This window comes from Paracoccus luteus (assembly GCF_004522155.1).
GTDB lineage: Bacteria > Pseudomonadota > Alphaproteobacteria > Rhodobacterales > Rhodobacteraceae > Paracoccus > Paracoccus luteus.
Genome location: NZ_SDEA01000009.1, coordinates 1 through 55586 on the forward strand (window position 1 = coordinate 1; position 55586 = coordinate 55586).

Genomic DNA, 55586 nt, shown 5'->3' on the forward strand with positions numbered 1-55586 from the left:
CGGGCGACGCTTCGGTTTATCCTTCTCATCGACGTTTGGCAGCTTCATCCGCGCGGTCATCGCGGCGGCGGCGATCTCGCTGGTCTCCAGCGCCAGATGCAGCTGCTCGGCCGTCTCCGACGAGGCCCGAAGCGGTGCGCCCGGTGCCCGGCAAGCTGGTGCCGGAGCTTCTCGATCAGGACCGCCTGAGCCTTCACCTCGGCCAGGAGCCGAGCCGTGAAGCTGCGCAGCTCCTCGGGGTCTTCCGGCAGGATGGCGGGCTCGTCGAGCATGAGACGAGCTTATCGGACTGGATTCCGGCTGGGAATCCTCAACGATCAGGACCAGTCCCTTATCCGGCCGCCAAGGGCTGCCAGGTCCGCTCCGGGGTCCGCCAGTCGATCCCTTCCAGCAGCATCGCCAGTTGCGCGGCCGTCAGGGCGATCTTGCCCTCGGTGGTGGAAGGCCAGACGAACCGGCCCCGCTCCAGCCGCTTCATGAACATGCAGGCGCCCTGGCCATCCCACCAGATCACCTTGACCAGATCGCCGCGCCGGCCCCGGAAGACAAACAGATGCCCACCGAACGGATCCTGCTTCAGCACCGCCTCGGCCTGCGCGGCCAAGGCCGCAAAGCCCTTGCGCATGTCCGTGACCCCGGCCTCCTGGCCGCGACCGTCCAGAACCTGAGAAAACTCGCGAAGTTGGTGCCGATGGCGCCAAGCGTCGCATGAAACGGCAACCCCTGCCGTTTTTAGCGCCTACCACGTCCGAATAAACACCGACTTCTTCAACACAATCAGCCCTCAGCGGCCAGTCGCCTGCTTCAACGGAGGCGCCATCACCCTCTTACCGGTCTGGATCAGCACCACGCCGCCAAGGATCAGAGCCAAGGCCAGGATCTCCAAGGAAGTGATCCTCTCACCCACGGCTGCACCAATGATCACCGCCACCACTGGGGCGATATAGGTCGCGCCGGAAGCTCGCACGGGGCCGAGCTTCTCGATGATGAAATAGTAGATCAGGAACGCCCCGCCCGTGCCCAGCATCCCGAGGCCGACGACCGCGCCCAGAAACGCCCGGTGATCCGTGGCGATGGCACTGATCCCCGTGAAGTCCGTCAGGACCAGCAGCGTCAGAGTGGCAAGGCCCGTCTGCCATGTCGCCAGCGCCAGCGGCGGCAGCTTCAGCGGCGACAGGAACAAGCGGGCATAGACGAACGAGACGCCGACGCTGAGCGTGCCGGCGAGCATCCACAGCACTCCGGCCAGCGGCACCCCGCCTGCCCCCTCCCAAGGACGTGCGCTCAGCGCAATTCCCACGAAGCCGAGCGCGACCCCGGCGGCCATTCGGGCGGTCGGCTGGTCCTCGCGCAGGAACAGCCAGGCGCAGATGAAGGTAAAGATGGGGATCGAACCACTGAGCAGCCCCGCCACGCTGGTCGGCAGCAGGGCCGTGCCGGCGACGAAGCCATAGTAGTAGAAGGTCGTCGCCAGCACCGACATGATCGCGAAATGCGGCACATGGCGCAACTGGCCTCGGGTGATGACGCCCGTTCGCCACGCCATCACGGCCAACGGCAGGAAGCCGAACAGCACCCGCAGGAACACCGTCTGCGTGGGCGAGATCAGGGCGGTGGCCCATTTCATGAAGATGAAGTTCGACCCCCAGATGAGGCCGAGGGCAGCAAGCGCGGCATAAGCACGTGGCATGACGTGTCTTTCAGGAAAGCGCAGGCACCCTTCCGGTCGGAAAGGTGCCGGCGGCAGGATTGGGGGGGCTCAGACGCTGCGGATCAGCCCGCCATCCACGCGGATGCTCTGCCCCGTGATGTAGCCCGCCCCCTCCGACAGCAGGAAGGCGACGGTGGCCGCGATTTCCGCGGCCTGGCCATAGCGGCCCATGGGCACACTGTCGCGGCGTTCGTCCGTGGCTGGCAGGCTGTCGATCCAGCCCGGCAGGACGTTGTTGATGCGGATGCCCTGACCGGCATATTCGTCCGCGACGATCTTGACGAAGGTGCCAAGGCTGGCCCGGAACCCCGCCGAGGTCGGAAACATCGACGAGGGTTGCGTGACCCAGGCCGTCGAGATGTTGACGATCGCGCCGCCGCCCTGCGCCTGCATGATCGGGACCACCAGCCGGATCGGGCGCACGGCAGAGAGGAAATAGACCTCCATCCCCTTGTGCCAGTCCTCGTCGGTGATCTCCAGGATCGGCGCGCGAGGGCCGTGTCCGGCCGAGTTCACCAGGGCGTCGATGCGGCCCCAGCGTTCCATCGCCAGATCGACCAGCCGTTGCACGTCATCCGCCACGAGGTTCGAGCCGGTGACACCCACGCCGCCGAGTTCAGCGGCCAGTGCCTCGCCCTTGCCCGATGAGGACAGGATCGCGACGCGATAGCCGTCCTGCGCCAGCCTGCGGGCAGCGGCGGCCCCCATGCCGGACCCGCCGGCCGTGATGACTGCAACCTTTTCTTCAGACATGCCTGCCTCCAGATCGTGATTTGCCGGCAGTATGACAGATCAGTCCGCGCCTTTCGCGCCAGAAGGAAGCCTGTCAGGATGCAGGAAAACTGCAGGCTGCCCATGTCCCTATCCCGTCGCGCCCTGCCTCCGCTGAACGCTCTTCGCGCCTTCGAGGTCGCGGGGCGCAGGCTGAACTTCCGTGCCGCCGCCGACGAGCTGGGCGTGACGCAGGGCGCAGTGGCCCAGCAGGTGCGCGCGCTGGAAGCCCATCTGGGCCTTGCCCTGTTCCAGCGACTGCCGCGCGGTCTGGCGCTGACCCTGCCGGGTGCCTCCTATCTGGCCGACGTGACCCGCGCGCTCGATACCTTGGGCGAGGCGACGGCGCGGCTTCTTGCCCGCCCGGATGCGGTCACGATCAGCGTCACACCCACCTTTGCCGCCAAGGTCCTGATCCCGCGCCTGGCCGACTTCAACGCAGCCTTGCCCGGGGTGGAGTTGCGCATCGTGGCGACCGAGGCCCTGTCCGACTTCGACCGCGATCAGGTGGACATCGTCGTGCGCCTGACCCGCCCTCCCTTTCCGGCGACGCAGGAGGCGCTTCTGCTGTTCCGACAGGATCTGGTGGCGGTCGCCAGTCCCCATCTGATCGGTCAGATGACGCTGCCGCTTGCAGCCAAGCAACTGCTGGACCTGCCGCTGCTCCATGATGCCCACGCGCATTGGCCGACTTTTCTGCGCACATCCGGCAAGCTGCCCGGGGCGATTTTCAACCAGACCGCCCTGGCCTTGGATGCGGCTCTGGCGGGCCAGGGCGTGGCAATCGCCGCCCGCGCCTTCGTGCAAGCCGATCTTGCTGCGGGCAGGCTGGTGCAGGTGGCAGAAAGCGCCCTGACAACAGGGCCGGACTACTACCTCGTGCGGAGGCTGTCCCAGTTTCCCGTGGCGGCGGTGGATTCGGTGTGGGCCTGGTCCGCCACGCAACTCATATCTCGATAAGGGGACCGGCAGCTTTAGTCCGCATACCGGCCGCTTGGTGCTGCCGTATCGCTAACTTCTCAGGATCTTGCCTCTGACGACAGTCAGCCTCCGGCAGACCCAGGGTGGTTCAGGTGGCCCTGTCCAGGCGGACGCAGGTCAGACAGGCAAGGGGTGGATCATGGCGCGGGGGCGGCCGGCCTCTTCCCAAAGGAAAGCCAGCGTAATCGGCAGGCGGAAGCGGCGGGGTCCGGCTGCGCCGGGGTTCAGCCAGAGGGTGCTGCTGGTTTCCTCGATGCCGGGCTTGTGGGAATGGCCCGAGATCACGACGTCCCACCCCTCGGCTCCTGGATCAACCTGCAAATCCTTTCGGTCATGGATCATGTGGATTCGCAGGCCGCCGATCATGAGGCTCACCGTTTCGGGCAGGACCTCGGCCCAGGGGCCGTGGTCGATGTTGCCGCGGATTGCAGTCACCGGGGCGATGCGCGCTAGGACGGCAAGATGGTTGGGATCGCCGATATCGCCCGCGTGCAGGATGTGGCCCACGCCTTCGAGAGCCTCCAGCGCCTCGGGGCGGAGCAGGCCGTGAGTATCGGAGATGACGCCAATGCGCTCTTCAGGAGATGGGTGGATGAGTGATTGCACAAGGCAGCTCCTGTAGGTCATGGCACGCAGGTCACGCGTTACCCGGCAACGTGACGACGATGGTGCCGCGACGGGCCGGGTCACGTCCGTCAAGCTGGTGTAAATTGCAGGAAGGCCGTTTGAGGTCATCGGTCAGGCGGCCTGTGTGGTGATGCTGAGAAGCGGGTCGGTCTGAGCGGTGTCGATCTGGCTGAAGGCTTCCACCATCATGTAGCGGTGCTGGCCCTGCCAGTCGTCGTTGTGCTCGAACAGGACGGCGCCGATCAGGCGGATGATGCTGTCCTCGTTCGGGAAGATCCCCACGACGTCGGCGCGGCGCTTCACCTCCTTGTTCAAGCGTTCCAGTGGGTTGGTCGAGTGCAACTTCGTTCTGTGCTGGGCCGGGAAAGCCATGTAGGCCAGCACGTCAGCCTCGCTCTCGTCCATCAGCGCCGCGAGCTTCGGCCAGCGGACACGGAGCTGGTCGGCGACGTGCCGCCAGATCTCGATGGCGGCTTTCTGGTCGGGCTGGGTGAAGGCCTGCCGGATGGCGGCCGCGACGACCGTGTGCTGGCCCTTCGGCACGTGAGCGAGGGCATTGCGCCGTCAGTGAACGCGGCAGCGCTGCCAAGTCGCGTCGAGCACCCGCGCGATCGCTGCTTTGAGGCCGGTATGCGCGTCCGAGATCACCAGCTTCACGCCGTCGAGCCCGCGCCCTTTCAGGGTGCGCAGAAAGTCCGTCCAGAATGTCTCGGCTTCCGAGGGGCCGATCTTCAGGCCGATGATCTCGCGGCGCCCGTCCGTGTTCACCGCCACGGCGATTATGGCCGCGACAGAGATGATGCGCCCGCCCTGGCGGACCTTCAGATAGGTCGCGTCCAGCCACAGATAAGGCCATTCGCCCGCGAGCGGCCGGTCGAGAAATTCTGCCATTCACGACAAAGCTGCCGCAAAGATAGGATGGAAGCAGGCCAACATGCTTCGCACAGTGTTGAGCGAAGTATTTCGTTTTGCCAAGCCCAAAGGACTTATCTCGGAGAACTACGCCAAGGACATCATTCCAAAACCTCGGCCCAAAGATGCACCTCGAGCGAACCGCCCTTGGAAAGTAGAGGAACTTGACACGGCGCTTAGGCTGGCTCCTCCTCACATTCGAGCAGTTATCGCGTTGATCGCAAACACCGGTCTGGATCCTTCCGATGCACTGAGTCTGCGCCGAGACATGATCAAAGATGGAGTCATCTGGGCGAACCGAGGGAAGACCGGGCAGGAAGTGAGCCTCCCGATCAGTGGCCGCCTGAAGTCTGCCATGAATGCTGCTCCGCGGCATAATGCCATCACGGTGCTTGCAAACACCAGGGGCAGACCTTGGACTTACAATGGATTTTCTACCGTTTGGCATAAGTGGCGAAAAGATCAGGTCGAGGCTGGCGCCCTTCCAGCCGACCTTACCCTCAAAGGGTTACGTCACATGGTGGGAACAATCCTTAGAGAAGCCGGAATGGACCTACGCCAGATCGCAGACTATCTGGGGCAGAAAGAGGAGGCCATGGCGGCTTGGTATTCTCGAGATGCTGACCTCTCCGAGCGCAACAGGGCCGCTGCCGAGTTGTTGGATGCAGAGATCGAACGGCGAACAAAACTTGTCAAACCTAGCTTGGAAAGCGTCAAACCTTCCGGGAGGGACTAACCCCAGAGCCATCTAACTAATTGTAACTCATAAGAAAATTTGGTGCCCGGAGACGGATTTGAACCGCCGACACGCGGATTTTCAATCCGCTGCTCTACCAACTGAGCTATCCGGGCGCCGCCGTGGCGTTTCCGCCTGCGGGTGGGGCGTGATTAGACAAGCGCGCCGGGACTGTCCAGACGAAAAACGCGGGTGCGCGCCGGTTCGCGCAAGGGCCGCTCAGCGTTCGTCCGTCGGGGTCTCGGGGGCGGGGTCGCCGGGGATGGCATAGTCGCCGCGCAGCCAGCGGGCCAGGTCCACGTCGGCGCAACGGCGCGAGCAGAAGGGGCGGTATTTCGGGTCAGTGGGCTTGGCGCAGATCGGGCAGCTCATCCGTCATCCTCCAGGCCCGGCGCGACATGCGCGACGGCGGCAAGGGGCGCGCGGTCGCGCTTGCGGTTCAGCTCGTAAAGGCCCATCGCGGTCCAGCCGACCAGCGTCGTCTCGGTCCCGTCGGCGCGGAACGCGGCGCGCAGCGCCTGGTCCAGCGTGCCGCGGTCGCGCTTGGGGACCGGGGCAAAGTCCACCACAACCTGCCCGCCCAGTCCGCGCAGCCGCAGCTGGCGGGGCAGGTCGCGGGCCAGGGTGATGTTGGCCTTCAGCGCCGCCGCGGCCGAGGTGTCGCGGCCGGTGTTCACGTCCACCGCGACCAGCGCGCGGGTCGGCTCGATCACGGCGAAACCGCCGCCGGGCAGCGCCAATTCGGGATCAAGCAGCGCCTCGACCGCGTCGGTGACGCCGTGGGTGTCGAAGGCGCCGGGCGTCTCGTCGATGTCGTCGGGGGCGGGGTCGGCCCAGTCGATCCACGCCGACCGCCAGGGCAGTTCCGCATCGACCAGCAGTTCCGGCCGGCCCGCGCGGTCGCCCATCACCTGGATGGCCAGTTCGGCCAGCGAGATCAGCTCGTCCCGCACCAGATCGTCGGCGTCGTGTTCGGCGGCGGTGCGGATGACCAGCCCAAGGTCGTCGGGCGCGGTCGCGACCCCCAGCGCGTCGGTCCCGATCGCGATCAGCCGGGCGCGGCTGTCCTCGTCGCGGATGCGGCGCGAGACGTTGACGCCGGGCGCGCCGGGGGTGGCGATGCCAGTCTGGCCGCGGAACAGCACGCGCTGGGTCACCGGGATGGCCTTGCCATCCTCGGCCACGCCACTGACCTGCACGATCAGGTTCTGGCCCTCGGACAGGCCGCGGGCCTCGCGCAGGAAGCCGCGCTCGCCCTCGGGCAGGCGCAGGAAGACGCCGCCCTGACCCTTGACCAGCCGGTCCACCACGGCGCGGCAGATCGCGCCGGGCGGCAGCGGGGTCAGCGCGGTCAGGTCCAGCATCAGATCCACAAGCTGGCCGTCGACCATCAGGGCGGCGGCCTCGCGCCCCCACAGATGGCCCAGGATGACCTGTCGTCCCTTCATGGCGTTTCCCTGATCTGGCCCGTGATGCCGGCGGCGGCCAGCAGCGTGGCGGTTTCGGCAAGCGGCAGTCCGACGACCGCGGTGAACGAACCCTGCATCCACGGCGCGAACGCCGCGGCTGGCCCCTGGATGCCATAGCCCCCCGCCTTGCCGCGCCAGTCGCCACAGGCGACATAGACCGCGATCTCGGCCGCCGGCAAAGGACGGAACCGGACGATTGTCTCGACCAGCCGGTGGCGCGCGGCGTCACCCGCGGCGACGGTCACGGCGGTCATCACCTTGTGGCGGCGGCCCGACAGCAGGCGCAGGAAGGTCGCGGCCTCGCCCGCGTCCGCGGGCTTGCCCAGGATGCGGCGGCCCACGACGACGACCGTATCGGCCGCCAGCACCACGCCCGGCTGCGACGCGGCGACGGCTGCGGCCTTTTCGGCGGCCATGCGGCGGGCGTAATCGCGCGCATCCTCGGCCCGGCGGGGGGTTTCGTCGATGTCTGCGGGCACCACGGCATCGGGGACGATCCCGATCTGCGCCAGCAGTTCCAGCCGCCGCGGGCTGGCCGAGGCCAGCACCAGCCGCGGAACGTCACTTGAAGCGGTAATTGATCCGCCCCTTGGACAGGTCATAGGTGTTCATCTCGACCTGCACCTTGTCGCCGGCCAGAACCCGGATGCGGTTCTTGCGCATCTTGCCTGCCATGTGCGCGATGATCTCATGGCCGTTTTCGAGCTCGACCCGGAACGTCGCGTTGGGCAAGAGTTCCTTCACGACGCCTGGGAATTCGAGCATCTCTTCCTTGGCCATGATCTCTCCTGATTGCGGCCCGCAAGGCGCGGGCGGGTGCCATATGCGGCGGATCGCGTCCATTTTCAAGGGCCAAGTGGCCGCAGCGCCGGACAGCGCGGGGCAATCACGCGCCGTTCACGAGGGATTGGGGGAACGCGCGCGCGGTTTCGTGGTTTGATCGGCATGATCCCCGCGCGCACCCCTGCGCCGCGGGGCGGCAACGCAACGTGCGGGGCAGGCCGGAACGGCGCCGCCCGCGATCAGTCAAGGACAGCCCATGCGCCGCATCTTCACCGACACGACCGCCATCGCCCTGTGCCTCGGCCTTGGCCTGCCGCAGGTCGCCACGGCCGAAACGCTGCTGCCCGCGGACCAGGCCGCGCAGCTGGCGGGCCAGCGCGCCACGAACATGCCGCGCCTGGCCCGCGTGCTGCAGGCGGAACTGGCGGGCGGGCTGGCCGCGGGCGACCTGCGCTGCCAGATGAACGCGCCGCGCCCCTGCCCCGACGGGATGCCCATGTTCACCCCGGGCGGCCTTGCGGTCGAGATGGGCGAGGACGGCACGATCCTGCTGGCGCCCAAGGTGCAGCAGACCAACATCGTCGGCCCCGACGGCACGCTGGTCCCCGACCCCAAGGCGCCGCTGCGCAACGTGCCGCGCGCCGCGGCGGGCGGCCAGCCCGAGGCCATCATCCTGGCGCAGGCCGACGCGCCGGTGGTGATGCCGCCCGCGGCGGACGCCGGACAGCAGGCCGCCGACGGTGCCGCGCCGGCAGACGCAGCGGCAGCCGAGGCGGACCGCCAGGCCGCCGCGCAGGCGCAGGCCGAGGCCGCCGCGCAGGCTGAAGCGGAAGCCGCCGCGCAGGCCGAAGCCGAAGCTGCCGCACAGGCCGAGGCCGAAGCCGCCGCGCAGGCGGCTGCGGCGGACGCCCCGGCCGAGCCGCAGGCCGACGCCGCGCCGGACGGACGCTCTGCCGAACTTCCGCCCCCTGCCGACGCGCCGTCCGCCGACAGGTCCGACGAGATCCCTGCGCCGGCGGACGCGGCGACCGCCGACGCTGCGGCGGACGCCCCCGCCGTGCCGCCTGAGGCGGAACAGCCCACGGCCGATGCTGCCGCCGACCGCCCGGTCGAAACCGCCACGCCCCCGGCCGGGACCGTCGTCCCGCCGGTGGTCGATGCGACCGAGGCCGCGCCCGAGGCAACGCCCGACCGGGTCGAGGCCGCGCCCGACGCGGCCGCGCTGGCCGAGGCGCTGGCCCGCCAGAACGGCGAGGTCGTCCCCCCGACCGAGCCGCCGGTCGTCGTCACCCCCGAACAGGCCCGATCGGCCGAAATCCCGCCCGCGGTCGAACAGACCGCCCCCGGCGATGCCCCCGCCGTCGCCCCCGGTGATGCGCCGGTCGTCGCCACGCCCGCGCAGCCTGCCACGCCAGCGCAGCCTGCGGTCGCGTCGCCCGGCGCGACGGCGCAGGACGCCCCTGTCGTGACCGCCGCCCCGGACGCACCGGCGCAGGACCAGTCGGCCGACGCGCTGGCCCGCGCGCTCGAGGCAGCGCAGGCGGTCCCCGAGGCGCGCGCCCAGGAAACCGTGGCCTCGCGTGAGGCGGCCGAGGCTGCGGCCCCGCCCGCCGCCGCCGCGCTGGCCGAGGCCGCGACCCCCGTCGCGTCGTCCGAAAAGACGACGGTCACGCAGGAAACCAGCCGCCAGGCGACCGAGGATTTCGCCACCGACCTGCGCGGCACGCCGCGTGCCGGCGCGCAGGGGACCGACGCGCCCGCCACGCCCGGCACCGGACCCGGCGCGGTCGTGGTCGATGGCGGCCAGGCCCAGCCCGGCGGCGGCGCCGTGACCACCGCTGCGCCCGGCGCGGACCCTGTCGTCACCGGCGGGAACGCCCTGACCGAGGATGAGGAGGCTGACGACAACCTGGTCCGCGACATCGCGCGCATCGGCCTGCCGGTGCTGGCCGGGCTTGTCGCCGGGCAGATGCTGTCGAACAACCGCCAGGTGGCGCTGAACACCGGCGACCGCGTGGTCGTGGAACGGTCGGACGGCAGCTATGAGGTCATCAAGGACGACAACGCCCTGCTGGCCCGTCCCGGATCGACCGTGCAGACCGAGGAATACGCCGACGGATCGACCCGCACCATCGTCGCGCGCGAGGATGGCAGCCAGGTCGTCACCATCCGCGACGCCGACCTGCGCATCCTGCGGCGCACGCTGGTCTATCCCGACGGCAGCACGACGGCGCTGATCGACGACACGCAGGTGCAGCCGGTTGTCGTGTCGCAACTGCCCGCGCCCGCGCAGCCGGTCGTCGTCACCCCGGGCCAGCCCTTGTCCGAAGAGGCGCTGCGCGAGGCCCTGCGCCGCGAGGTCGAGGTGGACCGCAGCTTTACCCTGGGCCAGATCCGCGCCATCCCCGAGGTGCGCGCGCTGGTCGCCCCGGTGGACATCCAGGCGATCACCTTCGACACCGGATCGGCCGCGATCAAGGCCGATCAGGCGCAGCAGCTGGCCACGCTGGGCCGCGTCATTACCGACAGCGTCCGCCAGAACCCGCGCGAGATGTTCCTGATCGAGGGGCACACCGACGCCGTCGGCTCGGGCGTGTCAAACCTGGCGCTGTCGGACCGGCGGGCTGAATCGGTGGCGCTGGCGCTGACCGAGTTCTTTGACGTGCCGCCGGAAAACATGGTCGTGCAGGGCTATGGCGAACAGTTCCTGAAGATCCCGTCCGAGGGCGACGTCCGCGAAAACCGCCGCGCCGCCGTGCGCCGGATCACCGACCTGCTGGCGCGGAACTGACGCCAGCCGCAGCGAAGGAAAAGGCCGCGGCATCGCCCGCGGCCTTTGCCATGTCGGGGGCGCATCATGCCCGCAGCCTTTTCAGGCCGCAGTCCGTTTCAGTTCGCAGCCCTTTTCGGCCCGGAGTCATTGCCGTGTCGCAGCCCTTTTTCGGCCCCCGGTCATCGCCATGCCGCGACCCTTTCCATGCCCTCGATCATTGTCATGGCCGCACCCTCTTCATGCCGCGACCCGCCGTGCGCAGCATCTCAGCCCCGCCGCCACACCGTCGCAACGGCGGCATTGCCGGACAGCGCCGAGGCCGCGCGGCCCAGGTCGAACCCCGGCAGCGCCGCGAAGGCGTCGGCCAGCGTGGCCGCGCCCGCCGCCTCGACCGGGATCAGCAGCGCCTGACCGCCGGCCTTCAGCCGCCAGTGGGCATGGCCGTCCAGTCGCAGCAGGCGGATCTCGGTCAGGTCGCGCAGCGCGATCTCGCCGCCCAGCGCGCGGGCGGAGAAATAGCGGACGGCGCCCTCCTCGACCTCGACCAGGCCGGGCGCGGCGATGCCCATCTGGAACCGCCTGCGGCGCAGCGCGCCCAGACCCCAGACGGCGGCGACGCCGATCACCGCCAGACCCATCGGCTGGAACACCAGCCCGCCCAGCGAAAACAGCCACGCGCCCGCGGCGGCGGTCAGCCCGGCCGCGATCACCTCGCGCCACGGGCGGACGCGCTCGACCAGTTCGGGGCGGATCAGGTCCACAGCGGCCGCGTCATGGTGCGGTGCGGGATGCCCGCGTCGTCGAACACCGGCCCCTGCGCGACAAAGCCCAGCCGTTCATAGAACCCCAGCGCGTGGGTCTGCGCGCCCAGCTTGGCGGTGGTGACGCCGGGCACGCCCCGCAGCTCGTCCAGCGCGGCGCGGATCAGCGCCGCGCCAAGGCCGGTGCCCCGCGCCTGCCGCAGCACGGCGACGCGGCCGATCTTGCCGACCGTCCCGTCGATCAGCAGGCGCGCGCAGCCGACAGGCCGCCCGTCGACCGTCGCCAGCAGGTGGATCGCCGCGCCGTCCAGGCCGTCGATCTCCAGCGCCTCGGGGACGGCCTGCTCGTCGATGAAGACCGCGCGGCGGATCGCGTGGCAGGCGGCCAGGTCATCGCTGCGGGCGATCAGCGGGCGCGCGGTCATGCGAAATACCGTTGCAGGATCGACTGATAGATGTCCTTCAGCTGGCGCACCTGACCTTCGGGCACGCGCTCGTCCACCTGATGCATGAACGCGCCGACCAGCCCCAGTTCCAGCACCGGGCAGTGGTCCTTGACGAACCGCGCGTCCGACGTGCCGCCCGACGTGGACAGCACCGGCGTCCGCCCGGTGTGGGCCGCCACGACGTCGCGCACCATGTCCACGAACGGCCCCGGCTGCGTCAGGAAGCTTTCGCCGGAAATGTCCACATCCAGCGCGATGCCGACGCCGGTCGCCAGTTCCACCGCCGCCGCGCGTTCGCGCAGCATCGCGGTCAGGCTGGCCCCGGAATGGGCGTCGTTGAAGCGGATGTTGACCGTCGCCGTCGCCCGTTCGGGGATCACGTTCGACGCAGGGTTCCCGCAGTCGATGGTCGTCACCTGCAGCCCCGAGGCGTCGAAATGCGCCGTTCCCGCGTCCAGCGGCCGCGCCGTCAGATCGCCCAGCAGCGTGACCAGCGCGTGCAGAGGGTTGCGCGCCCGGTGGGGATAGGCGGCGTGGCCCTGCACGCCGGTCGCGGTCAGCCGCGCGGTCAGGCTGCCGCGGCGGCCGATCTTGATCATCTCGCCCATGACCGTGGGGTTCGACGGCTCGCCCACGATGCAGACGTCCATGCGTTCGCCGTTGTCGCGCATCCAGTCCAGGATCGCGGCGGTGCCGTCGCGCGACGGCCCCTCTTCGTCGCCGGTGATGGTCAGGATGACCGCGCCGTCGGGGGGCGTGGCGGCGACGAAATCGACGGCGGCGGCGACAAAGGCCGCGACGCCGGATTTCATGTCGGTCGCGCCGCGTCCCCAGATCAGCCCGTCCGCGACCAGCCCGGAAAACGGCGGATGCGTCCAGCTTGCCGGATCGCCGGGGGGCACGACGTCGGTGTGCCCGTTGAACCCAAAGCTGCGGGCGCCCTTTTCACCCCAGCGGGCGAACAGGTTGGGCGTGCCGCCCCGATCGACGCGGGTGCAGCGAAAGCCCGCCGGTTCAAGGATCGACGCGATCAGCGTCAGCGCGCCGCCCTCGTCCGGCGTGACCGAGGGGCAGCGGATCAGTCGGGCGGTCAGGTCGGCGGGGTCGGTCATGTCGGTCCATCGCACGCGGGAATGGCGCGCGGCGAACCTGCACCACCGGGGGCGGGGGCCGCAAGCCTTGGGTCCGGCAGCGGGACGACTGCACGCGTGCGCGCAACGAAACTGCGCGGACGGCCGCGGCGGCGCAGCATAGTTGCGCTGCACCTGCGAAGGGGGTATCCCCGGACTCAGCCGCTCGACCAAGGGAAACCTCATCATGCTCGACACCCGCGACCCCGTGCTGTCCCCGTCCACCGCCAAGGCCATCCTGCCCGAACTGGACGCGCTGCTGGCGCGGGCGACCGAGGCGCTGCGGGCCCGCGTCGGCGGCGCCAAGGTCGATGCCGCCGCGCTGGAGCAGGAACAGCACGCCGCCCACGCGCTCTCGTGGATCGCCACCTATGTCGAATCGCTGACCCAGCTTTCGGCGTGGGCCGACCGGCTGGGCGATGGCATGGCCGAGATCGAGCAGTTGATCCTGACCATCGGCTTCGGCGAATATCTGACTCAGCTGGCCGGCGGCATCCCGATGAGCCAGACCGAGTTTGCCCGCCTGTCCGACCTGGGCGCGGACTGGCAGCCGTCCGACGCCGCGCGCGCCGCGATGGGCGGCAACACCCCGGCCGCCCGCGCCCGGCTGGCCGCGCTGATGCAGGACAACCACGGCCGCGCGACCTTTGGCGTGACCGGGCTGGACGAGGATCTGGAAATGATCCGCGACCAGTTCCGCCGCTATGCCGACGACCGGGTGATCCCGAACGCCCACGGCTGGCACCTGCGGGACGAGCTGATCCCGATCGAGATCATCCGGGAACTGGCCGAACTCGGCGTTTTCGGCCTGACCATCCCCGAGGAGTTCGGGGGCCTGGGCCTGTCCAAGGCCAGCATGGTCGTCGTGTCCGAGGAGCTGTCGCGCGGCTATATCGGCGTGGGCAGCCTTGGCACCCGGTCCGAAATCGCGGCCGAACTGATCCTGGTCGGCGGCACGCCCGAGCAGAAGCAGCAGTGGCTGCCCAGGATCGCCAGCGGGGAAATCCTGCCTACCGCCGTCTTCACCGAACCCAACACCGGCAGCGACCTCGGCTCGCTGCGCACCCGCGCGGTCCGCACGACCGAGGGGTGGGAGATCACCGGCAACAAGACCTGGATCACCCACGCCGCGCGCACCCATGTGATGACGCTGCTGGCGCGCACCGAGCCGGACACCACCGACTGGCGCGGGTTGTCGATGTTTCTGGCGGAAAAGACCCCCGGCAACGACGCCGACCCGTTTCCCACCCCCGGCATGACCGGCGGCGAGATCGAGGTGCTGGGCTATCGCGGGATGAAAGAATACGAGCTGGGCTTCGACGGCTTCAGGGTCAAGGCCGACAACCTGCTGGGCGGCCAGCCCGGACAGGGCTTCAAGCAGCTGATGCAGACCTTTGAATCCGCCCGCATCCAGACCGCCGCCCGCGCCATCGGCGTGGCGCAGTCGGCGCTGGAACTGGGGATGCAGTATGCGCTGGACCGCAAGCAGTTCGGCAAGCCGCTGATCGCATTCCCCCGCGTCGCCGACAAGCTGGCGCTGATGGCAGTGGAAATCATGATCGCGCGCCAGCTGACCTATCATTCGGCGTGGCAGAAGGACCACGACAGGCGCTGCGACCTTGAGGCCGGGATGGCCAAGCTGCTGGGCGCGCGTGTGGCTTGGTCGGCGGCCGACAACGCGCTGCAAATCCACGGCGGCAACGGATTCGCGCTGGAATACGCGATCAGCCGGGTGCTGTGCGACGCCCGCATCCTGAACATCTTCGAAGGCGCGGCCGAGATTCAGGCGCAGGTCATCGCCCGCCGCCTGCTGGGCTGACGGGGGCGGGGACGGGGGCAGGCCGCCCGCCGGTGTGATCACGATATCGCAAGCGTGTCTTTCGGGTCACGCCCCGCCGGGGGACGCGTTGCCCTTGGAACGGGACGGTGGCAGGGGACGTTCGCCATCAGCCTGTTTCCTTGGGGGAAAATCTGCCATGTCCACTGTCTTTCGCCTGACCGCCGCCGCTGCCGCGCTGGCGGCGCTTGCCGCGTGCGAACCCACCCCGACCACCCCGGCCGGGACCGGCTTTGAAGGCGGGGTGCCGCTGGGCACCTATACGCTGGTCGGCTTCGGGAAAGAGGCCGTGCCCACCCGCGACGGCACCCTGCGGCTGGTGCAGGGCGGCGGGTTCTCGGGCAAGGGCCCGTGCAACACCTTTACCGGCCAGAACGCGGCGACCCTGCCTGCCGTGCGCGTGTCCACGATGACCTGGACCGACAACCCCTGCGGCCACAAGGGGTTCGAGGCGCGGTTCTTCCAGGCGCTGACCCAGGCGCAAGAGGCGCGCTGGGAAGGTGGCGTGCTGAAGATCATCGGACCGACCTATATCACGCTGGAACGCACCGGGAACTGATCGCGCCCGTCGCGCGCGCCCGTCGCCCCTGACGTGGCGTCGGGGCGCGCCGTTGCGCGTCACATCGCGCCGCCGTCGGGCGCCCGCCTGTCAGGGGTCACGGCGGGCGTCACGCCGCGCCCCCCGTCGCGCCTTCGCCGGTCGCCCCCTCAGCCCCGCGCCAGCCGGGCGACCAGCCGCCCGCGCGCGGCGGGCAGGGGGCGGCCCGCCTGCCCCTCGGCCAGCCGGGCGGACAGGAAATGGCCGGTCAGCGCCAGGGCCTCGGCCAAGCCGCCCCCCTGCCCGCCCAGCAGTTCCGGCAGCGGCAGCAGCCGCGCCGCCCAGTCGCCCGCCGCCGCCGCCGTGACCGCGTGGCCGGTGCGCGGGCTGACGAACGCCAGCCCGGCGCGCGCGCCCGTGACGGCGCAGCGGTCCAGCGACAGGCCGAAGCCCAGATCGTCCAGCAGCAGCATCTCCCACCGCAGGTAATCCCCGGCCCATGCCGCGCCGGTGTCCATCGCGTCCAGCAGCGTCTCGGTCGCGTCGGCAAGGCGGGGGTGCGGGTCGCGTTCCGGCAGCGCATAGGCGATCAGCGCCGTGACCGCGTTCAGCCCGGCCAGCGCGTCCGCGTCGGCCATCAGGCCCGGACGGGCGCGGCCCGGTTCGACCGCAAACGTGCCCAGCTGGTCGTCGCGCCGCGCCCGCCAGTGCAGCGACAGCCGTCCGCCCGGCTGCATCAGCGCGGCGCGCCTGGTGCTGGCGCCGCCCGGAACGAGGCCCGTCAGCAGCCCCGCGTCGCGCGCCAGCACGGTCAGGATCACGGCATGTTCGCCGTGACGCCGCTGCGCGATCGCCGTCGCCTCGCCCTGCCAGTCCATCGCGGCCTTCCCTTCGCCGCCACGCTGCCGCAATCTTTGCCCGCAGAATAGGGGACATCACATGCTGAAACCGTGGACCGAGGCGCAGCCGCGCCTGGTCGAAGTCGCCGCCGGCCGCGCGCCCGCCGATCTGGTCATCCGGGGCGGCCAGTGGGTCAACGTCCACACCCGCGAAATCCTGCCGGGCCACGACATCGCCGTCGCCTGCGGCCGCGTGGCCTGCGTCCTGCCCGACGCCAGCGCCAACATCGGCCCCGGGACACAGGTGATCGAGGCGGCGGGGCGGTTCATGATCCCCGGCCTGATCGACGCCCACATGCACGTGGAAAGCGGGATGCTGACGCCCGCAGGCTTCGCCGCCGCCGTGATCCCGCACGGCACCACGACGATCATGCACGACCCGCACGAGGTCGCGAACGTGATGGGGCTGGAGGGCGTGCGGCTGATGCGCGACGAAAGCCTGATCCAGCCGATCACCATGCTGACCCAGATGCCCAGCTGCGCGCCCTCGGCCCCCGGGCTGGAAACCACCGGCCACCCGATCACGGCGGGCGAGGTCGCGCAGGCGATGGGCTGGGACGGCATCGTGGGCTTGGGCGAGATGATGAACTTTCCCGCCGTCGCCGCGGGCGACCCGGCGATGCTGTCGGAAATCGCCGCGACCCGGGCCGCCGGCAAGACCGTGGGCGGGCATTACGCCAGCCCCGACCTGGGGCGGAACTTTGCGGCTTACGTGGCGGGGGGCGCGGCCGACGACCACGAGACGGTGGCCGAGGCGCAGGCCATCGCCCGCGTGCGGCAGGGCATGGGCGCGATGCTGCGGCTGGGGTCGGCCTGGCATGACGTCGAGGCGCAGATCACCGCCATCACCCGGCGCGGGCTGGACCCCTCGGGCTTCATGCTGTGCACCGACGACTGCCATGCGGGGACGCTGGTCCACGACGGCCACATGGACCGGGCGGTGCGCCACGCCATCGACTGCGGGTGCGATCCGCTGGTGGCGATCCAGATGGCGACCATCAACACCGCCCGCCATTTCGGGCTGGAGCGCGAGCTTGGCTCGATCACGCCGGGGCGGCGCGCGGACGTGATCCTGACCTCGGACCTGACGGCGCTGCCGGTCGAGGCGGTGGTGGCGCAGGGGCGGCTGGTGGCCGAGGGCGGGCGGCTGATGGTCGATTGCCCGCGCATCGACTGGCCGGACGCCGCCCGCGACACCGTGCGGCTGGGGCGCGGGCTGGGGGCGGGCGACTTCGCGGTGCCGGCGACCGGCGGCCGCGCCACCGTCCGCGTCATCGGCGTGGTCGAGAACCAGGCCCCCACCCGCGCGCTGACTGCCGAGCTGCCGGTCGTGGACGGGGCCGTCCAGCCCGCGGACGGCATCGCCCGCATCGCGCTGGTCGAACGCCACCGCGGCACGGGCGGCGTGGTCAACGGGTTCGTGTCGGGTTTTGGCTATCAGGGGCGCATGGCCGTCGCCTCGACCGTGGCGCATGACAGCCACCACATGATCGTCGTCGGCACCTGCGGCGAAAACATGGCCGCCGCCACCGCGCGGCTGGCCGAACTGGGCGGCGGCATCGCCGTGTTCCGCGACGGGGCCGAGCTTGCCCATGTCGCACTGCCCATCGCGGGGCTGATGTCGGACGCGCCCGCGCCCGATGTCGCGGCGGCAGCCCAGGCCGTGGGCGAGGCGATCCGCGCCTGCGGCTGCACGATGAACAACGCCGTGATGCAGCACGTCCTGCTGGCGCTGGTGGTGATCCCGGAACTGCGGATCTCGGACCTTGGGCTGGTGGACGTGAGCCGGTTCCAGCTGACCGACGTCGTGATGGCGTGACCGCCGCGCCGGGGGTTTTCCACCCCCGGACCCCCGGAGGATATTTGCCGCCAGAAGATCAGGGCAGGGTCAGCGCGCCGTCGGGGCCGAGCGTCCAGAAGGGGTTGTGGGCGATTTCCCAGACATGCCCGTCCGGGTCCGCCACATAGCCCGACCAGCCGCCCCATTCGGCGCGTTCCGGCCGCTTGAGCGGGGCGGCGCCCGCGTCCACCGCCGCCTGCCAGACGGCGTCCGCCTCGGCCTGATCGGCGCAGTTCTGGGCCAGCGTCACCGCGCCGGTGCCAAGGCTTGCCCCCGGCCGGCCCTGATCGGCGGCAAGGTCCGCGCACGGAAACAACGCCAGCGCCGCGCCGTGCATCTGGAAGAACACGACGCCCGGCGCCGCGGCCGGATGCGGGGTCCATCCCCAGGCGCGATAGAACTCGCAGGCGCGGGCCAGGTCGGCCACGCCCAGCGTGATCAGCGAGACGCGTTGGCGGGGCAGCATGATCAACCCTCCTCGGTGGCGGTCGAGCCGCCGGGGCCGCGCGACACCGCCAGATAGCGCGCCCGGCCCGCCAGCGTGTCGAACAGCTCGCGCCCCGTGCCGGTCAGGATGGCCTGCGCGGGCAGGGCCACGATCTCGTCATGCAACGCGGCGCGCCGGTCGGCGTCAAGATGCGCCGCGACCTCGTCCAGCAAGAGCAGCGGGCGCTGATCGGCCAGGGCGCGGGCATTGGCCAGGATCAGCGACAGCAGCAGCGCCTTTTGCTCGCCGGTCGAGGACAGCGCGGCGGGCATGTCGTCCGGCCCCCAGTCCGCCCCCAGATCGGCGCGATGCGGCCCGGTCAGCGTGCGCCCGGCGGCCAAGTCGCGGGGGCGCATCTCGGCCAGGCGCGCGGCGATGCTGGCCGCGTCCGCGTCATCGGCGGCGCCGTCGCCCGCGCGCAGCGCCAGCCGCGCGGCGGGGAATGCCGTCCGCGCGCCCAGCTGCGCGGCCATGATGCGGGCCAGCGCAGCCTGCCGGCTGGCCGTGATCGCCGCCCCCGCCTGCGCCATCCGCGATTCCAGCGCGCGATACCAGCGGTCGTCGCGGATGTCGTCGCGCAGCAGCCGGTTGCGGTCGCGCATCGCCTTGTCATAGGCCAGCGCATCGTCGGCGTGGGCCGGAAAAAAGCTGAGCGTCAGCCGGTCCAGAAACCGCCTGCGCGTTTCGGGGGCATCGGTCCACAGCCGGTCCATCGCCGGGGTAAGCCAGATCAGCCGCACCAGCCGGCCCAGAGTGACCTGCGGCACCGGCTTGCCGTCCAGCGTCACGCCGCGCGTCTCGCCCGGTGGCGCGGTGGTTTCGACGTCGTGCCCGGAAAGCGCGGCGCGGATGCGCCAGCCCGCGTCGGGCCCCTGCCGCGCCTGATCGGCGGGGCTGGCGCCGCGCAGGCCGCGGCCGGGCGACAGCATCGACAGCGCCTCGAGGATGTTGGTCTTGCCCGCGCCGTTCGGGCCGAAGATCGCCAGCGGCCGCGCGTCCAGATCCAGCGCCAGCCGCGGCCAGGACCGGAACTGCGCCAGCGTCAGTTGGCTGAGCGTCACACCCGCATCGGCATCACGACATAGACGGCGCTGTCGTCCCCGCCCTCGCGGATCAGCGCGGCGTCGCCCGAGCCGTTGAACAGGAACACCGCGTTCTCGCGGTCGATCTGCTGGGCGATTTCCTGCAGGTACTTGGCGTTGAAACCGATCTCCAGCGGCTCGTCGGCATAGGCGACGGCCAGTTCCTCGTCGGCGGCACCCGCGTCGGGGGCGTTGACGGACAGGACCAGCCGGTCTTCGTCCAGCGCCAGCTTGACGGCGCGCGAGCGTTCGGAACTGACCGTCGCCACGCGGTCCACCGCGCGGGCAAAGTCGCTGGCGTCCACCTCGAGCTTGCGGGTGTTTCCCTTGGGGATCACGCGGGTATAATCGGGAAAGGTGCCGTCGATGACCTTGGAGGTCAGGGTGATCGTCGGCGTGGCAAAGCGCACCTTGGTGTCGCCGACCGACACGGCGATCTGCGTGTCGTCGTCGTCCAGCAGTTTTTTCAGCTCGGCCACGGTCTTGCGGGGCACGATCACGCCGGGCATCCCCGCGGCGCCATCGGGCAGCGCCGCGTCGATGCGGGCCAGCCGGTGGCCGTCGGTCGCCACGCAGCGCAGCGACTTGCCGCCCCCCTCGGCGTCGGCCACATGCATATAGACGCCGTTCAGGTAATAGCGCGTCTCTTCGGTCGAGATGGCGAACTTCGACTTGTCGAACAGCCGCCGCAGCAGCGCCGCCGGGGCGGCGAAGTTGGCCGCGTATTCGGACGACGCCATGACCGGGAAATCCTCGCGCGGCAGCGTCGCAAGGTTGAAGTTCGAGCGTCCCGCCTGCACCGTCAGCCGCGCGGTGGCGGCATCGGCGGCGATGGCCACCAGCGCGCCGTCGGGCAGCTTGCGCGCGATCTCGTTCAGCAGGGCGGCGCTGACGGTGGTCGCGCCGGGGCGTTCCACCATCGCGGGGGCGCGGTCCACGACCTCGGTGTCCAGGTCGGTGGCGCGAAAGCTGACGCCGTCCGGCCCCGCCTCGATCAGGACGTTGGACAGGATCGGGATGGTGTTGCGGCGTTCGACGACGGACTGGGCCTGCGCCACGGCCTTGACCAGCACCGCGCGCTCGATCGAAAATTTCATGGCGTCCTGCCCCTTGCTGTCGTCGGATCGGCCGCGGCGCGGCGCGCTTAGTTTCTTTGTTTGGGTGCGGCGGTCAAGCGCCCGCGATCACGCCTCGAGCGCGCGGCGCAGCAGGTCGATGTCCTCGGCCAGGCTGCGATCCTCGGACCGCAGTTCCTCGATGCGCTTGACCCCGTGCAGGATCGTGGTGTGGTCGCGCCCGCCGAAGCGGCGGCCGATTTCCGGCAGGCTGCGGCTGGTCATCTGCTTGGACAGATACATGGCGATCTGGCGCGGCCGGGCCAGGGTGCGGACCCGCTTCGGGCCGACCAGATCCGACAGGCGGATGTTGTAATGCTCGGCCACCTTGCGCTGGATCTCCTCGACCGAGACCTTGCGGTCGGACGCGCGCAGGATGTCGGCCAGACATTCCTGGGTCATGTCCAGGTCGATCGGCCGCCCCATCAGGCTGGCGAACGCGAACAGCCGCTGCAGCGCGCCTTCCAGCACGCGCACGTTCGAGGTGATGCGGTGGGCCAGGAACTCCAGCACGCCGGCGCCCAGGATCAGGCCGGGATAGGTGGCGCGGAACTGTTCGGTCTTGGACTGCAGGATCGACAGGCGCAGTTCGTAATCGGTGGGGTGCAGGTCCACGATCAGGCCGCAGGACAGGCGCGACTTGATCCGCTCCTCAAGATCCTTGATCTCTCCGGGCGCGCGGTCGGCGGAAATGACGATCTGCTTGCCCTGATCGACCAGGGCGTTGAACGTGTGGAAGAACTCCTCTTGGGTGCTGTCCTTGCCGGCGATGAACTGCACGTCATCGACCATCAGCAGGTCGACGGTGCGGAACAGCTCCTTGAAGTCCATGACGGTGCGTTCGCGCAGCGCCTGGACAAAGCGGTACATGAACTGTTCGGCCGACAGATACAGGATGCGCGCGTCCGGGTGGCGTGCCTGGCGTTCGCGCGCGATGGCGTGCATCAGGTGCGTCTTGCCCAGCCCCACGCCGCCATACAGAAACAGCGGGTTGAACGACACCGCGCCGCCTTCGGCCACACGGCGGGCGGCGGCATGGGCCAGTTCGTTGGGCTTGCCGACGATGAAATTGTCAAAGGTGAAGCGCGCGTCCAGCGGCGCGGTCATGTCGTCGTCCCCGCGCAGCGGCGGGCGGGGTGCCGGGGCGCGGGCGGCGGGGGCGGGGGTGCCGCGATCCGCTTGGATGGCGGCGGGCGGAACCGCGGCCTGCGGCGCGACCGTGAAGCTGAGCCGTTCGACGGACGCGCCGTGACGGGTCAGCGCCTCGATGATGGGGCGGCTATAGTGGCGCGACACCCAGTCCGACAGGAACCGCGTCGGGCAGGACAGGGCGGCGGTGCCGTCCTTGAGCCCGTTGAATTCGAGGGGCGCCAGCCACCGCGCATAATTGTTGCTGCCGACGAGCGTTTCCAGCTCGGCGCGCGCCTGCCCCCAGATCTTGTCCATTCCACGTCCCTTATGTCCCCGGCCCCCGCCGGTCATTGCCGGCGGGACAGTGCGGCCCCGTGGCGACGTGGATCAGGCAAGCCGCATCCCTCGTGCCGCACGGGGCGGCACGGGCGCGCCCGGCGGGCGCTGATACGGATGGCGCTGGCGGACGACCCCGGTGGCAGCCGGTGCCGGTCCCGGTGGCGGCGCGGTCCCCCCGCACCGTCGCACCGATCGCCCGGGCCCGGCATGGCCGGTCCGCTGGGCGACGTTCCCCATCGCGACGTGAATCGCATGGGTCACGCTAACCCCAGCGCTCGGACGGCTGCAACTGAACTCTGTCCTTGACAGGGCATTTGCCGCAACGAATCTGCCGGGCTGTTGCAGGCGGAAAAAATCGTTTCAGATCAAGGCGGTGGAACAAGAAAAAGGGCGCGCCGGCGGCACGCCCTTGCGGGATCGGTATCGGGTCGGATGCGCCCCGGCCCATGCGGGCCAGCGGATCGTTCCGGGGGATCGTGTCCGCCGGATCGGGCGGCGGATCAGGCCGCCGCCAGCGCCTTGACGCGGGCCGCCAGGCGCGAGATCTTGCGCGACGCGGTGTTCTTGTGGACGACGCCCTTGGTCACGCCGCGCATCAGTTCGGGCTGCGCGTTCTTCAGCGCCTCGGCCGCGACCTGCTGGTTGCCGCCGGCGATCGCCTCTTCGACCTTGCGCAGGAAGGTGCGGATGCGCGAGCGGCGGTTCTTGTTGACGGCGGTGCGGCGCTCGGTCTGGCGCGCGCGCTTTTTGGACTGGGGCGTGTTGGCCATGTCTGTGCGGTTCCGGTGTTGCGGTGTCTGAGAATCCTGAAGCCGGGCCTATACGCCCCGCGGCGGGCCAAGTCAACCGCCACGCGCCGCGGCGGGCAGGTTCCGGCAGCCGTGCGGCCACGTGCGGCACGGCGCCGCAGTCATCGCGCAAAGGCGTCGGCATAACCGGCGCGGCGCAGCCGGTCGATGGCGCGCACCACAGCCTCGCGTCCGTCGAACGGCCCGGCCAGGATCAGTTGCACCGCCCTGCCCGCCTGCATTTCGCGGGCGCGCGACACCGGCAGGCCCAGCCGCGCCAGCCGCTGCGCGGCCCGGTCGGCGCCCGGCGCATCGGCATAGGCTCCGAGCTGGACAAAGCGCGCGCCGGGCGGAACCATGCCCCTGCCCAAGGGCGCCGCCCGCGTTCCGGCAGCTGTCGGGCGAACGGCGCGGGGCGCGGCCTTGTCACGACCACCTGCCTTTGCACCCTTCGGCAGGCGCGCCGCCGGGGGCGTCGCCACGCTGTCGGCGCGGATCGCGACCAAGGCCGGCGCGGCCACAGGCGCGCTTGCCAGCTGCGGGAACGCCAGCGGCGCGGCCCCGCACAGCCCCAGCGCCATCTGCTGGCCCAGCCGCAGCGATTCGGCCCCGGCGGACGCGCCAAGCAGGCGGCACAGCGGGCGGTCGCGCTGCGGCGCAGCCATTGCCCCGCGCAGCACCGGCGCGGCCCTGACCGCCGCCGCCAGACCCGCCGGTCCCCCGGCGGCAGGCGCAACAGGGGCGGGCAGGCTGGCCGCCGGCGCCTGCGTGGGCCGCGCGCTCGCCGTCCCGCCCGCAGGCGACAGCTCTCCGTCCTGCAGATTGCCGATGATGGTTTCCGACAGCACCCGTTCCATCCGCGCGGCCCTGGGTTCGGGCGGCGCGGGAAACAGCGGCGCGACGGTGTCGGGAAGGGTGCGGCGGGCGGATAACGTGGGCGGATAGCCGCACATGACCGACTCGTCGCGGGCGACGCGCGGCTGCCATTGCCCGTGCAGGTTCAGGAACACGCAGCCGGCGCTGTCGACATACTGCGCCCCGGCAAAGCCCGGCGGCGGCGCCTCGGCCGGGCCGGGGCCGGTTCCCACGTCGCCCGACAGTTCGGCCGGATCGCGGGTGCGTTGCGGCACCTGCACCGCCGCCACCGCCGGTTCCGGCGCGGCATGGCCGTCCGCCGGCGCCCCTGCCGCCCACGCCGGGGCGACGAAGATCATCGCCCAGACCGTCATGACCCCGGCCCAGATACCAAGGAACCCAGAAACGCGCATGCCCGACCCCCGATTCGGTCCACATGGCTTGGTCTAGGCCGGCACCCCTGAAATCCGGGTTAACGCGCGGCTATTTCGTCCCGAACATCCGGTCGCCCGCGTCCCCCAGACCGGGCACGATATAGCCGTGCTCGTCCAGCCGCTCGTCCAGCGCGGCGGTCACGATGGGCACGTCGGGATGGGCCTGTCGCATCCGCTCGACCCCCTCGGGCGAGGCCAGAAGGCACAGGAAACGCAGGTTCCTGGCCCCCTTGGCCTTGAGCATGTCGATCGCCGCGACCGAACTGTTGCCCGTCGCCAGCATCGGATCGACGGCGATGACCATGCGGTCCTCCAGCTCGCCCGGAACCTTGCAGTAATACTGCACCGGCTGCAGCGTGTCGGGGTCGCGGTAAAGCCCGATGAACCCCACGCGCGCCGCCGGGATCAGTTCCAGTATCCCGTCCATCAGCCCGTTCCCGGCCCGCAGGATCGAGATGAGCGCCAGCTTCTTTCCTTCCAGCGTGGGGGCCTGCATCGGCTGCAGCGGGGTTTCGATGCGCATGGTGGTCAGTTCCAGCTCGCGCGTGATCTCATAGGCCAGCAGCAGGCTGATCTCGCGCAGCAGGCGGCGGAAACTGTTGGTCGAGGTGGTCTTGTCGCGCATCAGGGTCAGCTTGTGCTGGACCAGCGGATGTTCGACGACGGTCAGATGTGGGGTCATGGGGGCCTCTTTCTGGCGGTGAGTCATGCACCATCGGCGGGGCTGAGCAAACCTGTCAGCCGCGCGCGCGTCGCCGCGTCGCAGAACGCCGCCTCGGCCGCCCACAGGTTCATGCGGGTGAAATCGGGCGCGTCCCAGCCGAAGGCATCGGCAAGGCGGTCGTATTCCCGCGACAGCGTGGTGGCGAAGAACGGCGGATCGTCGGTCGAGACGGTGACGCGGACGCCCGCGTCGGCCAGCCGTGCGACAGGGTGGCGGGCGGTGTCGGGGTAAAGCCCCAGCGCGATGTTCGATCCCGGGCAGACCTCAAGCGTGATGGCGCGTTCCGCCAACTCGCGGACCAGCGCCGCATCCTCGATCGCGCGGACGCCGTGGCCGATGCGGGTGACGCCCAGCGCCAAGGCATCGCGCACCGACTGCGGCCCGGCCCATTCGCCGGCGTGGCAGGTCAGGCCCAGCCCCGCCTCGCGCGCGCAGTCGAAGGACCAGGCGAAATCCTGCGGGCGGCCGATCTTCTCGTCCCCGGCAAGGCCCAGACCAGCGACCCAGCCGCCCCCCGTCTCGGCCGCGCAGATCGCGCCGCGACGGGCGCGGTCGGGGCCGAGATGCCGCAGGGGCGTCACGATCGCCCGGCTGTCGATGCCCTGCGCGGCCATCGCGGCGGCGGTTTCCGTCATCGCGGCGACATGGTCGCGCCATGCCGGCAGGTCGCCGCCGCCGCAGAACTGGGGCGATACGAACAATTCGACATAGATCGCCCCCTGTTCGGCGCAGCCCTCCAGCACGGTTTCCAGCAGGCGCGCATAGTCGCGCGGGCCCCGGATGACCGATGCCGCGGCCTCATAGACGCGCAGGAAATCCGCGAAGCCGCGCCAGCGATAGCCGCCGTCGTCGGCCATGATCGCGGACAGGTCGATCCGCTTTTCCGCCGCAAGGCCGCGGATGAACGCGGGCGGCGCCGCGCCCTCCAGATGCAGGTGCAGTTCAATCTTTGGAAAGGATTTCATGCGATCACGGGGGCCACGGTCGAATCATCGGGGGGCAGGACAGGCAGGAAACTTTTCCCGTGCGCGGGACCGCGCAGCCCCAGATGCGCGCAGATGCTGGCGCCCACATCCGGGAAATCGACAAGGCCGACGGGCAGCGGGCCGAGGCCCCAGCCCAGCACCGGCACCCGTTCCCGCGTGTGGTCCGTCCCCGCCCAGCCGGGATCGTTGCCGTGGTCCGCGGTGAAGATCGCCAGATCTCCGGGACGCAGGCGCGCCATGAACCGTCCGGCCGCGCCGTCGAACCATTCCAGCGCGGCGGCATAGCCCGCGACATCCCGGCGGTGGCCGTAAAGGCTGTCGAACTCGACGAAATTGGCCATCGTCAGGCTGCCCGGCGCGGCCTGATCGGCCAGCCGGACAAGGTGGTCGGCCAGATCCGCGTCCGACCGGCCCTTGTGCAGATGCGCGATGCCGCGATGGCTGAAGATGTCGCCGATCTTGCCGATGGCGTGGGTGGTGCGCCCCGCCGCCGCGGCCAGGTCCAGGATCGTGTCGCCCGGCGGCGCGATGGCGATGTCGCGGCGGTTGGGCGTGCGGACGAACTGCCCTTCGGTGCCGTCGAAGGGGCGCGCGATCACGCGGCCCACGCGCATCGCGTGGACGGTGGGCGCCAGCGCCGCGCACAGCGCCAGCAGCCGGTCCAGCCCGAACCGCTGTTCATGCGCGGCGATCTGCAGGACGCTGTCGGCCGAGGTATAGCAGATGGGCCAGCCGGTCCGCAGGTGTTCAGCCCCCAGCGCCTCGATGATCGCGGTGCCCGGCGCATGGCAGTTGCCAAGGATGCCGTCGGTGCCCGCCAGACGGCAGATCTCGGCGGTCAGTTCGGGGGGAAAGGCGGGGCGGGTGTCGGGAAAGACGTGCCAGTCCCAGGGGACGGGAACGCCCGCAAGCTCCCAGTGGCCCGAGGGCGTGTCCTTGCCGGGCGACGCCTCGGTCGCGGCGCCCCACAACCCGCGCGGGGCCGCGCCAAGGCCCGGCGCATCGGCGCCGCTGGCCAGCCGGACGGCCGCGCCCAGGCCCAGCGCGTCCAGATGCGGCATCCGCAGCGGGCGGGCGGCGGCGATATGGGCCACGGTGTTGGCGCCGGTGTCCGGCAGCGTGCCGCAGAAGAACCGGCCGGCATCGGGCGCGCCGCCGATGCCGACCGAATCCATGACGATCAGGAAGGCGCGGCCGCTCATGCGACGATCCGTTCGCGCACCAGCGGTCCGGGCGCGGCGCAGCCCAGCCGATAGGCCGCCTGCACCGCCCGGATGGCGGCGCCGGCGGCATCCTCGGACCCGGCGTGGACATGCGCCAGCACGCCGCCGGTCGCTTCGGCCAGGCGGCGCAGGCCGGTCAGGCCGACGCGAGGGTCCACGGCATCACCCGCGCGGCGGCGGCCGCCGCCCAGCGCCACGACGGCCCGGCCCAGCGCGGCCACGTCGATGGCGGCCACGGCCCCGTCGGGCGCGGGAACCGGTCGGATCACGGGCGCGCGCGGCAGGCGGGCGGGCCGGTCGATCAGATCATGCGGTCCGCCCTGCGCCGCGATCATCCGCCCCCAGCGTTCGGCGGCCGAGCCGTCGTCCAGCCGCGCCGTGGCCTGCGCCAGCGCCTCCGCGCCGCCAAGCCCGACGACGCGCAGACATTCCGCCGCCAGCGCCAGCGACAACTCGCGCAGGGCGCCCGGCGCGCCGCGCAGGACGGCCAGCGCCTCGGCCACCTCGACCGCGTTGCCGGCGCTGCGGGCCAGCGGCTGGTCCATGTCGGTGACCAGCGCAACCGTCGGGCAGCCCGCCGCCGTCGCCGTTTCGACCAGCGCGCGGGCCAGGTCGCGGGCGGCCGCGGTTCCGGCCAGAAACGCGCCGCTGCCCGCCTTGACGTCCAGCACCAGCCCGTCCAGCCCCGCCGCCAGCTTTTTCGACAGGATCGAGGCCGTGATCAGGTCGATGGACTCGACCGCGCCCGCCTCGTCCCGGATCGCGTAAAGCCGCCGGTCCGCGGGGGCGAGCGACGGGCCCGCCGCGACGATCGCGCAGCCCGCCTGCGCGGTCACGGCGCGGAACGCCGCCTCTTCCAGATCGGTCCGCAGGCCCGGGATCGCCTCAAGCTTGTCCAGCGTGCCGCCGGTATGGCCCAGCCCCCGGCCCGAGATCATCGGCACGAACCCGCCGCACGCCGCCACCAGCGGCGCCACGATCAGCGATGTCGTGTCGCCGATGCCGCCGGTCGAATGCTTGTCCACCACCGGCCCCGGCAGATCCCATGCCAGCACCCGGCCGGAATCGCGCATCGCGCGGGTCAGCGCGGCGCGACCCTGCGCGCCGATGCCGCGCAGCAGGACCGCCATCGCGAACCCCGCGGCCTGGGCATCGCTGACCGATCCGCAGGCCAGCCCGCGCGCGATCAGCGCCGCGCCCGCGTCGTCCAGCCCCTGCCCGGCCTTGACGGCCTGGATCACGGGCCGCGGGTCCGGGGCGGCTCCGGGGTCGGGGTCGGGCAGGATCATGCCCCGCCCTGCATGTGCGCGACCTCGAACCGGCCGGGCAGCAGCTCGGCCACCGTTGTCGCCAGCGTGTCGCCGCCCAGCGTCGCCAGCAGGACCGGGGTGTCGCCGCGGGCGAACTCGGCCAGCTTTTGCCGGCAGCCGCCGCAGGGGGGCACCGGGCGCGGGCTGTCGGCGATGACGCAGACCTCGACGATCTCGGTCTCGCCCGCCGCGACCATCGCGGCGATGGCGCCCGCCTCGGCGCAGGTGCCCTGGGGATAGGCCACGTTTTCCACGTTGCAGCCGCGATAGACCGCGCCGGACGCGCCGCGCACCGCCGCCCCCACCTTGAAGCCGGAATAGGGCGCATAGGCGGACTCGCGCACGTCGCGGGCGGCGTCGATCAGGGACATGGCGGTTCCTTTCCGTTCGGCGGCATCATCGTGCCGGGGCGGGCGTGGCGCAAGCGGGCAGGTTTCGCCAGACGGAAAGCCCGGCGAGCGGTCTTGTGACCCCACGTCCGCCGCCGTATCCCGGGCGGCAGGCAAGGAGGATCGGGCATGGACGAGCGGCGGCAGGACACGGTGCGCCAGGCGGCGCTGGATTATCACGAGCTGCCGCGCCCCGGAAAGCTTGAGGTGCGGGCGACCAAGCCGCTGGCCAACGGCCGCGACCTCAGCCTCGCCTATTCGCCCGGCGTGGCCGAGGCCTGCCTGGAAATCAAGGCCGATCCGGCCGCCGCCAGCCGCTATACGGCGCGCGGCAACCTGGTCGCGGTGGTGTCTAACGGCACGGCCGTGCTGGGGCTGGGCAACATCGGCCCCTGTGCCGCAAAGCCGGTGATGGAGGGCAAGGCCGTCCTGTTCAAGAAGTTCGCCAACATCGACTGTTTCGACCTGGAAATCGACGAGACCGACCCGGTCAGGCTGGCCGCGATCGTGCGGTCGCTGGAACCCAGCTTTGGCGCGATCAACCTTGAGGACATCAAGGCCCCCGACTGCTTCATCGTCGAAAAGCTGTGCCGCGAGTCGATGAACATCCCGGTCTTTCACGACGACCAGCACGGCACCGCCATCGTCGTCGGCGCGGCCGCGACCAACGCGCTGCGCGTCACCGGGCGGGCGTTCGACCAGATCAAGGTCGTGTCCACCGGCGGGGGCGCGGCGGGCATCGCCTGCCTGAACATGCTGCTGAAACTGGGCGTGCGGCGCGAGAACGTCTGGCTGTGCGACATCCACGGCCTTGTCCACCAGGGCCGGGCCGAGGACATGACCCCGCAGAAATCGGCCTTTGCGCAGGACACCGACCTGCGCACGCTGGATCAGGTGATCGACGGCGCCGACCTGTTCCTGGGCCTGTCCGGCCCCGGCGTGCTGTCGCCCGACATGGTCGCCCGCATGGCCGCGCGGCCCATCGTGTTCGCGCTGGCCAACCCCTCGCCCGAGATCCTGCCCGAGGACGTGCGCCGCGCCGCCCCCGACGCGATCATCGCCACCGGCCGCAGCGATTACCCCAACCAGGTCAACAACGTCCTGTGCTTTCCCTTCATCTTCCGCGGCGCGCTGGACGTGGGCGCGACCGAGATCAACGACGCCATGCAGCTGGCCTGCATCGAGGGGATCGCGGCCTTGGCCCGCGCCACCACCAGCGCCGAGGCCGCCGCCGCCTATCGCGGCGAGACGCTGACCTTCGGCCCCGACTATCTGATCCCCAAACCCTTCGACCCGCGGCTGATCGGCGTCGTGGCCAGCGCGGTCGCGCGCGCCGCGATGGCGTCGGGGGTGGCGACACGCCCCCTGCCCGACATCGCCGCCTATAAACGGCACCTGGACGGATCGGTCTTCCGGTCGGCCCTGATCATGCGCCCGGTGTTCGAGGCGTCGGCCAGCGCCAACCGCCGCATCGTATTCGCCGAGGGCGAGGACGAGCGCATCCTGCGCGCGGCGAACGTCATGCTTGAGGAAACCAACGACGTCCCGATCCTGATCGGCCGCCCCGAGGTGATCGCGCTGCGCGCCGAACGCGCGGGCCTGCCGATCCGCCCGGCCGTCGACTTCGAGATCGTGAACCCCGAAAACGACCCCCGCTATCGCGATTACTGGGAAACCTATCACGCGTTGATGGCGCGGCGCGGGGTGACGCCCGACGTCGCCCGCGCGATCATGCGCACGAACACCACGGTCATCGGCGCGATCATGGTCCACCGGGACGAGGCCGACAGCCTGATCTGCGGCGCCTTCGGGCAATACACCTGGCACCTGAACCATGTGCGCGAGATCCTGGCGCGCGGCGGGCTGCACCCGGTCGGCGCGCTCTCGATGATGATCCAGGAGGAAGGCCCCCTGTTCATCGCCGACACCCAGGTCCACCACGACCCCACCCCCGAACAGGTGGCCGACACCGTCATCGGCTGCGCCCGCCACGTCCGCCGCTTTGGCCTGACGCCGCGCATCGCGCTGTGCAGCCATTCGCAGTTCGGCAACCAGGACACGCCGTCGGGCCGCAAGATGCGCGAGGCGATGGACCTGCTGGCCCGGCGCGAGGTGGATTTCACCTATGACGGCGAGATGCACGTCGATGCCGCGCTGGACCCCGCGGTGCGGGCGCGGCTGCTGCCGCATTCGCGGCTGGGGACCGAGCCTGCGAACGTGCTGGTCTTTGCGGGCACCGATGCCGCGTCGGCGGTGCGCAACATCCTCAAGACCCGCGCCGGCGGGCTTGAGGTGGGGCCGATCCTGATGGGCATGGGCAACCGCGCCCATATCGTGACGCCCTCGATCACGGCGCGGGGACTGCTGAACATCAGCGCGCTGGCCGGCACCCCGGTCGCGCATTACGGCTGACGGCGAATCGGGCCGCCTGCCCTGCGGGACCGCGGCTTTGCAAAGTTGACGCAGCGATAGCTCAGGCCGGTTGCAGGCGGCAGAGTTTGCAACATCCATGACGCTGCGGGCGGGATTTCTGCAAAGACCGGCCGCGCCGATACCGTTAACAATGTTGCCCGGCCGCCCGCGCCTCGCCTATCAGACAGATGTCTCGGGGAGGGGACCGATCATGACATACGCCGAAACCTATGCCCGCTGGAAACGCGACCCCGAGGCTTTCTGGATGGACGCCGCGAAGGCCATCGACTGGGACCGCCCGCCCAGCCGGGCGCTGTTCGACGACGACGCGCCGCTTTACAAGTGGTTCGCCGACGCCCGCGTGAACGCCTGCTGGAACGCCGTGGACCGCCACGTCGAATCCGGGCGGGGCGACCAGCTGGCCATCATCCACGACAGCCCGATCACCCATTCGACCAAGGGCATCACCTATCGCGAACTGCAGACGCGGGTTGCGTCGCTGGCGGGCGCGCTGCGCGCCAAGGGCGTCGGCAAGGGCGACCGCGTCATCATCTACATGCCGATGGTCCCCGAGGCGCTGGAGGCGATGCTGGCCTGTTCGCGGCTGGGCGCAATCCATTCCGTCGTCTTCGGCGGCTTTGCCGCGCATGAACTGGCCGTCCGCATCGACGACTGCCAGCCCCGCGCGATCATTGCGGCCTCCTGCGGGCTGGAGCCGGGGCGGGTCGTCCACTACAAGCCGCTTCTGGACCGGGCCATCGAGCAGGCGACCCACAAGCCCGATTTCTGCGTGATCTTCCAGCGCGAGCAAGAGGTCGCCAGGCTGGTCGAGGGCCGCGACGTCGCCTGGCACGCGTTCCAGTATGGCGTCGAACCGGCCGAATGCGTCCCGGTCGAGGGCAACCATCCGCATTACATCCTGTATACCTCGGGCACCACCGGCCAGCCAAAGGGCGTCGTGCGCCACACCGCCGGGCATCTGGTGGCGCTGAGCTGGTCGATGAAGAACATCTATGGCATCGACGCGGGCGACGTGTTCTGGGCGGCGTCGGACGTGGGCTGGGTCGTCGGCCACAGCTATATCTGCTATGGCCCGCTGATCGCCGGCGCGACGACCATCGTGTTCGAGGGAAAGCCCGTCGGGACCCCCGACGCCGGCACCTTCTGGCGGGTGATCCAGAACCACAAGGTCAAGTCGTTCTTCAGCGCCCCCACCGCGATCCGCGCCGTCCGCCGCGAAGACCCGGAAGGCGAGCTGATCAAGGATTACAACCTGCGCAGCCTGCAGGCGCTGTTCCTGGCGGGCGAACGCGCCGACCCCGACACCGTGCAATGGGCCGAGGAAAAGCTGCGCGTCCCGGTCATCGACCACTGGTGGCAGACCGAAACCGGCTGGCCCATCGTCGCCAACCCCTTCGGGATCGAGCCGCTGCCCGTCAAGCGCGGCAGCCCCTCGGTGGTGATGCCCGGCTATGACGTGCAGGTGCTGGACGAGGGCGGCAGCCCCCTGCCCGCCGGCACGCTGGGCGCCATCGCGGTCAGGCTGCCGCTGCCGCCCGGCACGCTGCCCAGCCTGTGGAACGCCGACGACCGGTTCCGCCAAGCCTATCTGACCACCTTCCCCGGCTATTACGAAACCGGCGACGCGGGCTATATCGACGCGGACGGATACCTCTACATCATGGCGCGCACCGATGACGTCATCAACGTCGCGGGCCACCGCCTGTCCACCGGCGCGATGGAGGAGGTGCTGGCCGCCCATCCCGCCGTCGCCGAATGCGCGGTGATCGGCGTGGCGGACAGCCTGAAAGGGCAGATGCCGCTGGGCTTCCTGTGCCTGAAACGCGGCGTGAGCCAGTCCCCCGACGAGGTGCAGAAAGAGGTCGTGCGCATGGTCCGCGACCGCATCGGCCCCGTCGCCGCCTTCAAGACCGCCGTGGTGGTGGACCGCCTGCCCAAGACCCGGTCGGGCAAGATCCTGCGCGCAACGATGGCCAAGATCGCCGACGGGCAGGACTTCAAGACCCCCGCCACCATCGACGACCCGGCGGTGCTGGACGAAATCGGCGCGGTGCTGAAGGGCGCGGGATACCCCGCGGCGCAGGCATGACCGCCGCCCGCCGTGCGGCAGCTTTCACCACGCGGCGGGCAAGCCTTCAGGCGTCGGCGTCGGCGTCGGCGCGCGGCCAGTAGCTGCCGACGCTCCACAGATTGCCCTCGGGGTCGCGGCAGGCGAACTCGCGGCTGCCATAGCTGGTGTCGCGAAGCGGCTGCACGATCTCGGCGCCCGACTCGCTGACCCGGCGGAACAGCGCGTCGGGGTCGGCGACCGCCAGATACAGCGCGTCGGTCCGCCGTCCGCCCAGGTCGCCCACCTGCCGTCCATAGTCGTCGTCGCGGGCCTGCCCCAGCATCAGGATCGAGGCGCCGAGCGCCAGTTCCGCATGCAGGACGGCGCCGCCGTCGCGGTGCACGGCATGTTCACGAAAGCCGAGGGCTCCGGTCAGCCAGCGGATCGCGGCCTCGGGATCGGCATAGCGCAGCGTTGGAAACAGGCAAGGAGCGTCCATCACGGTCCTCCGTGTCGGTTGCGGGTGCGCGGCGATCATGGCGATCGGCGCGCCCCGCGTCTGCCGATTCGAAACGCCTTCAGCGGATATCCGCGCCAAGCGCCCGCATCAGCGGCAGGAAATCGGGAAAGCTGGTCGCGATCGGGCCTGCGTCGTCGACCGTCACCGGCGCGTCGGCCACCAGACCCAGCACCAGGAACGACATGGCGATGCGGTGGTCCAGGTGGGTCGCCGCAGTGGCCCCGCCCGGCACCCGCGCCATGCCGTGCACCGTCATGCTGTCGCGGGTCTCGTCCACCGCCACCCCGTTCGCGCGCAGCCCCACGGCCATCGCGTCGATGCGGTCGCTTTCCTTGACGCGCAGCTCGGCCACGCCGTTCATTACGGTGGCCCCCTCTGCGACGGCGGCAATGACCGACAGGATCGGGAACTCGTCGATCATGCTGGCAGCGCGGTCGGCGGGCACGGTCACGCCGCGCAAGCGGCCGTGGCGCACGGTCAGGTCGGCGACCGGCTCGCCGCCTTCCTCACGGTCGTTCTGCCAAGTCAGGTCGGCGCCCATTTCGGCCAGCGTCACATACAGCCCGTCGCGCGTCGGGTTGCGGCTGACGCCGGGGACGGTGATCTCGGACCCCGGCACGATCAGCGCCGCCGCGACCGGGAACGCCGCGCTGGACGGGTCGCGCGGGACGGCGACCGCCTGCGGGCGCAGCTCGGGGCGGCCGGTCAGGGTGATGACGCGCCCCTCGTCCGTGACCTCGGTGCGGATCTCGGCGCCGAAACCGGCCAGCATCCGCTCGGTATGGTCGCGGGTCGGCTCGGCCTCGATCACCACCGTCTGCCCCGGCGCGTTCAGCCCGGCCAGCAGCACCGCCGACTTGATCTGCGCGCTGGCGACGGGCGTGCGGTAACGCACCGGCACCGGGTCCGCCGCGCCGGTGATGGTCAGCGGCAGCAGCCCGCCCTCGCGCGCCGTCACGGTGCAGCCGAACTGCGCCAGCGGGTCGGTGATGCGCCCCATCGGGCGGCGGCAGAGGCTGGCGTCGCCGGTGAAGGTCGCGGTGATCGGCGTCGTCGCCATCGCCCCCATGATCAGCCGCACGCCGGTGCCCGAGTTGCCGCAGTCGATCACCCCGGCAGGCTCGGCAAAGCCGCCGACGCCGACACCGTGAACGACCCACTCGCCCTCGCCCACGCGCTGCACGTCAGCGCCGAACGCCCGCATGGCGGCGGCGGTGTCCAGCACGTCCTGCCCTTCCAGCAGGCCGGTGATGCGCGTCTCGCCCACCGCCAGCGCCCCCAGGATCAGCGCGCGGTGGCTGACCGACTTGTCGCCGGGCACGCGCGCCTCGCCGCGCAGCGGGCCGGAACGGCGGGCGGTCATGGGGCGGGGTTCGGCGCTGTGCGACATGGGCGTCTCCTTCTTCGCGGACGTGATAGCCCGCGCGCCCCGGCGCGGCCATGCCCATCTTCCTTGCGAAAATATCCCCGCCGGAGGCCCGCCGCGTCAGCGGCGGAAGGTCGCGTAATGCGGCACCCGCCCCTCGCGCAGGGCCTTCTGCTCGTATCGCGTGGACAGCCAGTCGTCCCACGGCTGCGGTCCCTCGGCGACCAGCGCAAAGCCCGCGCGCGGCACCTCCTCCAGCGTCTGGCGCATATAGTCGGGGATGTCGGTCGCCACCCGGAACTCGGCCCCCGGCCGCAGGACGCGGGCCAGCGGCACCAGATGCTCGGGCGTCACAAAGCGGCGGCGGTGATGGCGCGCCTTGGGCCAGGGATCGGGATAGTTCAGGAAGGCGCGGTCGATGCAGGCGTCGGGCAGCACGTCCATCAGGTCGCGCGCGTCGCCCGGATGCACGCTGACGTTGCTAACGCCCGCCGCGCGGATCTTGCCCAGCAGCATGGCGACGCCGTTGATGAACGGCTCGCAGCCGATCACGCCTGCGGCGGGGTAACGGGCGGCCATGTGGACCATGTGCTCGCCGCCGCCAAAGCCGATTTCCAGCCACAGCGGCCGGTCGTCGCCAAAGAACCGCGCCGGGTCGATGGGCGCCCGGTCGGGGTTGTCCTGCACGGTGATGCCGCGCGGGCGCAGATCGCCCAGATCCTCGGCCAGATAGCCCTTCTGGCTTTGGCGCAGGGTCTTGCCGTGGCGGCGGCCATAGAAATTGCGCCGCGGGGGATCGGGGTCGAAATCGCTCATGCGGGGCGGATGCAACGGGGGCGGCGCGGGGTCAAGCCCGCGTCAGTCGGCGGCCAGCCGGCTGACGATGACCGTGACCTCGGGCTTCTTGCCGATTTCTTCCATCATGACTTGGCGGGTGATCTTGCGGATCGCGTCGTCCAGCTTCTTGTCGTCCATCACGACCTTGGCGTCCGCGCGGTCCAGGAACTCGGCCAACTCGCTTTCGACGTGGCGGGCCAGCGGCACCCCGGCGCGGCCCTGCTGCGGCAGGCCCATCGTTTCCACCCAGGCGTCGGGCAGCGGGTTGTCATCCTCGTCGATGATGACGGACACGACGGCATGCCCGTTCAGGGCCATGCGGATGCGGTCGCGCACGACGCCGTCCATCGCCCCGATCAGGATGTTGCCGTCCAGATACAGGCGGCCCGTGGGCACCACGTCCACCTGCCGCGGCGCGTCGCCGGTCAGGTCCATCATCATGCCGTTCGTCACCACGGCCGAGGCCATGCCCTTGGACTGGCCCAGCATCATGTGCTCGCGCAGGTGCATGTGCTCGCCGTGCATGGGGATCAGCATCTGCGGTTTCAGCAGGTCGTGGACCGCCGCAAGGTCGGGCCGGTTTGCGTGGCCCGAGACGTGATAGGTGCCGTCGTCGGCGTCAAAGACGTCCACGCCCAACCGGCTGAGGTTGTTCATGATGCGGATCACCGGGCTTTCGTTGCCGGGGATCGTGCGGCTGGAAAACAGGAAGCTGTCGCCCTCTTTCAGCTGCAGCCCCAGATAGCGGCCCATCGACAGCTGCATCGACGCGGCGCGGCGTTCGCCCTGGCTGCCGGTGACGATCAGCATGACCTTGTTGCGCGGCAGCTCGGCCGCCTGCTCGGGGCCGATCACCTTGGGAAAGCTGGTCAGAATGCCCGTCTCGATCGCGGCGGTGACCATCTTGCGCATCGCGCGGCCCAGCAGGCAGACCTGACGGCCGGCGGCGACGCCAGCCTCGGCCAGCGTCTTCAGCCGGGCGATGTTGCTGGCGAATGTCGTGGCGACGACCATCTGCTTTTGCGCCATGACGAAATCCAGCAGCGGATTGGCCAGCAGCGCCTCGGACCGGCCGGGATGGGTGCTGAACACGTTCGTCGAGTCGCAGGCCAGCGCCTTGATCGGGGTCTCGCCCGCGATGCCGTGCCACATGATCGGGTCGAACGCCTCGCCCACCACGGGCGTCCCGTCCAGCTTGAAGTCGCCGGAATGGACCACCCGCCCCGCGGGGCTGTCGATGATCAGCGCGGCGCTTTCGGGGATCGAATGGCTGACCGGCACGAACTGGACGCGGAACGGCCCTGCCTCGACCACCTCGGGGCGGGGGTCCACGATGCGCAGCCGGTCGGTCGGCTGGCCGTATTCCTCCAGCTTCATGCGCGCCAGCGCGCCGGTGAAGCGGCGGCAATAGATCGGCGCCTTCAGCCGGCCCCACAGGTGGCCCAGCCCGCCCACGTGATCCTCGTGCCCGTGGGTGATGAAGATCGCGTCCAACCGGTCGCGGTTGTCTTCCAGCCAGCGGATGTCGGGCATGATCAGGTCGATGCCCGGCGCGCTGTCCATGTCGCCGAAGGTCACCCCCAGGTCGACCAGGATCAGCCGTTCCTTGCCCGGCCGCCCATAGCCATAGACATAGGCGTTCATGCCGATTTCGCTCGCGCCGCCCAGCGGCAGATAGATCAGGCGTTCAGACATTGCCCATCTCCCTGTTGTAGTCGTGGATGAGCCGCAGCCCGTGCATCGTCAAGTCGTCGTCCCAGCTGTGGAACAGATCCGGGATCTGGTCGAACAGCGCCGCCAGCCCGCCGGTTGCCACGATGGTCATGGCGCGGCCGCGTTCGGCGGCGATCCGCGCGCAGATCTCGCGCACCAGACCGACATAGCCCCAGAACACACCCGACTGGATACATGCAACCGTATTCGTCCCTATCACCTGTGCGGGCCGTGTGATATCGACATGCGGCAGGCTGGCCGCGCCCATGTGCAGCGCCTCGAGCGACAGGTTCACGCCCGGCGCGATGACCCCGCCCACATAGGCCCCGTCGGTGTCCACCACGTCGAAGGTCGTGGCCGTGCCGAAATCCACCACCGTCAGGTCGGGACCAAAGCGGTCGAACGCGGCCCAGGTGTTCACGATCCGGTCGGGGCCGACGACCGCGCCCTCGTCCACGCGGGGCGCGGCGGGCAGCAGGCAGTCGGGCTTGCCCACCACCAGCGGGCGCGTGTCGAAGTAGCGGTTGCACAGCACCCGCAGGTTGAACACCACCCGCGGCACGGTCGAGCTGATGATGCAGCCGCCGATCGTCACCTCCAACCGGTGCAGCGCCATCAGCGAACGCAGCCAGACGAAGTATTCGTCCGCCGTCCGCCGGTGATCGGTCGAGATGCGCCAGGTGGCGATGAACTGCGTCCCGTCCCAGATCGAGAAGACGGTGTTGGTGTTGCCGGTGTCGATGCACAGCAGCATGGGTCAGCCCCCGGTGGGAAAGTGGATGTCCGCGGCGGGGATGACCTGCCGCCCGGCGGCGGTGGCCAGGATCAGCGCGCCGCTGTCGTCGATGCCGTCGAACCGTCCCGTCTGGCTGGCCGTGCCCATGCGGGCGGTGATGGTCTGCCCCAGCCGGGCCGCGCGCGCCGTCCATGCCGCGCGCAGCGGCGCAAAGCCCAGCGTCGCCAGCTGCGCCTGCCAGCGGGCGAAGGCCGGGGCCAGCAGGTCAAGGAAATCCTCGGGCGTGACGGCGTGGCCGGTTTCGCCCAGGACCGACACGGGGGGCACCGCCCCGGGTTCCAGCAGGGCGGCGTCGGGTGCGGCGGCAAGGTTGACGCCGATGCCCACGGCAACCGCCTCCAGCCCGGCCGCCGATCCGGTGCTTTCCAGCAGGATGCCCGCGACCTTGCCGCCGTTCAGCAGCACGTCGTTGGGCCATTTGATCGCCAGCCGCGCCGCCGGGCCGCTGGCCAGCCCCAGCGCATCGTGCAGCGCCAGCGCCGCCACAAAGCTGAGCAGTGCGGCCTGCGCCGGGCCGCCCGCCGGGCGTGTCAGCAGGGTGGCTGCGAAATTGCCGGGCGGCATCTGCCATGCGCGGCCCCGGCGGCCGCGCCCGGCGGTCTGGGCGCGCGCCATGATCCAGGCCGGGCCGGTGACGGTCGCGGCCATGCGCAGCGCCTCGGCGTTCGTGCTGTCGGTGCGCGCCAACACGTGGCGCGCGACACCGTCGGGCCAGGGATCGGCCAACCGCGCCTCAGTCCGCGGGGGTGACGGGCACGACCACGGGGTCGGCGGGCACCGCCAGCGTCGCCGCCGAGGCCGGACCGACCAGCGCCTGCGCCGCGCGGCCCGCCGCCCGGTCGGCGCCCAGCATCGAGATCGCGCCCAGCACCATGATCGCGGCCGGGATCACCAGCGCCAGCGTCTGCACGGCGCCCATGCGCAGGCTGACCACCCCGTCGCGCTCGGCGCCGAAATACATGAAATAGACCATCCGCAGATAGTAATAGGCGCCGATGACCGATGCGACGACGCCCAGTGCGGCCAGCCAGACCATGTTGGCCTGAACCGCCGCCGTCAGCACACCGAACTTGGCGAAGAACCCCAGCATCGGCGGCACGCCCGCCAGGCTGAACAGCAGGACCAGCATCGCCAGCGCCTTCAAGGGCTCGGACCGGGCCAGCAGGTGCAGGTCGTCCAGCGCCGTCACCGGGCGGCCGTCGCGTTCCAGCGACAGGATGAAGGCAAAGGTGCCGACGTTCATCACCGCATAGATCGCCATGTAGATCAGCATCGACTGCACCCCAAGGGTGGTGCCGGCGGCCAGCCCGACCAGCGCGAACCCCATGTGGGCGATCGAGGAATAGGCCATCAGCCGCTTGATGTCGCGCTGCCCGATGCCCGCGACGGACCCCAGGAACATCGACATCAGCGCCAGCGCGGCAATGATCTGGCCCCAGTCGCCCGGCACATGGCCGAACGCGCCCCACATCAGCCGCGCGATCAGCGCCATCGCCGCGACCTTGGGCGCGGTCGCGAAGAACGCCGTCACCGGCGTGGGCGAGCCTTCGTAGACGTCGGGCGTCCACATGTGGAACGGCACCGCCGAGATCTTGAACGCCAGCCCGACCAGCAGGAACACCAGCCCGAACAGCAGCCCGACCGGCAGCGCGCCCTGCCCCACCACGGCCATCACCCCGGCGAGGTTTGTGGTGCCCGCAAAGCCATAGACCAGCGACGCGCCGTAAAGCAGCATCCCGGAGCTGAGCGAGCCGAGGACGAAATACTTCAGCCCCGCCTCGGACGACCGGACGCTGTCGCGGCGCATGGCGGCGACGACGTAAAGCGCCAGCGACTGCAGCTCCAGCCCCATGTAGAGGGTCAGCAGGTCGCCCGTCGACACCATCACCATCATGCCGACGACCGCCAGCACGACCAGGATCGGCAGCTCATACCGCAGCAGGCGGGTGCGGTCGAGGTAATCGGCGCTCATCGCGAGGACGGCGGCGGCCGACACCAGGATCACCACCTTGCAGAACCGCGCGAAGGCGTCGTCGATGAACATGCCGAAAAAGGCGCTGTGGTCGGGCCGGGCCATCCAGCCTATGGCGAAGGCCGCGACCAGCATCGCCGCCACGCTGAGCCACAGGACGGTGCGCGCCACCTGGTCCTTGCCCAGGAACGCGCCCAGCACCAGCGCCAGCATGGCGTAAAGCGCCAGCGCCGCCTCGGGCAGGATGGTCGTCAGATCGAGCGAAGTCATGCGCGCCCCCTCAGTGGCTGGCCGCAGGCTGCGCGGCGTCGGCAGGCGCGGCGGGCAGGCTGGCGTGATAATCGTTCAGCAGCGCGGCGACGGCCGGGCCGGTGATGTCGGTGACGGCGCGCGGATAGACGCCCAGCAGCAGCGTCATGGCGATCAGCGGCACGAAGATCCAGCGTTCGCGCGGCGTCATGTCGGAAATGCCCGCAAGGCCCGTCCTGACCAGGTCGCCGAGCGTCACCCGGCGATACAGCCACAGCGCATAGGCGGCCGACAGGATGACCCCCGACGTGGCGACCAGCGCGACCCAGGTGTTGACGCGGAACGTGCCCAGCAGGGTCAGGAACTCGCCCACGAACCCGGACGTGCCCGGCAGGCCGACGTTCGCCATCGTGAAGAACATGAACACCAGCGCATAGATCGGCATGCGGTTGACCAGCCCGCCATAGGCGTCGATTTCCCGCGTGTGCATCCGGTCATAGATGACGCCGACCAGCAGGAACAGCGCGCCCGAGATGAAGCCGTGCGACAGCATCTGGAAGATCGCGCCGTCCACGCCGGGCTGGTTCGCCGCAAAGACGCCCAGCGTGACATAGCCCATGTGGGCGACCGACGAATAGGCGATCAGCTTTTTCATGTCGGACTGCGCCAGCGCAACAAGGCTGGTATAGACGATGGCGATGGCCGACAGCCAGAAGATGAACGGCTGCGCGACGGCAGACGCCTCGGGGAACATCGGCAGGCTGAAGCGCAGGAAGCCATAGCCCCCCATCTTCAGCAGCACCGCCGCCAGCAGGACCGAGGCCGCCGTGGGCGCCTGCACGTGCGCGTCGGGCAGCCAGGTATGGACCGGCCACATCGGCAGCTTGACGGCGAACGACGCCAGGAACGCCAGGAACAGCAGCATCTGCGCGCCCGCGACGACGTTGATGCCCAGCACCCGCATCGGGTCCGACGGGAAGTCAAAGCCCAGCAGCGCCGCGATGTCGGTGGTGCCCGCCATGCGATACATGGCGATCATCGCCACCAGCATCAGGACCGAGCCGAGGAAGGTATAAAGGAAGAACTTGAACGCCGCATAGATGCGGTCGCGGCCGCCCCAGATCCCGATCATCAGGAACATCGGGATCAGCCCGGCCTCGAAGAACAGATAGAACAGCATCAGGTCCAGCGCCACGAAGACGCCGATCATCAGCCCCTCCAGCACCAGGAACGCGATCATGTAGTCCTTGACCCGCGTCGTCACGCCCCAGGTGGACAGGATCACCAGCGGCATAAGGAAGGTGGTCAGCATCACGAACAGGATCGAGATCCCGTCCACCCCCAGCTTGTAGCGCAGGCCCATGATCCAGGGCCGGTCCTCGACGAACTGGAAGGCGGTGTTCTGCGGGTCGAACCCGGCCAGCACCACGCAGGAAATCGCGAAGGTCGCGGTTGTGGCGACCAGCGCCAGCCACTTGGCGTTGCGGGCGGCGGCCTCATCCTCGCCGCGCAGGAACAGCGCCAGGACCAGCGCCGCCACGATCGGAAGGAAGGTGATGACAGAGAGCAGCGGATAGGTCGTCATCTTACAGCGTGCCCCGCATCATCACCCAGATCAGTATGCCGACAAGGCCCAGCACCATCCCGAAGGCATAGTGGAACAGATACCCGGACTGCACCCGCCCGGCAAAGCGCGTCAGCCGCGGGATCAGCCCCATCGCCAGCCCGTTGATGGCCCCGTCGATGGTCCGCCCGTCGCCGCCGCGCCACAGGGCGCGGCCCAGCCAGCGGGCGGGACGCACAAAGACCCAGTCGTACAGCTCGTCGAAATACCACTTGTTCAGCAGGAAGCGATACAGCGGCGCCTGGATCGCGGCCAGCCGCGCCGGGGCCGAGGGCGCGCGGATATACATCACCCACGCCAGCCCCAGCCCGGTCAGCATCGCGATGAACGGCGACACCTTGACCCAGACCGGCGCGTGGTGCGCCTCGTCCATGACGTGGTTGTCGGGATGCATATAGATCGCGCCGCCCACCGGGGCCGCGACCGGCGTCGTGGCGGGCGCGTCCGCCCCGGCCCCGTCGGGGGCGGTGGCGGCGGGTTCCGCCGCGTCGGCACGAACCGGCGCGTCGCTTGCGGTTTCCGCAGGGGCGGCGGCGTGGTCGGCCGGTTCCGCCCCGCCGTCTTCCGCCGCGGCCGCGACATGCGGCATGTGGAAGAACTGGGTCACCCGGTCGTGGTCGCCGAAGAAGGGCGCATACCAGATCATCCCGGCAAACACCGCCCCCAGCGCCAGCACGCCCAGCGGGACCAGCATGACCGGCGGGCTTTCATGCGCGTGTTCGTGGGCGTGCATCGGGTCGTGGTGGCCGTGATGGCCGTGGCCGTGCGCATGATCGTCGTGGCCGTGGCCGTGGACCGGCTGCACCTCTTCCTCGGCCTTGATCCTGGCGTCCCAGACCTGCTGCGGGCGCGGCGCGCCCCAGAAGGTCAGGAACATCAGCCGCCAGGAATAAAAGCTGGTGAAGCAGGCCGCGATGACCAGCAGCCAGAAGGCATAGCCCGACCCCGACGCATAGGCGCTTTCAATGACCGCGTCCTTGGACAGGAAGCCGGCGAATCCGATGGTGGTCAGCGGGATGCCGACGCCGGTGATCGCCAGCGTGCCGATCAGCATCGCCCAGAAGGTATACGGAATCTTTTTCCGCAGCCCGCCGTAATTCCGCAAATCCTGTTCGTGGTGCATCGCATGGATCACCGAACCGGCGCCAAGGAACAGCATCGCCTTGAAGAAGGCGTGCGTGAACAGGTGGAACATGGCGACCGAATAGACCCCGACGCCCGCCGCCACGAACATGTATCCCAGCTGCGAACAGGTCGAATAGGCGATGACGCGCTTGATGTCGTTCTGCACCAGCCCGACGGTCGCGGCAAAGAACGCGGTCGAGGCGCCGACGATGACGATGAACTGCTTGGCGTCGGGGGCGAACTCATACAGCGGCGACATCCGGCAGACCAGGAACACGCCCGCCGTCACCATGGTCGCGGCGTGGATCAGCGCCGACACCGGGGTCGGGCCTTCCATCGCGTCGGGCAGCCAGGTGTGCAGGCCAAGCTGCGCCGACTTGCCCATCGCGCCGATGAACAGCAGCACCCCCAGCAGGTTGGCGGCGTTCCATTCGGTCCACAGGAACGGCACCTGCGTCTGCGCGATCTGCGGCACCTGGGCGAAGATCTCGTCGAACCGCAGCGAGCCGGTCAGCCACCAGATCCCGAAGATCCCCAGCAGAAACGCGAAATCGCCCACCCGGTTGACGATGAAGGCCTTCATCTGGGCGTCCAGCGCGCTGGGTTTCTTGTAATAGAAGCCGATCAGCAGATAGGACGCGAGGCCCACCCCCTCCCAGCCGAAGAACATCTGCAGCAGGTTGTCGGCCGTCACCAGCGCCAGCATGGTGAAGGTGAAGAACGACAGATAGGCGAAGAACCGCGCCTTGTAGTTCTCGTCCTCGGACCAGTTGTCGTCATGGGCCATGTAGCCCATCGAATACAGGTGGACGACCGCGGACACCGTCGTCACCACGATCAGCATGATCGCGGTCAGCCGGTCCAGCCGGATCGACCAGTCCACGGCGAAATCGCCCGACACGATCCAGTCCATCACCGGGATGTGCCGCGGCACGCCGTCAAAGTTCAGGAACACGATCCACGACAGCGCGCAGGCGATGAACAGCACGCCCGTGGTCAGGATCATCGCGGCCTTTTCGCCGAACACGCGCCAGCCGAAGCCCGCGATGATGGACGCGGCCAGCGGCGCGAACAGGATGAACTTTTCCATGCCGGGTCAGCCCTTCATCACGTTGACGTCTTCGACGGCGATGGTGCCGCGGTTGCGGAAGAACACCACAAGGATCGCCAGCCCGATCGCCGCCTCGGCGGCCGCGACCGTCAGCACGAACATCGTGAAGATCTGCCCCACCAGATCGCCCAGATGCGCCGAGAAGGCGACAAAGTTGATGTTGACCGACAGCAGGATCAGTTCGATCGACATCAGGATGACGATGACGTTCTTGCGGTTGACGAAGATGCCGAACACGCCGGTGACGAACAGGATCGCCCCCACGACCAGGTAATGTGTCAGTCCGATCATCTGCCTTCGTCCCTCTCCGGTTCGTGGTCCGGGTCTTCTGTCGCGCGACTCTCTCGCGCCGGTCTCTAGTTCACGCCGCCCGGATAGAACAGCTTGCAGCCGCAATTCAGGTCAAAGCGCTTGCCATCCATGACCATGCGGGGCGACTGGATCGGGCCGGACTGGGCCACCCACGGCAGCGCCTGCGCGCGGGCCAGAACGGCCTCGGGCCGGGGGCCGCCCTGCAGGCGCCTTTCCTCGATTTCCATAAAGGCATCGTCGATGCCGTAACCCTCGATTGACACCACCGGGGCGCCGCCGATCAGGGGCGCGGGCGGCGCATCATGCCCGTTGACCGGGCCCCCCAGCCACGCGCCGGTGCGGGTCGCGCAGTCGAAATAGGTCACGATGCGCTCGCCCGATCCGCAGATGCCGTTGTGGATCACCTGCCGGACGATGCCGCCGCCCAAGTCCCTGGCCTCGAGCGCGCGCACGAATTGCGGGTTCTGCGGCTGGATATGGGTCAGCGCGCATTGCTCGCCGCGGTGAACCTCGGCGCGGGTCGGCTCGATCGGACTGCACGCAAGGGCACCCGAGGCGGCCATCACGGACACCCCGATGCCGATGCCCATCGCGACCAGGCCTTGGGCTTTCACAGCCCCTGCCCCGGTTTCGGGTTGGTCATCCGCATCGCCTTGGCCGGGTCGCGCCACATCTGCTGCAGCACGTCCTGGCGCTTGATGTCGCGGCGGTGGCGCAGCGTCAGAAGGATCGCGCCGATCATGGCGACCAGCAGGATCAGCCCGGCCAGCTGGAACGGCAGCAGATAACGGTCATACAGCACCAGACCCAGCGCGTGGGTGTTCAGCGTGTTTTCCACGATGGGCGCGGCGCGGGCGTTGTCGGCGACCGAGGTTTCCCAGTTGCCATAGGCGATGCCCAGCATCGCCAGCACCACCAGCCCCATGACCAGCGCCAGCGGCAGATAGCGCGCCAGCTCGCCCTTGAGCGCGGCGAAGTCGATGTCCAGCATCATCACGACGAACAGGAACAACACCGCGACCGCGCCGACATAGACGATGACCAGCAGCATCGCCACGAACTCGGCCCCCTGCAGGACGAACAGCCCCGCCGCCGAGATGAAGCACAGGATCAGCCACAGCACCGAATGGACCGGGTTGCGCGAGATCACGACCATGAAGCCGGCCACGCAGACGCAGATTGCGAACAGGTAAAAGGCAAAGACCATCATGCGTCGTCCTCCTCGGCAAAGACCGACTGCGCCAGTTCCAGCGCCTTCTGCATGGCGGGCAGGCCGCCGAACATGCTCATCTGCCAGATCGTCTCGGCGATCTCGCGCTGGGTCGCGCCGGCCTGCCGGGCGTGGCGGACGGCCAGGCGCAGCTGCGGCTCGGCCATCGCGCCCTGCACCGTCAGCGCGCCGATGGTCAGCAACAGCCGCGTCTTGGCGTCCAGCCCCTCGCGGTTGAAGGTGCGGCCGAACCACATCTCCATCATGTCCGACGACATGGTGGGGATCAGCTTCTCGAACGCGCGCGGATCCCATTTCTCCAGCGCCGGGTTGAAGGCGCGCGCCATCTCCTGCCCCGAGGCGAGCATCTGCGCGAACAGCTTGGTGAACCCCTCGCTCATCTGTAGGGCGCGTCCAGGGCGATGTTCTGGGCGATCACGGCTTCCCAGCGTTCGCCGTTCGCCAGCAGCTTCTGCTTGTCATACAGCAACTCCTCGCGGGTTTCGGTGGCGAACTCCAGGTTCGGCCCCTCGACGATGGCATCGACCGGGCAGGCTTCCTGGCAAAAGCCGCAATAGATGCACTTGGTCATGTCCAGGTCATAGCGCGTGGTGCGCCGCGACCCGTCCTCGCGCGGTTCGGCGTCGATGGTGATCGCCTGCGCGGGGCAGATCGCCTCGCACAGCTTGCAGGCGATGCAGCGTTCCTCGCCGTTGGGATAGCGGCGCAGGGCGTGTTCGCCGCGGAACCGGGGGGACAGCGGCGAGCGTTCGTGCGGATAGTTGATGGTGGCCTTGGGCGCGACAAAGTATTTCATGCCCAGGCCGAAGCCCTTGATGAAATCCCACAGCAGGAAATACTTGGTCGCCCGGACCAGGTCGAACGCCATGTCAGGCCGCCCCGTTTTCGGCCGCATAGCGGTCGAAGGCCGCGACGATCAGCCGGACACCGGCATCGTCCAGCGTCACCCCTGCCTGTCCCAGCGCCTCGGCGATGAAATGCGCGAACTGCGCCTTTTCGGTTTCCTCGGCCGTCGCCAGCGTCTGTGCGATCTGATTGGTGGTCATGGCTTATCCTCCGACAACGGTTGCGCCGATCTGCGTCAGGTGGTCCCAGCGCGCCCACGCGCCGCCCAGCACGTCAAAGCGGGCAAGGAACGCGACCAGCACCACCCAGCCCAGCGACAGCGGCAGGAACACCTTCCAGCCGACGCGCATCAACTGGTCATAGCGATAGCGCGGCGTGATCGCCTTAACCATCGCGAACATGAAGAACCAGACCCACATCTTCAGCACCATCCACAGCGCCCCGTCGGGCAGGCCCGGAATGGGCGACAGCCAGCCGCCGAAGAACAGGATCGAGATCAGCGCGCACATCAGGAAGATCGCGATGTATTCGCCAGCCATGTAGAGCAGATAGGGCGTGGACGAATATTCGACCATGTGGCCCGCGACCAGTTCCGACTCCGCCTCGGCCAGGTCAAAGGGCGGGCGGTTCGTCTCGGCCAGCGCGCTGATGAAGAACAGCACCAGCATCGGCAGATGCGGCAGCCAGTACCAGTTGAACATGCCGAACGCGCCGCGCTGGCTTTCGACGATGCCCGACAGGTTCATCGTCCCGGCCGAGATGATGACGCCGATGATGATCAGCCCCAGCGACACCTCATAGCTGATCATCTGCGCCGCCGACCGCAGCGAAGCAAGGAACGGGTATTTCGAGTTCGAGGCCCAGCCGCCCATGATCACGCCGTAAACCTCAAGCGAGGAGACGGCGAAGATGAACAGGATGCCCACGTTGATGTTGGCCATCACCCAGCCGGGCGCGAACGGGATCACCACCCAGCCGACCAGCGCCAGCACCATCGACAGGAACGGCGCCAGGAAGAAGACGAACTTGTCGGCCCCGGCGGGCACGACGATTTCCTTGACGACATATTTCAGCGCGTCGGCCACCGATTGCAGCAGCCCCCAGGGGCCGACCACGTTCGGGCCGCGGCGCATCTGGACCGCGGCCCAGATCTTGCGGTCGCCATAGACCAGAAACAGCAGCGAGATCATCACGAAGGCGATGATGCCCAGGCCCTGCGCCAGCAGGATCACCGCGATGCCAAGGGGCGAAGCCAGAAACTCAGCCATCCGTGTCGTCCCTCCTTACGCCGCGGGGATGCCGCGGGCCTTGCACGCGCGCAAGGTGTCATTCGTTTCCATCACCCGCAGGCCCATCGGCTGCGTGTCGGACAGGGTAAAGACCGACCCCACCAACAGCTTTCCGTTGCGCTTGTCCTGCAGGGTGCGGATGTGGCGGGCATAGTGCCGGCCCGTGCCCTTGGCCCAGCCGGCCAGCGCGCAGGTGGCATAGGCGAAGGCCACATCGGCGTCCACCCCCGGCTTGAGGTTGGCGGTCACCTCGACCAGGTCGCCCTTGCGGTCGCCCTTGATCGCATCGACGCGTGCCCCCACGAACAGCGCCGGATCGGCGGTGAAGTCCTTGGGGAAATCGGGCAGCGCCGGACGGGTGCGGGCGGCGAACGCCTCCAGCGCCTTTTGCTGCGCGGTGGGCAGGCGCGGCTTGCCGGGGGACACCAGTTCAAAGTTGCCGACGTCGGCCGCCGACAAATCCAGGCCCAGATTCACCGACAGCTCGGCCAGCTCGGCCTCGGTGACGGAAAACGCCTCGCGGCCGGCGGCGCTGTCCAGCGCCACCTCGGTCACGGACCCGTCGGGTTCCAGGATCAGGATGTCGCCCGACTTGGTGGACACGCGCGCGCGGCTAAGCCGGGTGCCGGCGGCGGAACGGTCCATCACCTTGACGCTCACCTGCTCGGGCTTGGACGGCGGGCGCGCGGGGCCGCCCTCGTCCCTGACGCATCCGGCCAGCGCCAGCGCGCCGGCGGCCATCCACAGGGTCAGCGCGCGGGCCATCGCCCTACTCCGCCGCAAGCGCGGGCGTGGCCCGCGCGCCCGCCATCGCCGACAGCTGCCCCATCAGCGGCGAGGACCGGGCGATGGGGTTGGTCAGGTAGAAATCGCGCACCGCGTTGCGGAAGGTTGCGGCGCCCAGGGTGCCCGGCTGGACCGGTTGCCACGCATTCCCCGGCACCTCGTCGATCTGCGCCAGATGCGGCACCGCGTCGATCAGCGCCCGGCGCAGCCCGGCCAGATCGTCCCACGGCTGGGTGCGCCCCAGTTCGGCCGACAGCGCCCGCAGGATCGCCCAGTTCTCCTTGGCCTGCCCCGGCGCAAAGTTTGCGCGCAGGGCCAGCTGCGGGCGCCCCTCGGTGTTCACGAACAGCCCGCCCTCCTCGGTATAGCAGGCTGCGGGCAGGATGATGTCGGCGCGGTGCGCGCCGCGGTCGCCGTGACTGCCCTGATAGATGACGGTCGGGCCGGCGGCGATGTCCACCTCGTCCGCGCCGAGGCTATAGATCACCTCGGCGCCCTCGATGGCGGCGGCCAAGCCGCCTTCGGTGACGGCGCCCACGTCCATCGCGCCCACGCGGGCGGCGGCGGTGTGCAGGACCAGCAGCTTGCAGTCGCCCAGCTCGCAGATGCGCATGGCCGCGGCCAGCACGGCCGCGCCGTCCGCCTCGCGCAGGGCGCCCTGCCCCACGATGACGATGCCGGGCGTGCCCTCGGTGTTCGCCAGATCGTCGCCCAACAGCGCCGCCAGCGCGGCCCGGTCGGTGCCGAAATGGTGATAGTCATAGGTCAGGTCCGCGGCCTCGCCGACCAGCGCGACCTGCGCGCCATGCGTCCAGGCCTTGCGGATGCGGGCGTTCAGGACCGGCGCCTCGACCCGCGGGTTGGTGCCGATCAGCAGGATGCGCCGGGCGTCGTCGATGTCGGCGATGCTGGCGGTCCCGACATAACCCGAACGGTTCCCCGCCGGCAGCCGCGCGTTGTCGGTGCGGCATTCAACCGTGCCGCCGATCCCCTCGACCAGCTGCTTCAGCGCGAACACGGCCTCGGCCGGGGCCAGGTCGCCGATCAGCCCCGCGACCTTGCGCCCCTTCATCGCGGATGCGGCTGCCTCAAGCGCCTCGGGCCAGGTCGCCGGGCGCAGGCGGCCGTTCCGGCGGATATAGGGCTGGTCCAGCCGCTGGCGGCGCAGCCCGTCCCAGACGAAGCGGGTCTTGTCGCTGATCCACTCCTCGTTCACGCCGTCATGGTTGCGGGGCAGGATGCGCATCACCTCGCGCCCCTTGACGTCGATGCGGATCGCCGACCCTAGCGCGTCCATCACGTCGATGGATTCGGTCTTGGTCAGCTCCCACGGGCGCGCGGTAAAGGCATAGGGCTTGCTGACCAGCGCGCCGACCGGGCACAGGTCGATGATGTTGCCCTGCAGGTTCGAATCCAGCGTCAGGCCCAGATAGGACGTGATCTCGCTGTCCTCGCCCCGGCCGGTCTGGCCCATCTGGGTGATCCCCGCGACCTCGCTGGTGAACCGCACGCAGCGGGTGCAGCTGATGCAGCGGGTCATGTGGGTTTCCACCAGCGGCCCCAGATCCAGATCCTCGGACGCGCGCTTGGGCTCGCGGTAGCGGCTGAAATCGACGCCATAGGCCATCGCCTGGTCCTGCAGGTCGCATTCGCCGCCCTGGTCGCAGATCGGGCAGTCCAGCGGGTGGTTGATCAGCAGGAACTCCATCACCCCCTCGCGGGCCTTGCGGACCATCGGGCTGTTGGTGCGGATCTCGGACGGGGCACCGTCGGGGCCGGGGCGCAGGTCGCGCACCTGCATCGCGCAGGATGCGGCGGGCTTGGGCGGGCCGCCCACGACCTCGACCAGGCACATCCGGCAGTTGCCCGCGATGGACAGCCGTTCGTGATAGCAGAATCGCGGCACCTCGATCCCCGCCTGCTCGCAGGCCTGGATCAGCGTCATGTTGGGATCGACCTCGACCAGCCGGTCGTCGATCCTGATGGTGCGAAGATTGCTCATCTGCGTGCCCTGTCCCCTGCCTCAGTCCACGCGGACAAAGGTCTTGAAATACGTGTCTTGCTGATCGCCGCGCTGGACGATGGTCGTCATCGCGTCCCGGCCGGGGCGATAAAGGACGATGCCATAGGTCGGGCCAAAGTCGGCAAATCGCGCGGTCCGCTGCGCCGTGGCCTGCCAGCGCACGCCCTGCGGGTCGGTGCAGGTGATCGCGGCGGCGCGCGGCTCGCCCCAGATGCGGATATAGGGCTTGCCGGTCAGGTCGCGGCTGGTGGTCACGCGCGAGCCGGCGGGGGCATCGACCGTGCAGCTGAGCCCGCCGGGCGACAGCAGGTCGAAGCGCATCACATAGACCTCGACCGGCGGCGCGGCCAGCGCCAGATCCGCCAGCAGCATCGTGGCCGCCGCGGCGGCGGTGACGGCGATCCCGATCCAGCGCACCGCCCGTTTCATTTCGCCACCAGCAGCGACCCGGTCACTGTCCGGTTTGCGATCTCCTGCCGGCCCAGCCGGCAATAGCTTTCGGCGTCGCCCTTGGTCACGCCGTTGCGGCCCATGTAATCCTCGGCCACGGCATAGATGCGGGCCTTGTCCGCCTTGCTGTCCAGGAACGCGTCCACCTGCTGCTTGGAATAGCCGCGGTCCAGCGCATAGCGTTCCAGCGCGCGGGCCTGCTGGAACGCATAGATCAGCCGCCCGTCGATGGTGGGACATTCGCGGCGGATGCGGTCGGCGATCCGCGCGGCGATCAGGCGGTCGTTGATGTAACGCTCGCTGGACAGCGGCTCCAGCGCGGCGGCGGGGGACGCCAGCGCCGACATTGCGCAAAGCGTCAGGGCGGCGGCGGTCAGTCGCAAGGGAAGGTGCATGGCACGGGCCTTTCTGCTGCGGTCGGGCGCAGCATAGCCGATCGCCCCGCACGGCGCCGTCAGATGCGCGTGATCGTGCCGGGCATCCGCCCCGCGCGCCACCCGCCTGCCGGGCCGATGTGCGACCGCCCGCGTCATTCCGCCGCCATCGCCCCCATGCGGCCGGTGCGCTTGGCCTTGATGCGATCCTCGATTTCCTCGCGGTAATGCCGGATAAGCCCCTGGATCGGCCAGGCCGCCGCGTCGCCAAGGGCGCAGATCGTGTGCCCCTCGACCTGCTTGGTCACGTCCAGCAGCATGTCGATTTCCTCGACCTCGGCCTCGCCGCGCACCAGCCGGTCCATGACCCGCATCATCCAGCCCGTGCCCTCGCGGCAGGGCGTGCATTGCCCGCAGCTTTCATGCTTGAAGAACGCCGACAGCCGCCAGATCGCCTTCACGATGTCGACCGAGTTGTCCATGACGATCATGCAGGCGGTGCCAAAGCTGGACTTCAGCTCGCGCATGCCGTCGAAGTCCATGATCGCGTCCTCGCACAGATGCGCGGGGATCACGGGACAGGAGGCACCGCCAGGGATGATCGCCTTGAGGTTCGACCAGCCGCCGCGGATGCCGCCGCCGTGCTTTTCGATCAGCTCGCGCATAGGGATCGACATCGCCTCCTCGACGACGCAGGGCGTGTTGACGTGCCCGGTCAGGCCGAACAGCTTGACGCCCGCGTTGTTGGGGCGGCCGAAACCCGCGAACCATTCCGCCCCGCGGCGCAGGATCGTCGGCACCACCGCGATGGATTCGACGTTGTTCACCGTCGTCGGGCAGCCGTAAAGACCCGCCCCCGCCGGGAACGGCGGCTTCATCCGGGGCATGCCCTTCTTGCCTTCCAGGCTTTCCAGCAGCGCGGTTTCCTCGCCGCAGATATAGGCGCCGGCGCCGTGGTGCAGGAACAGGTCGAAGTCCCAGCCCGATTTCGCCGCGTTCTTGCCCAGCAGCCCGGCGTCATAGCATTCGTCGATGGCCGCCTGCAGCGCCTCGCGTTCCCGGATGTATTCGCCGCGCAGATAGATATAGGACGTGTGCGCGCCCATCGCGAAACTGGCGATCAGCGCGCCCTCGATCAGCGTGTGCGGATCGTGGCGCATGATCTCGCGGTCCTTGCAGGTCGCGGGTTCGGATTCGTCGGCGTTGATGACCAGGTACGACGGGCGGCCGTCGCTTTCCTTGGGCATGAAGGACCACTTCATGCCGGTCGGGAAGCCCGCGCCGCCGCGCCCGCGCAGGCCGGATTTCTTCATCTCGTCGATGATGCCGTCGCGGCCGCGGGCGATGATCCCGGCGGTGCCGTCCCAGTGGCCGCGGGCCCGCGCGCCGGCAAGGCTGCGGTCGCCCATGCCGTAGAGATTGGTGAAGATCCGGTCCTGATCGCTCAGCATCGCGTCGTCGTCCTATCGTTCGCGCGGCGCATGGTCGCGCCGCCGCCAGATCCGCCAGGTCACCAGCAGCGACCAGACCAGCGCCCCGATCGCCGCGAGATCGGCGAGAAAGGCATATTCCGCGGGCCAGCCGAAACGCCGCCCCGCCCAGTTGGCCGCCAGCCACAGCAGCATGGTCGCGGCGATCACGCCGCCCGCCAGCCGCATCTGCGCGCCGTCGGCCCGCGGCGTCATGGTGCGTCACCCGCATCCACGCGGCGGGAATGCGCCGTTTCGCCGCCCGCCGCAAGCACGCGCGCCTGCCCCACCCAGTCGTCGCGACGGATATGCGCGCCCTTGCGGGCCAGGCGGGCGCTGAAGTCATCGACCTCGGCGTCCGTCCAGGCGGCGATCTGGTCAAAGCGGGTGACGCCGTTTTCATGCAGCCAGCCGGTCAGCTTGCGCCCGACGCCGTCGATCCGGCCCAGATCGTCGGCGCCCTGCGGCACGGCGTCGCGGTCGTTGCGGCTGCGGGCCGTCAGCCGGCCCGCGTCGGTCGTGCCGGGGCCTGCGGCAGAAAAGTCTTCGTCGGTGATGGTGGCCGGGGGCTGGTCGGGCGCGGGCTGCGCGGCGGGCATCGGCTCGGCGGCGGGCACGGCCTCGCCGGGCATGGCGTGATCCTCGGACTGCGAGGGGACATACATCACCGCCCGGGTATCCTCCAGCGGGGTTTCCTCGGCGGGGGTGTCTTCCAGCGAAGGCTTTGCGGCCGGGGCCTCCTCGGCCGGGGTGCGGGCGGGCGGCTCGGGCGCCTGCCCCGCGGGCGCGCCGCCGGCCGGCGCTGTCACGGCGGCCCCGTTCTGGTCCGCACCGCCGACGGTAAACGTCACCGCCTCGGCCGCGTTGACCGAGGCGCCGGGCGGGGCGCCGGTCATCGGCACCGACCCGTCGGGGCCGGGCACGGCGGCCGGGCGCGGCGGTGCAACCAGCACCCCCTGCGCGTCGCGGCCCGGCGCCACCGGGGCCTGTCCCGCCCCCGCACCCGTATCGCTGGCCCAGTCCTCGGCGGCCATCTGGTCGGCGGTCCGGCCCTCGCAGGCCAGAAACACCAGCAGGCCGCCGACCAGCCCGGCCGTCAGCAGCCCCAGCAGCAGCCCGGCCAGCACGCCCAGATCGCCCGCGCCGCTGGTCAGCGCCAGCACCAGCAGGCCCATCAGCGCCGCTGCGATCCAACACGTCCGCCTGCACTCACTCATCCGCACGACTCCGGCCATTGCTTTGATGTTACTGGGTATCCTTCGCGTCGGCGGGCTGGCCCGCCGGTTCCCTTGCGGATTGCGGCCGACCCGCAGAGGTTCCCGCCGCCTCCTGCTCGGTGATGCCGGTCTTGTCGGCGGGCCGCCCCTCGGACGGGCGCGGCTCGTCCGCCGGGTCGCCATCGTCGGTCGCGGCGTCGGGCCGGCGCTGCCACGGCGTCAGGATCGGCGCCTCGGTCCCGTCGATGCGCTTGACCGTGTCGCGCAGCCTGACCGCCAGCGAGGCCGATGCGTTCAGTTCCTCGCCCGTCCCCTTCAGCGCCGCCAGCGCCACCGGCCCGCCCAGCGGTTCGGACGAGAACCGGCCGTTCTGCGGCCCCGGAACCGGCACCTGGCCCGCGGCCAGCGCGTCGATCAGCCCGGCCAGCTTCTCGGCGGTCAGATCCTCATAGTAATCCTTGCCGATCTGGGCCATCGGCGCGTTGGAACAGGCGCCCAGGCATTCGACCTCTTCCCAGCTGAAATTGCCGTCCGCCGACAGGGTGTGCGGGGTGGCGGCGATCTTGTCGCGGCAGACGGCGATCAGGTCGCCCGCGCCGCAGATCATGCAGGTCGTGGTGCCGCAGATCTGGATGTTGGCGATCCGGCCGACCGGGTGCAGCTGGAACATGAAATAGAACGTCGCCACCTCGAGCGCGCGGATATAGGCCATGCCC

The 55586-nt window shown here is 69.9% G+C and carries 54 protein-coding genes, 1 tRNA gene and 2 pseudogenes (1 of these 57 running past the window's edge); 8 read left to right on the forward strand and 49 right to left on the reverse strand.

What is annotated here, in order from left to right:
- Positions 1–331: 331 nt before the first annotated feature.
- The 3 genes from tnpB to EPA64_RS11450 form a co-directional block, all read right to left on the reverse strand.
- Positions 332–625, reverse strand: a complete 294-nt coding sequence (gene tnpB / locus EPA64_RS11440) for an IS66 family insertion sequence element accessory protein TnpB (RefSeq protein WP_134726489.1) — start codon at positions 623–625, stop codon at positions 332–334.
- Positions 626–784: 159 nt separating this feature from the next.
- Positions 785–1690 (reverse strand): DMT family transporter, encoded by a 906-nt coding sequence (locus tag EPA64_RS11445; protein WP_134726490.1) that lies wholly within the window; start codon positions 1688–1690, stop codon positions 785–787.
- Between the two features lie 69 nt (positions 1691–1759).
- Complete coding sequence (locus EPA64_RS11450) at positions 1760–2464, reverse strand: SDR family oxidoreductase (RefSeq protein WP_134726491.1); 705 nt, start codon at positions 2462–2464, stop codon at positions 1760–1762.
- A 78-nt stretch (positions 2465–2542) separates the two neighbouring features.
- Here EPA64_RS11450 and EPA64_RS11455 point away from each other — a divergent pair, with 78 nt between their 5' ends.
- Entirely contained in the window at positions 2543–3442 is a 900-nt protein-coding gene (locus EPA64_RS11455) for a LysR substrate-binding domain-containing protein (RefSeq protein ID WP_246026730.1), read from the forward strand.
- A gap of 138 nt (positions 3443–3580) precedes the next feature.
- On the opposite strand, the gene EPA64_RS11460 is transcribed toward EPA64_RS11455, so the two are convergent.
- On the reverse strand, positions 3581–4069 hold the full coding sequence (locus EPA64_RS11460) for a metallophosphoesterase family protein (RefSeq protein ID WP_246026731.1): 489 nt from the start codon (positions 4067–4069) through the stop codon (positions 3581–3583).
- Positions 4070–4201: 132 nt separating this feature from the next.
- Positions 4202–4972: pseudogene (locus tag EPA64_RS11465) on the reverse strand (IS256 family transposase); the annotation flags it as partial.
- 52 nt (positions 4973–5024) lie between these two features.
- Here EPA64_RS11465 and EPA64_RS11470 point away from each other — a divergent pair.
- Positions 5025–5738 carry a tyrosine-type recombinase/integrase gene (locus tag EPA64_RS11470; protein WP_134726492.1) on the forward strand — a complete coding sequence of 238 codons (714 nt, stop codon included), beginning with the start codon at positions 5025–5027 and terminating at the stop codon, positions 5736–5738.
- A 40-nt stretch (positions 5739–5778) separates the two neighbouring features.
- Here the strand turns inward: EPA64_RS11470 and EPA64_RS11475 are convergent.
- From EPA64_RS11475 to infA, 5 genes are all read right to left on the reverse strand, one after another.
- Positions 5779–5854: transfer RNA gene (locus tag EPA64_RS11475), tRNA-Phe, on the reverse strand.
- A 103-nt stretch (positions 5855–5957) separates the two neighbouring features.
- Complete coding sequence (locus tag EPA64_RS11480) at positions 5958–6110, reverse strand: DNA gyrase inhibitor YacG (protein WP_134726493.1); 153 nt, start codon at positions 6108–6110, stop codon at positions 5958–5960.
- Entirely contained in the window at positions 6107–7186 is a 1080-nt protein-coding gene (locus tag EPA64_RS11485) for a ribonuclease E/G (protein WP_134726494.1), read from the reverse strand. The genes EPA64_RS11480 and EPA64_RS11485 overlap by 4 nt, the downstream gene beginning before the upstream one ends.
- The gene (locus EPA64_RS11490) at positions 7183–7809 is read right to left on the reverse strand and encodes a Maf family protein (RefSeq protein WP_134726495.1); all 627 of its coding nucleotides are present in this window, start codon (positions 7807–7809) and stop codon (positions 7183–7185) included. Before EPA64_RS11490 ends, EPA64_RS11485 begins: the two co-directional genes overlap by 4 nt.
- Entirely contained in the window at positions 7769–7987 is a 219-nt protein-coding gene (gene infA / locus EPA64_RS11495) for a translation initiation factor IF-1 (RefSeq protein ID WP_036636451.1), read from the reverse strand. The genes EPA64_RS11490 and infA overlap by 41 nt, the downstream gene beginning before the upstream one ends.
- Positions 7988–8246: 259 nt before the next feature.
- Between infA and EPA64_RS11500 the strand changes: the two genes are divergently transcribed.
- Positions 8247–10781, forward strand: a complete 2535-nt coding sequence (locus EPA64_RS11500; protein WP_134726496.1) for an OmpA family protein — start codon at positions 8247–8249, stop codon at positions 10779–10781.
- Between the two features lie 248 nt (positions 10782–11029).
- Here EPA64_RS11500 and EPA64_RS11505 read toward each other — a convergent pair whose 3' ends face one another.
- The 3 genes from EPA64_RS11505 to dapE are packed head-to-tail and all read right to left on the reverse strand — an operon-like array spanning position 11030 to position 13082.
- Complete coding sequence (locus EPA64_RS11505; RefSeq protein WP_246026732.1) at positions 11030–11524, reverse strand: hypothetical protein; 495 nt, start codon at positions 11522–11524, stop codon at positions 11030–11032.
- Positions 11515–11949 (reverse strand): GNAT family N-acetyltransferase, encoded by a 435-nt coding sequence (locus EPA64_RS11510; RefSeq protein ID WP_134726497.1) that lies wholly within the window; start codon positions 11947–11949, stop codon positions 11515–11517. Before EPA64_RS11510 ends, EPA64_RS11505 begins: the two co-directional genes overlap by 10 nt.
- Positions 11946–13082, reverse strand: coding sequence for a succinyl-diaminopimelate desuccinylase (gene dapE / locus EPA64_RS11515; protein ID WP_134726498.1), 1137 nt, complete (start codon positions 13080–13082; stop codon positions 11946–11948). The genes EPA64_RS11510 and dapE overlap by 4 nt, the downstream gene beginning before the upstream one ends.
- A gap of 205 nt (positions 13083–13287) precedes the next feature.
- Here dapE and EPA64_RS11520 point away from each other — a divergent pair, with 205 nt between their 5' ends.
- Together EPA64_RS11520 and EPA64_RS11525 are read left to right on the forward strand one after the other, a co-directional pair.
- On the forward strand, positions 13288–14919 hold the full coding sequence (locus tag EPA64_RS11520) for an acyl-CoA dehydrogenase family protein (protein ID WP_134726499.1): 1632 nt from the start codon (positions 13288–13290) through the stop codon (positions 14917–14919).
- A gap of 157 nt (positions 14920–15076) precedes the next feature.
- Positions 15077–15496 carry an META domain-containing protein gene (locus EPA64_RS11525; protein WP_134726500.1) on the forward strand — a complete coding sequence of 140 codons (420 nt, stop codon included), beginning with the start codon at positions 15077–15079 and terminating at the stop codon, positions 15494–15496.
- A 149-nt stretch (positions 15497–15645) separates the two neighbouring features.
- Here the strand turns inward: EPA64_RS11525 and recO are convergent, their stop codons facing one another.
- A complete protein-coding gene (recO, locus tag EPA64_RS11530; RefSeq protein ID WP_134726501.1) occupies positions 15646–16353 on the reverse strand; it encodes a DNA repair protein RecO in 708 nt (235 codons plus the stop codon).
- Positions 16354–16414: 61 nt separating this feature from the next.
- Here recO and EPA64_RS11535 point away from each other — a divergent pair, with 61 nt between their 5' ends.
- Positions 16415–18193: an adenine deaminase gene (locus EPA64_RS11535; RefSeq protein WP_134726502.1), complete on the forward strand. Its 1779-nt coding sequence runs from the start codon at positions 16415–16417 to the stop codon at positions 18191–18193.
- Positions 18194–18251: 58 nt separating this feature from the next.
- Here the strand turns inward: EPA64_RS11535 and EPA64_RS11540 are convergent, their stop codons facing one another.
- The 11 genes from EPA64_RS11540 to EPA64_RS11590 all read right to left on the reverse strand — a co-directional run bounded on the left by EPA64_RS11540 (position 18252) and on the right by EPA64_RS11590 (position 29059).
- Positions 18252–18677, reverse strand: a complete 426-nt coding sequence (locus EPA64_RS11540; protein ID WP_425467031.1) for a VOC family protein — start codon at positions 18675–18677, stop codon at positions 18252–18254.
- A 5-nt stretch (positions 18678–18682) separates the two neighbouring features.
- Complete coding sequence (recF, locus tag EPA64_RS11545) at positions 18683–19762, reverse strand: DNA replication/repair protein RecF (RefSeq protein ID WP_134726504.1); 1080 nt, start codon at positions 19760–19762, stop codon at positions 18683–18685.
- The gene (gene dnaN, locus EPA64_RS11550; protein ID WP_134726505.1) at positions 19759–20880 is read right to left on the reverse strand and encodes a DNA polymerase III subunit beta; all 1122 of its coding nucleotides are present in this window, start codon (positions 20878–20880) and stop codon (positions 19759–19761) included. The genes recF and dnaN overlap by 4 nt, the downstream gene beginning before the upstream one ends.
- Before the next feature lie 87 nt (positions 20881–20967).
- Positions 20968–22344, reverse strand: a complete 1377-nt coding sequence (dnaA, locus tag EPA64_RS11555; protein ID WP_134726506.1) for a chromosomal replication initiator protein DnaA — start codon at positions 22342–22344, stop codon at positions 20968–20970.
- A 524-nt stretch (positions 22345–22868) separates the two neighbouring features.
- On the reverse strand, positions 22869–23138 hold the full coding sequence (gene rpsT, locus EPA64_RS11560) for a 30S ribosomal protein S20 (RefSeq protein ID WP_134726507.1): 270 nt from the start codon (positions 23136–23138) through the stop codon (positions 22869–22871).
- Positions 23139–23278: 140 nt separating this feature from the next.
- The gene (locus EPA64_RS11565) at positions 23279–24424 is read right to left on the reverse strand and encodes an SPOR domain-containing protein (RefSeq protein ID WP_134726508.1); all 1146 of its coding nucleotides are present in this window, start codon (positions 24422–24424) and stop codon (positions 23279–23281) included.
- Positions 24425–24494: 70 nt separating this feature from the next.
- Positions 24495–25127 carry a uracil phosphoribosyltransferase gene (upp, locus tag EPA64_RS11570; protein WP_134726509.1) on the reverse strand — a complete coding sequence of 211 codons (633 nt, stop codon included), beginning with the start codon at positions 25125–25127 and terminating at the stop codon, positions 24495–24497.
- 23 nt (positions 25128–25150) lie between these two features.
- Positions 25151–26134 (reverse strand): adenosine deaminase, encoded by a 984-nt coding sequence (locus EPA64_RS11575; RefSeq protein WP_134726510.1) that lies wholly within the window; start codon positions 26132–26134, stop codon positions 25151–25153.
- Positions 26131–27357 (reverse strand): phosphopentomutase, encoded by a 1227-nt coding sequence (locus EPA64_RS11580; RefSeq protein ID WP_134726511.1) that lies wholly within the window; start codon positions 27355–27357, stop codon positions 26131–26133. Before EPA64_RS11580 ends, EPA64_RS11575 begins: the two co-directional genes overlap by 4 nt.
- Positions 27354–28667 carry a thymidine phosphorylase gene (locus tag EPA64_RS11585; RefSeq protein ID WP_134726512.1) on the reverse strand — a complete coding sequence of 438 codons (1314 nt, stop codon included), beginning with the start codon at positions 28665–28667 and terminating at the stop codon, positions 27354–27356. Before EPA64_RS11585 ends, EPA64_RS11580 begins: the two co-directional genes overlap by 4 nt.
- Positions 28664–29059, reverse strand: coding sequence for a cytidine deaminase (locus tag EPA64_RS11590; protein WP_134726513.1), 396 nt, complete (start codon positions 29057–29059; stop codon positions 28664–28666). Before EPA64_RS11590 ends, EPA64_RS11585 begins: the two co-directional genes overlap by 4 nt.
- A gap of 147 nt (positions 29060–29206) precedes the next feature.
- On the opposite strand from EPA64_RS11590, the gene EPA64_RS11595 reads away from it, so the two are divergent.
- Complete coding sequence (locus EPA64_RS11595; RefSeq protein WP_134726514.1) at positions 29207–31489, forward strand: NADP-dependent malic enzyme; 2283 nt, start codon at positions 29207–29209, stop codon at positions 31487–31489.
- Positions 31490–31700: 211 nt separating this feature from the next.
- The gene (locus tag EPA64_RS11600; protein WP_134726515.1) at positions 31701–33599 is read left to right on the forward strand and encodes a propionyl-CoA synthetase; all 1899 of its coding nucleotides are present in this window, start codon (positions 31701–31703) and stop codon (positions 33597–33599) included.
- A 46-nt stretch (positions 33600–33645) separates the two neighbouring features.
- Here EPA64_RS11600 and EPA64_RS11605 read toward each other — a convergent pair whose 3' ends face one another.
- The 24 genes and pseudogenes from EPA64_RS11605 to nuoE all read right to left on the reverse strand — a co-directional run.
- On the reverse strand, positions 33646–34059 hold the full coding sequence (locus tag EPA64_RS11605; RefSeq protein ID WP_220443748.1) for a VOC family protein: 414 nt from the start codon (positions 34057–34059) through the stop codon (positions 33646–33648).
- A 79-nt stretch (positions 34060–34138) separates the two neighbouring features.
- Entirely contained in the window at positions 34139–35470 is a 1332-nt protein-coding gene (gene aroA / locus EPA64_RS11610) for a 3-phosphoshikimate 1-carboxyvinyltransferase (protein WP_134726517.1), read from the reverse strand.
- 96 nt (positions 35471–35566) lie between these two features.
- A complete protein-coding gene (gene trmB / locus EPA64_RS11615; RefSeq protein ID WP_134726518.1) occupies positions 35567–36262 on the reverse strand; it encodes a tRNA (guanine(46)-N(7))-methyltransferase TrmB in 696 nt (231 codons plus the stop codon).
- A gap of 42 nt (positions 36263–36304) precedes the next feature.
- The gene (locus EPA64_RS11620) at positions 36305–37978 is read right to left on the reverse strand and encodes a ribonuclease J (protein ID WP_134726519.1); all 1674 of its coding nucleotides are present in this window, start codon (positions 37976–37978) and stop codon (positions 36305–36307) included.
- Positions 37971–38750 carry a type III pantothenate kinase gene (locus tag EPA64_RS11625; protein WP_134726520.1) on the reverse strand — a complete coding sequence of 260 codons (780 nt, stop codon included), beginning with the start codon at positions 38748–38750 and terminating at the stop codon, positions 37971–37973. The genes EPA64_RS11620 and EPA64_RS11625 overlap by 8 nt, the downstream gene beginning before the upstream one ends.
- Positions 38751–38753: 3 nt before the next feature.
- Entirely contained in the window at positions 38754–39518 is a 765-nt protein-coding gene (locus EPA64_RS11630; protein WP_134726521.1) for a biotin--[acetyl-CoA-carboxylase] ligase, read from the reverse strand.
- A 7-nt stretch (positions 39519–39525) separates the two neighbouring features.
- Positions 39526–41034 (reverse strand): NADH-quinone oxidoreductase subunit NuoN, encoded by a 1509-nt coding sequence (gene nuoN / locus EPA64_RS11635; protein WP_134726522.1) that lies wholly within the window; start codon positions 41032–41034, stop codon positions 39526–39528.
- Positions 41035–41044: 10 nt separating this feature from the next.
- Entirely contained in the window at positions 41045–42598 is a 1554-nt protein-coding gene (locus EPA64_RS11640; protein WP_134726523.1) for an NADH-quinone oxidoreductase subunit M, read from the reverse strand.
- A 1-nt stretch (position 42599) separates the two neighbouring features.
- Positions 42600–44852, reverse strand: coding sequence for an NADH-quinone oxidoreductase subunit L (nuoL, locus tag EPA64_RS11645; RefSeq protein ID WP_134726524.1), 2253 nt, complete (start codon positions 44850–44852; stop codon positions 42600–42602).
- A gap of 6 nt (positions 44853–44858) precedes the next feature.
- Positions 44859–45164: an NADH-quinone oxidoreductase subunit NuoK gene (gene nuoK / locus EPA64_RS11650; protein WP_134726525.1), complete on the reverse strand. Its 306-nt coding sequence runs from the start codon at positions 45162–45164 to the stop codon at positions 44859–44861.
- 65 nt (positions 45165–45229) lie between these two features.
- Complete coding sequence (locus EPA64_RS11655; protein ID WP_134726526.1) at positions 45230–45799, reverse strand: hypothetical protein; 570 nt, start codon at positions 45797–45799, stop codon at positions 45230–45232.
- On the reverse strand, positions 45796–46395 hold the full coding sequence (locus EPA64_RS11660) for an NADH-quinone oxidoreductase subunit J (RefSeq protein WP_134726527.1): 600 nt from the start codon (positions 46393–46395) through the stop codon (positions 45796–45798). The genes EPA64_RS11655 and EPA64_RS11660 overlap by 4 nt, the downstream gene beginning before the upstream one ends.
- A complete protein-coding gene (locus tag EPA64_RS11665; RefSeq protein WP_134726528.1) occupies positions 46392–46796 on the reverse strand; it encodes a carboxymuconolactone decarboxylase family protein in 405 nt (134 codons plus the stop codon). The genes EPA64_RS11660 and EPA64_RS11665 overlap by 4 nt, the downstream gene beginning before the upstream one ends.
- Entirely contained in the window at positions 46793–47284 is a 492-nt protein-coding gene (gene nuoI, locus EPA64_RS11670; protein WP_134726529.1) for an NADH-quinone oxidoreductase subunit NuoI, read from the reverse strand. Before nuoI ends, EPA64_RS11665 begins: the two co-directional genes overlap by 4 nt.
- 1 nt (position 47285) lies before the next feature.
- A complete protein-coding gene (locus EPA64_RS16335) occupies positions 47286–47462 on the reverse strand; it encodes a hypothetical protein (protein WP_167626663.1) in 177 nt (58 codons plus the stop codon).
- Positions 47463–47465: 3 nt separating this feature from the next.
- Entirely contained in the window at positions 47466–48530 is a 1065-nt protein-coding gene (gene nuoH / locus EPA64_RS11675) for an NADH-quinone oxidoreductase subunit NuoH (RefSeq protein WP_134726530.1), read from the reverse strand.
- A 15-nt stretch (positions 48531–48545) separates the two neighbouring features.
- Positions 48546–49316: a hypothetical protein gene (locus EPA64_RS11680; protein WP_134726531.1), complete on the reverse strand. Its 771-nt coding sequence runs from the start codon at positions 49314–49316 to the stop codon at positions 48546–48548.
- Between the two features lie 4 nt (positions 49317–49320).
- Positions 49321–51339 carry an NADH-quinone oxidoreductase subunit NuoG gene (gene nuoG / locus EPA64_RS11685; protein ID WP_134726532.1) on the reverse strand — a complete coding sequence of 673 codons (2019 nt, stop codon included), beginning with the start codon at positions 51337–51339 and terminating at the stop codon, positions 49321–49323.
- 21 nt (positions 51340–51360) lie between these two features.
- Positions 51361–51789: a hypothetical protein gene (locus tag EPA64_RS11690; RefSeq protein WP_167626664.1), complete on the reverse strand. Its 429-nt coding sequence runs from the start codon at positions 51787–51789 to the stop codon at positions 51361–51363.
- Positions 51786–52205, reverse strand: a complete 420-nt coding sequence (locus EPA64_RS11695; RefSeq protein ID WP_246026733.1) for a DUF5333 domain-containing protein — start codon at positions 52203–52205, stop codon at positions 51786–51788. Before EPA64_RS11695 ends, EPA64_RS11690 begins: the two co-directional genes overlap by 4 nt.
- A 134-nt stretch (positions 52206–52339) precedes the next feature.
- A complete protein-coding gene (gene nuoF, locus EPA64_RS11700; protein WP_134726534.1) occupies positions 52340–53635 on the reverse strand; it encodes an NADH-quinone oxidoreductase subunit NuoF in 1296 nt (431 codons plus the stop codon).
- Positions 53636–53647: 12 nt separating this feature from the next.
- On the reverse strand, positions 53648–53869 hold the full coding sequence (locus tag EPA64_RS11705; RefSeq protein ID WP_134726535.1) for a DUF5337 domain-containing protein: 222 nt from the start codon (positions 53867–53869) through the stop codon (positions 53648–53650).
- Positions 53866–54870: an NADH-quinone oxidoreductase subunit E gene (locus EPA64_RS11710; RefSeq protein ID WP_134726536.1), complete on the reverse strand. Its 1005-nt coding sequence runs from the start codon at positions 54868–54870 to the stop codon at positions 53866–53868. Before EPA64_RS11710 ends, EPA64_RS11705 begins: the two co-directional genes overlap by 4 nt.
- 43 nt (positions 54871–54913) lie before the next feature.
- Positions 54914–55586, reverse strand: a pseudogene (nuoE, locus tag EPA64_RS11715) (NADH-quinone oxidoreductase subunit NuoE) (its annotated part continues 194 nt past the right edge of the window); the annotation flags it as partial.

Bases quoted from the DNA above. Each gene is read 5' to 3' on its own strand.
- tnpB (WP_134726489.1), bottom strand. From the start codon at position 625: ATGCGCAAGGGCTTTGCGGCCTTGGCCGCGCAGGCCGAGGCGGTGCTG.
- EPA64_RS11445 (WP_134726490.1), bottom strand. From the start codon at position 1,690: ATGCCACGTGCTTATGCCGCGCTTGCTGCCCTCGGCCTCATCTGGGGG.
- EPA64_RS11450 (WP_134726491.1), bottom strand. From the start codon at position 2,464: ATGTCTGAAGAAAAGGTTGCAGTCATCACGGCCGGCGGGTCCGGCATG.
- EPA64_RS11455 (WP_246026730.1), top strand. From the start codon at position 2,543: ATGCAGGAAAACTGCAGGCTGCCCATGTCCCTATCCCGTCGCGCCCTG.
- EPA64_RS11470 (WP_134726492.1), top strand. From the start codon at position 5,025: ATGCTTCGCACAGTGTTGAGCGAAGTATTTCGTTTTGCCAAGCCCAAA.
- EPA64_RS11480 (WP_134726493.1), bottom strand. From the start codon at position 6,110: ATGAGCTGCCCGATCTGCGCCAAGCCCACTGACCCGAAATACCGCCCC.
- EPA64_RS11485 (WP_134726494.1), bottom strand. From the start codon at position 7,186: ATGAAGGGACGACAGGTCATCCTGGGCCATCTGTGGGGGCGCGAGGCC.
- EPA64_RS11490 (WP_134726495.1), bottom strand. From the start codon at position 7,809: ATGACCTGTCCAAGGGGCGGATCAATTACCGCTTCAAGTGACGTTCCG.
- infA (WP_036636451.1), bottom strand. From the start codon at position 7,987: ATGGCCAAGGAAGAGATGCTCGAATTCCCAGGCGTCGTGAAGGAACTC.
- EPA64_RS11500 (WP_134726496.1), top strand. From the start codon at position 8,247: ATGCGCCGCATCTTCACCGACACGACCGCCATCGCCCTGTGCCTCGGC.
- EPA64_RS11510 (WP_134726497.1), bottom strand. From the start codon at position 11,949: ATGACCGCGCGCCCGCTGATCGCCCGCAGCGATGACCTGGCCGCCTGC.
- dapE (WP_134726498.1), bottom strand. From the start codon at position 13,082: ATGACCGACCCCGCCGACCTGACCGCCCGACTGATCCGCTGCCCCTCG.
- EPA64_RS11520 (WP_134726499.1), top strand. From the start codon at position 13,288: ATGCTCGACACCCGCGACCCCGTGCTGTCCCCGTCCACCGCCAAGGCC.
- EPA64_RS11525 (WP_134726500.1), top strand. From the start codon at position 15,077: ATGTCCACTGTCTTTCGCCTGACCGCCGCCGCTGCCGCGCTGGCGGCG.
- recO (WP_134726501.1), bottom strand. From the start codon at position 16,353: ATGGACTGGCAGGGCGAGGCGACGGCGATCGCGCAGCGGCGTCACGGC.
- EPA64_RS11535 (WP_134726502.1), top strand. From the start codon at position 16,415: ATGCTGAAACCGTGGACCGAGGCGCAGCCGCGCCTGGTCGAAGTCGCC.
- dnaN (WP_134726505.1), bottom strand. From the start codon at position 20,880: ATGAAATTTTCGATCGAGCGCGCGGTGCTGGTCAAGGCCGTGGCGCAG.
- dnaA (WP_134726506.1), bottom strand. From the start codon at position 22,344: ATGGACAAGATCTGGGGGCAGGCGCGCGCCGAGCTGGAAACGCTCGTC.
- rpsT (WP_134726507.1), bottom strand. From the start codon at position 23,138: ATGGCCAACACGCCCCAGTCCAAAAAGCGCGCGCGCCAGACCGAGCGC.
- EPA64_RS11565 (WP_134726508.1), bottom strand. From the start codon at position 24,424: ATGCGCGTTTCTGGGTTCCTTGGTATCTGGGCCGGGGTCATGACGGTC.
- upp (WP_134726509.1), bottom strand. From the start codon at position 25,127: ATGACCCCACATCTGACCGTCGTCGAACATCCGCTGGTCCAGCACAAG.
- EPA64_RS11575 (WP_134726510.1), bottom strand. From the start codon at position 26,134: ATGAAATCCTTTCCAAAGATTGAACTGCACCTGCATCTGGAGGGCGCG.
- EPA64_RS11580 (WP_134726511.1), bottom strand. From the start codon at position 27,357: ATGAGCGGCCGCGCCTTCCTGATCGTCATGGATTCGGTCGGCATCGGC.
- EPA64_RS11585 (WP_134726512.1), bottom strand. From the start codon at position 28,667: ATGATCCTGCCCGACCCCGACCCCGGAGCCGCCCCGGACCCGCGGCCC.
- EPA64_RS11590 (WP_134726513.1), bottom strand. From the start codon at position 29,059: ATGTCCCTGATCGACGCCGCCCGCGACGTGCGCGAGTCCGCCTATGCG.
- EPA64_RS11595 (WP_134726514.1), top strand. From the start codon at position 29,207: ATGGACGAGCGGCGGCAGGACACGGTGCGCCAGGCGGCGCTGGATTAT.
- EPA64_RS11600 (WP_134726515.1), top strand. From the start codon at position 31,701: ATGACATACGCCGAAACCTATGCCCGCTGGAAACGCGACCCCGAGGCT.
- EPA64_RS11605 (WP_220443748.1), bottom strand. From the start codon at position 34,059: ATGGACGCTCCTTGCCTGTTTCCAACGCTGCGCTATGCCGATCCCGAG.
- aroA (WP_134726517.1), bottom strand. From the start codon at position 35,470: ATGTCGCACAGCGCCGAACCCCGCCCCATGACCGCCCGCCGTTCCGGC.
- trmB (WP_134726518.1), bottom strand. From the start codon at position 36,262: ATGAGCGATTTCGACCCCGATCCCCCGCGGCGCAATTTCTATGGCCGC.
- EPA64_RS11620 (WP_134726519.1), bottom strand. From the start codon at position 37,978: ATGTCTGAACGCCTGATCTATCTGCCGCTGGGCGGCGCGAGCGAAATC.
- EPA64_RS11625 (WP_134726520.1), bottom strand. From the start codon at position 38,750: ATGCTGCTGTGCATCGACACCGGCAACACCAACACCGTCTTCTCGATC.
- nuoN (WP_134726522.1), bottom strand. From the start codon at position 41,034: ATGACTTCGCTCGATCTGACGACCATCCTGCCCGAGGCGGCGCTGGCG.
- EPA64_RS11640 (WP_134726523.1), bottom strand. From the start codon at position 42,598: ATGACGACCTATCCGCTGCTCTCTGTCATCACCTTCCTTCCGATCGTG.
- nuoL (WP_134726524.1), bottom strand. From the start codon at position 44,852: ATGGAAAAGTTCATCCTGTTCGCGCCGCTGGCCGCGTCCATCATCGCG.
- nuoK (WP_134726525.1), bottom strand. From the start codon at position 45,164: ATGATCGGACTGACACATTACCTGGTCGTGGGGGCGATCCTGTTCGTC.
- EPA64_RS11660 (WP_134726527.1), bottom strand. From the start codon at position 46,395: ATGATGGTCTTTGCCTTTTACCTGTTCGCAATCTGCGTCTGCGTGGCC.
- EPA64_RS11665 (WP_134726528.1), bottom strand. From the start codon at position 46,796: ATGAGCGAGGGGTTCACCAAGCTGTTCGCGCAGATGCTCGCCTCGGGG.
- nuoI (WP_134726529.1), bottom strand. From the start codon at position 47,284: ATGGCGTTCGACCTGGTCCGGGCGACCAAGTATTTCCTGCTGTGGGAT.
- EPA64_RS16335 (WP_167626663.1), bottom strand. From the start codon at position 47,462: ATGACCACCAATCAGATCGCACAGACGCTGGCGACGGCCGAGGAAACC.
- nuoH (WP_134726530.1), bottom strand. From the start codon at position 48,530: ATGGCTGAGTTTCTGGCTTCGCCCCTTGGCATCGCGGTGATCCTGCTG.
- EPA64_RS11680 (WP_134726531.1), bottom strand. From the start codon at position 49,316: ATGGCCCGCGCGCTGACCCTGTGGATGGCCGCCGGCGCGCTGGCGCTG.
- nuoG (WP_134726532.1), bottom strand. From the start codon at position 51,339: ATGAGCAATCTTCGCACCATCAGGATCGACGACCGGCTGGTCGAGGTC.
- EPA64_RS11690 (WP_167626664.1), bottom strand. From the start codon at position 51,789: ATGAAACGGGCGGTGCGCTGGATCGGGATCGCCGTCACCGCCGCCGCG.
- EPA64_RS11695 (WP_246026733.1), bottom strand. From the start codon at position 52,205: ATGCACCTTCCCTTGCGACTGACCGCCGCCGCCCTGACGCTTTGCGCA.
- nuoF (WP_134726534.1), bottom strand. From the start codon at position 53,635: ATGCTGAGCGATCAGGACCGGATCTTCACCAATCTCTACGGCATGGGC.
- EPA64_RS11705 (WP_134726535.1), bottom strand. From the start codon at position 53,869: ATGACGCCGCGGGCCGACGGCGCGCAGATGCGGCTGGCGGGCGGCGTG.
- EPA64_RS11710 (WP_134726536.1), bottom strand. From the start codon at position 54,870: ATGAGTGAGTGCAGGCGGACGTGTTGGATCGCAGCGGCGCTGATGGGC.